Annotated in this window: 57 protein-coding genes and 1 pseudogene (2 of these 58 running past the window's edge); 25 read left to right on the forward strand and 33 right to left on the reverse strand. The window is 69.6% G+C overall.

Annotated elements, in window-relative coordinates; genetic code table 11:
- Together HF999_RS11475 and HF999_RS11480 are read left to right on the forward strand one after the other, a co-directional pair.
- Nucleotides 1–555: the final stretch of a DEAD/DEAH box helicase gene (locus tag HF999_RS11475; RefSeq protein WP_246207657.1), read on the forward strand. It extends 1,194 nt beyond the left edge of the window; only the last 555 of its 1,749 coding nucleotides appear in the window; the start codon falls outside the window, past its left edge; it ends in the stop codon at nt 553–555.
- Nucleotide 556: 1 nt separating this feature from the next.
- Entirely contained in the window at nt 557–1,114 is a 558-nt protein-coding gene (locus HF999_RS11480; protein ID WP_168546011.1) for an SWIM zinc finger family protein, read from the forward strand.
- A gap of 17 nt (nt 1,115–1,131) precedes the next feature.
- Here the strand turns inward: HF999_RS11480 and HF999_RS11490 are convergent, their stop codons facing one another.
- The 3 genes from HF999_RS11490 to aztD are packed head-to-tail and all read right to left on the reverse strand — an operon-like array spanning nt 1,132 to nt 5,008.
- Entirely contained in the window at nt 1,132–2,820 is a 1,689-nt protein-coding gene (locus HF999_RS11490; RefSeq protein ID WP_246207659.1) for an amino acid permease, read from the reverse strand.
- 49 nt (nt 2,821–2,869) lie between these two features.
- Complete coding sequence (gene coaE / locus HF999_RS11495) at nt 2,870–3,739, reverse strand: dephospho-CoA kinase (protein ID WP_210733728.1); 870 nt, start codon at nt 3,737–3,739, stop codon at nt 2,870–2,872.
- A 9-nt stretch (nt 3,740–3,748) separates the two neighbouring features.
- A complete protein-coding gene (gene aztD / locus HF999_RS11500) occupies nt 3,749–5,008 on the reverse strand; it encodes a zinc metallochaperone AztD (protein ID WP_168546012.1) in 1,260 nt (419 codons plus the stop codon).
- A gap of 93 nt (nt 5,009–5,101) precedes the next feature.
- On the opposite strand from aztD, the gene HF999_RS11505 reads away from it, so the two are divergent.
- Nucleotides 5,102–6,517, forward strand: coding sequence for a xylulokinase (locus HF999_RS11505; protein ID WP_168546013.1), 1,416 nt, complete (start codon nt 5,102–5,104; stop codon nt 6,515–6,517).
- Nucleotides 6,518–6,521: 4 nt separating this feature from the next.
- Here the strand turns inward: HF999_RS11505 and HF999_RS11510 are convergent, their stop codons facing one another.
- Both HF999_RS11510 and HF999_RS11515 read right to left on the reverse strand, forming a co-directional pair.
- Complete coding sequence (locus HF999_RS11510; protein ID WP_168546014.1) at nt 6,522–8,003, reverse strand: mannitol dehydrogenase family protein; 1,482 nt, start codon at nt 8,001–8,003, stop codon at nt 6,522–6,524.
- The gene (locus HF999_RS11515) at nt 8,000–9,040 is read right to left on the reverse strand and encodes an NAD(P)-dependent alcohol dehydrogenase (RefSeq protein ID WP_168546015.1); all 1,041 of its coding nucleotides are present in this window, start codon (nt 9,038–9,040) and stop codon (nt 8,000–8,002) included. Before HF999_RS11515 ends, HF999_RS11510 begins: the two co-directional genes overlap by 4 nt.
- An 87-nt stretch (nt 9,041–9,127) precedes the next feature.
- On the opposite strand from HF999_RS11515, the gene HF999_RS11520 reads away from it, so the two are divergent.
- From HF999_RS11520 to HF999_RS11540, 5 genes are read left to right on the forward strand one after another with little or no spacing between them, the layout of a single operon-like run.
- The gene (locus HF999_RS11520) at nt 9,128–10,123 is read left to right on the forward strand and encodes a sugar-binding transcriptional regulator (RefSeq protein WP_168546016.1); all 996 of its coding nucleotides are present in this window, start codon (nt 9,128–9,130) and stop codon (nt 10,121–10,123) included.
- A complete protein-coding gene (locus tag HF999_RS11525; RefSeq protein WP_168546017.1) occupies nt 10,120–11,505 on the forward strand; it encodes an ABC transporter substrate-binding protein in 1,386 nt (461 codons plus the stop codon). Before HF999_RS11520 ends, HF999_RS11525 begins: the two co-directional genes overlap by 4 nt.
- Complete coding sequence (locus tag HF999_RS11530) at nt 11,502–12,443, forward strand: carbohydrate ABC transporter permease (RefSeq protein WP_168546018.1); 942 nt, start codon at nt 11,502–11,504, stop codon at nt 12,441–12,443. The genes HF999_RS11525 and HF999_RS11530 overlap by 4 nt, the downstream gene beginning before the upstream one ends.
- Nucleotides 12,443–13,282: a carbohydrate ABC transporter permease gene (locus HF999_RS11535; protein WP_168546019.1), complete on the forward strand. Its 840-nt coding sequence runs from the start codon at nt 12,443–12,445 to the stop codon at nt 13,280–13,282. The genes HF999_RS11530 and HF999_RS11535 overlap by 1 nt, the downstream gene beginning before the upstream one ends.
- A 32-nt stretch (nt 13,283–13,314) precedes the next feature.
- Nucleotides 13,315–14,421, forward strand: coding sequence for an ABC transporter ATP-binding protein (locus HF999_RS11540; protein WP_168546020.1), 1,107 nt, complete (start codon nt 13,315–13,317; stop codon nt 14,419–14,421).
- A 71-nt stretch (nt 14,422–14,492) separates the two neighbouring features.
- Here HF999_RS11540 and rpsA read toward each other — a convergent pair whose 3' ends face one another.
- Nucleotides 14,493–15,974: a 30S ribosomal protein S1 gene (gene rpsA / locus HF999_RS11545; RefSeq protein WP_168546021.1), complete on the reverse strand. Its 1,482-nt coding sequence runs from the start codon at nt 15,972–15,974 to the stop codon at nt 14,493–14,495.
- A 175-nt stretch (nt 15,975–16,149) separates the two neighbouring features.
- Here rpsA and HF999_RS11550 point away from each other — a divergent pair, with 175 nt between their 5' ends.
- The 4 genes from HF999_RS11550 to HF999_RS11565 all read left to right on the forward strand — a co-directional run bounded on the left by HF999_RS11550 (nt 16,150) and on the right by HF999_RS11565 (nt 18,408).
- Nucleotides 16,150–16,935, forward strand: coding sequence for a class I SAM-dependent methyltransferase (locus HF999_RS11550; RefSeq protein WP_168546057.1), 786 nt, complete (start codon nt 16,150–16,152; stop codon nt 16,933–16,935).
- 124 nt (nt 16,936–17,059) lie between these two features.
- On the forward strand, nt 17,060–17,509 hold the full coding sequence (locus HF999_RS11555; RefSeq protein ID WP_168546022.1) for a hypothetical protein: 450 nt from the start codon (nt 17,060–17,062) through the stop codon (nt 17,507–17,509).
- Nucleotides 17,510–17,626: 117 nt separating this feature from the next.
- A complete protein-coding gene (locus tag HF999_RS11560; RefSeq protein WP_168546023.1) occupies nt 17,627–17,980 on the forward strand; it encodes a hemophore-related protein in 354 nt (117 codons plus the stop codon).
- A 32-nt stretch (nt 17,981–18,012) separates the two neighbouring features.
- The gene (locus HF999_RS11565; RefSeq protein ID WP_168546024.1) at nt 18,013–18,408 is read left to right on the forward strand and encodes a hemophore-related protein; all 396 of its coding nucleotides are present in this window, start codon (nt 18,013–18,015) and stop codon (nt 18,406–18,408) included.
- Between the two features lie 81 nt (nt 18,409–18,489).
- Here HF999_RS11565 and HF999_RS11570 read toward each other — a convergent pair whose 3' ends face one another.
- On the reverse strand, nt 18,490–18,837 hold the full coding sequence (locus tag HF999_RS11570) for a helix-turn-helix domain-containing protein (protein WP_312854108.1): 348 nt from the start codon (nt 18,835–18,837) through the stop codon (nt 18,490–18,492).
- Between the two features lie 124 nt (nt 18,838–18,961).
- Nucleotides 18,962–19,327, reverse strand: a complete 366-nt coding sequence (locus HF999_RS11575) for a helix-turn-helix domain-containing protein (RefSeq protein ID WP_168546026.1) — start codon at nt 19,325–19,327, stop codon at nt 18,962–18,964.
- A gap of 71 nt (nt 19,328–19,398) precedes the next feature.
- Here HF999_RS11575 and HF999_RS11580 point away from each other — a divergent pair, with 71 nt between their 5' ends.
- Entirely contained in the window at nt 19,399–19,899 is a 501-nt protein-coding gene (locus tag HF999_RS11580; protein WP_168546027.1) for a DUF8742 domain-containing protein, read from the forward strand.
- On the opposite strand, the gene HF999_RS23165 is transcribed toward HF999_RS11580, so the two are convergent.
- Nucleotides 19,900–20,514 (reverse strand): type II toxin-antitoxin system RelE/ParE family toxin, encoded by a 615-nt coding sequence (locus HF999_RS23165; protein WP_376766488.1) that lies wholly within the window; start codon nt 20,512–20,514, stop codon nt 19,900–19,902.
- Nucleotides 20,515–20,624: 110 nt separating this feature from the next.
- Here HF999_RS23165 and HF999_RS11595 point away from each other — a divergent pair, with 110 nt between their 5' ends.
- Nucleotides 20,625–20,762 carry a hypothetical protein gene (locus HF999_RS11595; protein WP_168545962.1) on the forward strand — a complete coding sequence of 46 codons (138 nt, stop codon included), beginning with the start codon at nt 20,625–20,627 and terminating at the stop codon, nt 20,760–20,762.
- Here the strand turns inward: HF999_RS11595 and HF999_RS11600 are convergent.
- The 7 genes from HF999_RS11600 to HF999_RS11630 form a co-directional block, all read right to left on the reverse strand.
- Nucleotides 20,759–21,376 carry an HAD family hydrolase gene (locus tag HF999_RS11600; RefSeq protein ID WP_168546028.1) on the reverse strand — a complete coding sequence of 206 codons (618 nt, stop codon included), beginning with the start codon at nt 21,374–21,376 and terminating at the stop codon, nt 20,759–20,761. The two genes, HF999_RS11595 and HF999_RS11600, sit on opposite strands and share 4 nt — an antisense overlap.
- Nucleotides 21,377–21,417: 41 nt before the next feature.
- Nucleotides 21,418–21,921 carry a hypothetical protein gene (locus HF999_RS11605; protein WP_168546029.1) on the reverse strand — a complete coding sequence of 168 codons (504 nt, stop codon included), beginning with the start codon at nt 21,919–21,921 and terminating at the stop codon, nt 21,418–21,420.
- Nucleotides 21,922–22,030: 109 nt separating this feature from the next.
- Entirely contained in the window at nt 22,031–24,802 is a 2,772-nt protein-coding gene (gene polA, locus HF999_RS11610; RefSeq protein ID WP_312854109.1) for a DNA polymerase I, read from the reverse strand.
- Nucleotides 24,803–24,811: 9 nt separating this feature from the next.
- Nucleotides 24,812–26,734: an ArnT family glycosyltransferase gene (locus HF999_RS11615; protein WP_168546030.1), complete on the reverse strand. Its 1,923-nt coding sequence runs from the start codon at nt 26,732–26,734 to the stop codon at nt 24,812–24,814.
- Nucleotides 26,735–26,774: 40 nt separating this feature from the next.
- Nucleotides 26,775–27,203, reverse strand: coding sequence for a hypothetical protein (locus HF999_RS11620; protein ID WP_168546031.1), 429 nt, complete (start codon nt 27,201–27,203; stop codon nt 26,775–26,777).
- Between the two features lie 27 nt (nt 27,204–27,230).
- A complete protein-coding gene (locus tag HF999_RS11625) occupies nt 27,231–28,478 on the reverse strand; it encodes a TFIIB-type zinc ribbon-containing protein (protein ID WP_168546032.1) in 1,248 nt (415 codons plus the stop codon).
- A gap of 2 nt (nt 28,479–28,480) precedes the next feature.
- Nucleotides 28,481–29,596: an SPFH domain-containing protein gene (locus tag HF999_RS11630; protein ID WP_168546033.1), complete on the reverse strand. Its 1,116-nt coding sequence runs from the start codon at nt 29,594–29,596 to the stop codon at nt 28,481–28,483.
- 207 nt (nt 29,597–29,803) lie between these two features.
- Between HF999_RS11630 and HF999_RS11635 the strand changes: the two genes are divergently transcribed.
- The 3 genes from HF999_RS11635 to HF999_RS11645 all read left to right on the forward strand — a co-directional run bounded on the left by HF999_RS11635 (nt 29,804) and on the right by HF999_RS11645 (nt 31,781).
- Nucleotides 29,804–29,986 carry a YegP family protein gene (locus HF999_RS11635; protein WP_168546034.1) on the forward strand — a complete coding sequence of 61 codons (183 nt, stop codon included), beginning with the start codon at nt 29,804–29,806 and terminating at the stop codon, nt 29,984–29,986.
- Between the two features lie 131 nt (nt 29,987–30,117).
- Nucleotides 30,118–30,750, forward strand: a complete 633-nt coding sequence (locus HF999_RS11640; RefSeq protein ID WP_168546035.1) for a HEAT repeat domain-containing protein — start codon at nt 30,118–30,120, stop codon at nt 30,748–30,750.
- Nucleotides 30,751–30,779: 29 nt separating this feature from the next.
- Nucleotides 30,780–31,781: a HEAT repeat domain-containing protein gene (locus tag HF999_RS11645; RefSeq protein ID WP_168546036.1), complete on the forward strand. Its 1,002-nt coding sequence runs from the start codon at nt 30,780–30,782 to the stop codon at nt 31,779–31,781.
- On the opposite strand, the gene HF999_RS11650 is transcribed toward HF999_RS11645, so the two are convergent.
- Nucleotides 31,741–33,483: an alkaline phosphatase family protein gene (locus HF999_RS11650; RefSeq protein ID WP_246207661.1), complete on the reverse strand. Its 1,743-nt coding sequence runs from the start codon at nt 33,481–33,483 to the stop codon at nt 31,741–31,743. The genes HF999_RS11645 and HF999_RS11650 overlap by 41 nt on opposite strands.
- Nucleotides 33,484–33,530: 47 nt before the next feature.
- Complete coding sequence (locus HF999_RS11655) at nt 33,531–34,193, reverse strand: TetR/AcrR family transcriptional regulator (RefSeq protein ID WP_168546038.1); 663 nt, start codon at nt 34,191–34,193, stop codon at nt 33,531–33,533.
- 103 nt (nt 34,194–34,296) lie between these two features.
- On the opposite strand from HF999_RS11655, the gene HF999_RS11660 reads away from it, so the two are divergent.
- A complete protein-coding gene (locus HF999_RS11660; protein WP_343953415.1) occupies nt 34,297–35,775 on the forward strand; it encodes an MFS transporter in 1,479 nt (492 codons plus the stop codon).
- On the opposite strand, the gene HF999_RS11665 is transcribed toward HF999_RS11660, so the two are convergent.
- Nucleotides 35,776–36,198, reverse strand: coding sequence for a nitroreductase/quinone reductase family protein (locus tag HF999_RS11665; RefSeq protein WP_168546040.1), 423 nt, complete (start codon nt 36,196–36,198; stop codon nt 35,776–35,778).
- Nucleotides 36,199–36,370: 172 nt separating this feature from the next.
- On the opposite strand from HF999_RS11665, the gene HF999_RS11670 reads away from it, so the two are divergent.
- Nucleotides 36,371–37,603, forward strand: a complete 1,233-nt coding sequence (locus HF999_RS11670; RefSeq protein ID WP_168546041.1) for an HNH endonuclease — start codon at nt 36,371–36,373, stop codon at nt 37,601–37,603.
- A 10-nt stretch (nt 37,604–37,613) separates the two neighbouring features.
- On the opposite strand, the gene HF999_RS11675 is transcribed toward HF999_RS11670, so the two are convergent.
- On the reverse strand, nt 37,614–38,609 hold the full coding sequence (locus tag HF999_RS11675; RefSeq protein WP_168546042.1) for a glutathione S-transferase family protein: 996 nt from the start codon (nt 38,607–38,609) through the stop codon (nt 37,614–37,616).
- 63 nt (nt 38,610–38,672) lie between these two features.
- Nucleotides 38,673–39,167 carry a VOC family protein gene (locus tag HF999_RS11680; RefSeq protein WP_168546043.1) on the reverse strand — a complete coding sequence of 165 codons (495 nt, stop codon included), beginning with the start codon at nt 39,165–39,167 and terminating at the stop codon, nt 38,673–38,675.
- Nucleotides 39,168–39,243: 76 nt separating this feature from the next.
- Between HF999_RS11680 and HF999_RS11685 the strand changes: the two genes are divergently transcribed.
- Complete coding sequence (locus HF999_RS11685) at nt 39,244–40,008, forward strand: helix-turn-helix transcriptional regulator (RefSeq protein WP_312854110.1); 765 nt, start codon at nt 39,244–39,246, stop codon at nt 40,006–40,008.
- On the opposite strand, the gene HF999_RS11690 is transcribed toward HF999_RS11685, so the two are convergent.
- The 4 genes from HF999_RS11690 to eat form a co-directional block, all read right to left on the reverse strand.
- On the reverse strand, nt 40,005–40,271 hold the full coding sequence (locus HF999_RS11690; protein ID WP_168546045.1) for an Rv1893 family protein: 267 nt from the start codon (nt 40,269–40,271) through the stop codon (nt 40,005–40,007). The two genes, HF999_RS11685 and HF999_RS11690, sit on opposite strands and share 4 nt — an antisense overlap.
- A 91-nt stretch (nt 40,272–40,362) precedes the next feature.
- Complete coding sequence (eutC, locus tag HF999_RS11695) at nt 40,363–41,154, reverse strand: ethanolamine ammonia-lyase subunit EutC (protein ID WP_168546046.1); 792 nt, start codon at nt 41,152–41,154, stop codon at nt 40,363–40,365.
- Complete coding sequence (locus HF999_RS11700) at nt 41,151–42,566, reverse strand: ethanolamine ammonia-lyase subunit EutB (protein ID WP_168546047.1); 1,416 nt, start codon at nt 42,564–42,566, stop codon at nt 41,151–41,153. The genes eutC and HF999_RS11700 overlap by 4 nt, the downstream gene beginning before the upstream one ends.
- Nucleotides 42,563–44,008 carry an ethanolamine permease gene (eat, locus tag HF999_RS11705; RefSeq protein ID WP_168546048.1) on the reverse strand — a complete coding sequence of 482 codons (1,446 nt, stop codon included), beginning with the start codon at nt 44,006–44,008 and terminating at the stop codon, nt 42,563–42,565. The genes HF999_RS11700 and eat overlap by 4 nt, the downstream gene beginning before the upstream one ends.
- 256 nt (nt 44,009–44,264) lie before the next feature.
- On the opposite strand from eat, the gene HF999_RS11710 reads away from it, so the two are divergent.
- Nucleotides 44,265–45,566: a uracil-DNA glycosylase family protein gene (locus tag HF999_RS11710; RefSeq protein WP_168546049.1), complete on the forward strand. Its 1,302-nt coding sequence runs from the start codon at nt 44,265–44,267 to the stop codon at nt 45,564–45,566.
- On the opposite strand, the gene HF999_RS11715 is transcribed toward HF999_RS11710, so the two are convergent.
- Nucleotides 45,541–46,155 (reverse strand): TetR/AcrR family transcriptional regulator, encoded by a 615-nt coding sequence (locus HF999_RS11715; protein WP_168546050.1) that lies wholly within the window; start codon nt 46,153–46,155, stop codon nt 45,541–45,543. The two genes, HF999_RS11710 and HF999_RS11715, sit on opposite strands and share 26 nt — an antisense overlap.
- 65 nt (nt 46,156–46,220) lie before the next feature.
- Between HF999_RS11715 and HF999_RS11720 the strand changes: the two genes are divergently transcribed.
- From HF999_RS11720 to HF999_RS11735, 4 genes and pseudogenes are all read left to right on the forward strand, one after another.
- Nucleotides 46,221–47,144: a metal-dependent hydrolase gene (locus tag HF999_RS11720; protein WP_068569019.1), complete on the forward strand. Its 924-nt coding sequence runs from the start codon at nt 46,221–46,223 to the stop codon at nt 47,142–47,144.
- A 3-nt stretch (nt 47,145–47,147) separates the two neighbouring features.
- Nucleotides 47,148–48,284, forward strand: a complete 1,137-nt coding sequence (locus tag HF999_RS11725; protein WP_068569020.1) for a DUF7802 domain-containing protein — start codon at nt 47,148–47,150, stop codon at nt 48,282–48,284.
- Nucleotides 48,281–49,004 (forward strand): annotated as a pseudogene (locus tag HF999_RS11730) (MgtC/SapB family protein). Before HF999_RS11725 ends, HF999_RS11730 begins: the two are co-directional and overlap by 4 nt.
- Nucleotides 49,005–49,104: 100 nt before the next feature.
- The gene (locus HF999_RS11735) at nt 49,105–50,412 is read left to right on the forward strand and encodes a KasA/KasB family beta-ketoacyl-ACP synthase (RefSeq protein WP_068569021.1); all 1,308 of its coding nucleotides are present in this window, start codon (nt 49,105–49,107) and stop codon (nt 50,410–50,412) included.
- 85 nt (nt 50,413–50,497) lie between these two features.
- Here the strand turns inward: HF999_RS11735 and HF999_RS11740 are convergent, their stop codons facing one another.
- From HF999_RS11740 to HF999_RS11770, 7 genes are all read right to left on the reverse strand, one after another.
- Nucleotides 50,498–50,896 (reverse strand): hypothetical protein, encoded by a 399-nt coding sequence (locus HF999_RS11740; RefSeq protein ID WP_068569022.1) that lies wholly within the window; start codon nt 50,894–50,896, stop codon nt 50,498–50,500.
- Nucleotides 50,897–50,905: 9 nt separating this feature from the next.
- Nucleotides 50,906–51,232, reverse strand: coding sequence for a type II toxin-antitoxin system PemK/MazF family toxin (locus HF999_RS11745; RefSeq protein ID WP_068569023.1), 327 nt, complete (start codon nt 51,230–51,232; stop codon nt 50,906–50,908).
- A complete protein-coding gene (locus HF999_RS11750) occupies nt 51,229–51,432 on the reverse strand; it encodes an antitoxin MazE family protein (protein WP_068569024.1) in 204 nt (67 codons plus the stop codon). Before HF999_RS11750 ends, HF999_RS11745 begins: the two co-directional genes overlap by 4 nt.
- Before the next feature lie 47 nt (nt 51,433–51,479).
- A complete protein-coding gene (locus HF999_RS11755; RefSeq protein ID WP_068569025.1) occupies nt 51,480–52,712 on the reverse strand; it encodes a metal-dependent hydrolase family protein in 1,233 nt (410 codons plus the stop codon).
- Between the two features lie 57 nt (nt 52,713–52,769).
- Nucleotides 52,770–54,029 (reverse strand): metal-dependent hydrolase family protein, encoded by a 1,260-nt coding sequence (locus HF999_RS11760; RefSeq protein ID WP_312854111.1) that lies wholly within the window; start codon nt 54,027–54,029, stop codon nt 52,770–52,772.
- Between the two features lie 391 nt (nt 54,030–54,420).
- The gene (gene acmB, locus HF999_RS11765; protein WP_068569026.1) at nt 54,421–55,617 is read right to left on the reverse strand and encodes a methyl acetate hydrolase AcmB; all 1,197 of its coding nucleotides are present in this window, start codon (nt 55,615–55,617) and stop codon (nt 54,421–54,423) included.
- Nucleotides 55,618–55,750: 133 nt separating this feature from the next.
- Nucleotides 55,751–55,998, reverse strand: partial view of a helix-turn-helix transcriptional regulator gene (locus tag HF999_RS11770; protein ID WP_139057676.1) — the 3' portion only. The gene runs 757 nt beyond the window's last position; the window shows 248 of its 1,005 coding nt (coding positions 758–1,005); its start codon lies off the right edge, out of view; it ends in the stop codon at nt 55,751–55,753.

Consider the following 55,998-nt stretch of genomic DNA (forward strand, 5'->3'; position numbering starts at 1 on the left):
CGATCCCTCAAGTCCGGCCGCTCCGGCAAGCTCGACGTGGCGATGGACCTCCTCGAGGCGAACGTCGCCGCGCACCGTCCGACCCTGGTGTTCACGCAGTACCGCGAGACGGGCGAGCTGCTGGCCCGGGCCGCATCGTCGCTGCTCGGCGAGCCCGTGCCGTTCTTCCACGGCGGCCTCTCCCCCGCCGAGCGCACCGCGATCGCCGACGGCTTCCAGTCCGGGACGGGCCCGGCGATCCTCGTCATGAGCGTCAAGGCGGGCGGGACCGGCCTGACCCTCACCCGCGCCAGTGAGGTGCTCCACTACGACCGATGGTGGAACCCCGCCGTCGAGGCGCAGGCGACGGACCGCGCCCACCGCATCGGCCAGGACCGCCCCGTCACGGTCACCACGCTGACCACCGCCACCACGCTCGAGGAGCACATCGACGAGATGCACCGCCGCAAGGCGCTGCTCGGCGTGCACGCCGACGACGGCCCGATCGTCTCCGAACTCGCCGCGCTCGACGATGAGCGCCTACTGGACGTCCTGCGTCGGAACCGGGAGAACTGACATGGCCGTGAACCCGTTCGGATTCACCACCTGGGGCGCGGATCTCGTGCGCATCGCCGAACCGATCTCGGCGCGGACCTCCAATACGCACGCGCCGCGGGCCCGAATGATCGCCCGCAACGGCGGCGTGACGCTCGAGGTCGACGGTGGCCGCGTCAGCGCGCTCGTGCACAGCGGCGCGAGCGCGTCGGTGGCCCACCTCGAATTCGCGCCGATGGCGCCCGCCGCCGCCCAGGCACTGCGCGAGGCGCTCGGCTCCCGCTCGGAGCCCGACGATGCCGCCCACGCCGCCCTGGTGGCACTGGGCCATCGTCCGGCGCCGGTCCTCGATGCCGCCGACTGCTCGTGCAAGGCCCGGTCGACGATGTGCCTACACGTCCTCGCGGCGGTGTACGCCCTCGCGACGCTCGTCGATCACGAGCCCGTCACCGCACTGACGCTCCAGAGGTCCGGTGCCGCCGCGACCACGGAGGAATCCACCGACGGCCGGCCCGTTCCGCGCTGGACACCGTTGGCGGCGCTGCACTCCAGGGACTACTTCGCGGTGGCCGCCCCGTAGCGACCGCGCGCCGCGGACTACGAGAGGTCGCGGAAGGCCAGCACGAATCCGACGATCGCCATCACGGCGGCGACGACGTAGCCGATGACGGACCACCATCCGAGGTGGTAGTACGCGGTCACCGCGACGACGGCCATGCCGGCGAACACCAGAGCCATGCCGTACAACGGCGGCCGTGAGGCGTCGCGATACCGGTCGTAGAAGCGGCGCAACCACGACGGCTTCCCGCTGCCCGCATCGACCGGCACATTCGCGACGACCGGGAACTCGCCGGTGTAGCCCTCGCGGGCGCGGGCCTCCTCGATCACCCGGCCCCGCACCAGGTACCAGCCGCCGATCAGCATGGGAATGATGACGACCAGGCTGGCCACCGTCCACGTCCCGATCGGCCGGTCGAAGCCCATCAGCACCAGCACCGCGAACAGGAACGCGAGTGTGATGTACGCCGACCAGGGCGCCAGGGGCATTCGGAAGGCGGGCCTGGTCATGCGCCCGGCGTCGGCCTCACTCTTGAGCTTCATCTGGCACAGCACGATGGTCGCCCAGGAGGATAGGATCCCCAGCGCCGAGACGTTGAGGACGATCTCGAAGGCCTGACCTGGGTTGAAGGCGTTGAGCACCACGCCGAACAAGCAGATCACCGCGGTCAGGAGAATGCCGCCGTAGGGCACGCCGTGCTTGGACATCACCCCCGTGAACTTCGGACCGCTGCCGTTCATCGCCATCGACCGCAGAATGCGGCCGGTCGAGTAGAGGCCCGCGTTGAGGCTCGAGAAGGCCGCTGTCAGCACCACGACGTTCATGAGATCGCCCGCACCGTCGAAACCGAGCTTCGAGAAGAAGGTGACGAACGGACTCTGCTTGCTGGAGTACTCCGTGTAGGGCAGCAGCAGCGCCAGGAGCACGATGGAACCGACGTAGAAGATCGCGATACGGGCGATCACCGAGTTGATCGCGCGCGGCATGACCTTCTCGGGGTTCTCGGTCTCCCCGGCCGCGGTACCCACGAGTTCGACTGCGGCGTAAGCGAACACCACGCCCGAGGTCACGACCACCAGGGGCAGTACGCCGGTCGGGAACCAGCCGCCGTGATGCGAGACCATGCCGAGTCCCGTGCTCGCGCCCTGGATCTCGTACCGGCCGGCGAGGAACACGGTGCCCACCACGAGGAAGGCGACCAGCGCGACGACCTTGATCAGCGCCGCCCAGAACTCCATCTCGCCGAACAGCTTGACGGACACCAGGTTCACCGACAGGACGATGACCAGGGCGATCAGCGCGAGCAGCCACTGCGGGATCGGGTCGAAGGCCTTCCAGAAGTGGAAGTAGGTCGCGATCGCCGTCGTGTCGACGATCGCGGTCATCGCCCAGTTCAGGAAGTACATCCACCCGGCGACGAATGCCGCCTTCTCCCCGTAGAACTCGCGGGCGTAGGAGACGAAGGAGCCCGACGAGGGGCGGTGCAGCACCAACTCCCCCATGGCACGGAGGATGAGGAAGACGAAGACGCCGCACACCGCGTAGACGAGGAACAGGCCGGGTCCGGCATCCCGGAGGCGGCCGCCGGCACCGAGGAACAGGCCGGTGCCGATCGCACCGCCGATCGCGATCATCTGCAACTGGCGCGGCTTGATGCCCTTGTTGTATCCCTCGTCCTCGCGGGAGATAGCCGGCGGGGGCGCGGCACTGGATCGCGTCTCGGACATACACACCTCGTCTGGTCGTAGTGGCTCGATCGGCCCCCGGTGTGTGAACCTACGCCTCGATACGCACCCGCACAGCGCGACCGGGATCCGAGCCACGGAACAGGCCTTCCCCGACGGGGGCGAACCCGGCATCCGCGAGCCGGTCGGAGACCGCGTCCACGGCCACGCCGTCGGCGAGCACGACGACGGCGGCGGCACCGTCGGCCGTGACGGAGGCCGCGTCCGCGCCGAGGGTGACCCACAGCCGCCCGACCAGCCGCTCGTCGTAGGCGGGATCGTCGAGCAGCGGGGCCCCGTCGGCCGGACGGTGCGCGGCGACGTTCTCGGCGAAGGGGTCGATCCGGTCCGCCCAGAGGGCGCGTACCGCCGCGCGGGTCGCCTCCTCCGTCCCGGTGTTCTCGAGCCAGACGTCGGCGACGGCGCGGCGCTGCTCGTCGGTCGCCTGGGCGGCGATCCGCGCGCGGGCGTCGTCCTCGGCCATGCCGCGCGATCCGACGAGCCGGCGCACGCGCTCCTCCGCGTCGACCCACACGATGATCACGAGGTGGAACATCGGTGCCAGCTTGTTCTCGACCAGGAGCGGAATGTCCTGCACGATCACCGCATCCGGCCCGGCGGCCTCGATCAACTCGGCCGACCGCGCGCCCACCAGCGGGTGGGTGATCGCGTTGAGCTTCGCGCGGGACTCGTCGTCCGAGAAGGCGATCGCCGCAAGGGCCGGGCGGTCGAGGCTGCCGTCGTCGGCGAGGATGCCCTCGCCGAACGCCTCGACGAGCGCGGCGAGCCCCGGTGTCCCTGGCTCCACCACCTCGCGGGCGATCTTGTCGCCGTCCACGATCACGGCGCCGAGGGCGGCGAGTTCCTTCGCCACCGTCGACTTGCCCGCACCGATGCCACCCGTGAGTCCGATCCGCAACATGTGCCCAGACTAGTGAGTGTCCGACACCCCGGGTACGCCGGACACCTCGTCCGGGGTGTGCTCGAGCACGCCGCGCCGGAGCTCCTTCCCCGACGGGATGTCGACGGCGACGATCGCCCTCGTGGCGGGTTCGGTGACATACGCGGTCGAGCCCAGGGTGAACACCGCGGGCCGCGGCTCCTGCCAGTTCGCGTCCTCGATCCAGGGCTCGGTCACGCGTACCTCGCGCGCCACCGATCCCGTCTCCGGGTCGAGTACCCGCAGGACGCCGTCCGTCCCGAGCACCAGCGCCTCGCCGAACTGCCCCCGCGCGAGGGAGCGGAAGCTGTAGGAGGCGGGCAGGTCGACGAGCTTCACCGCACCGGTGCGGGTGTCGATGAGACTGACCCGGGTGGGCCGCTCGGGCTTCGCGGCCTTGTCCACCTTGTAGTCGCCGAGGACGACGGCGTGCGCCTCGGTCGCGGCCACATTGCCGGTGCGCGCGTAGCCGGGCGTGGGCGCCGCGGTCTTGACGATGTCATTACCGCGCACCACGAGAACGCCGTCCTCGCAACCGAAGAGCACGACGCCGCCCTCGGCGGCGCCCTCTCCGTGCACGCCCGGGCACTGTTCGTTGCGCGCGATCTCCTTCCGGTCCTTGTCGAGGATCGCGACGCCGGTACGGGTCTTCTCATCACCGAGGGTGATCAGCATCGAGCCGTCCGCACGCTCCACGGCGACCCCGTGGTGGGGCTTCGGCGCCGTGTAGGTCGCACGGGGCGCATTGGGGTCGGCAACCGCGCCGGACGGGAAGGAGGTCACCGCGCCCGTGCCGTCCGCGAACAACACGGTTCGGCCGTCGTGCCGAACCACGTGGCCCGGCTCCGGCGCCGCCACCCGGATGTCCGTGCGACGGGGCGCGGAGGTGTAGAAGTGCTGATGGTCGCCGTGCGGGGCGGACCACGTGCCGAGGTCGAGGAGCCGGAATCCCGTTCCCTCGGAGAGGAACACGTGCCGTCCGTCGCCGGCGGGGTTCACCCGGAGATAGCCCTCGCCGGGCAGGTCGGCGACCTTCTGCAGCGTCGTGGCGTCCACGACCTGCACGCCGCCGTCGTAGGTCACGGCGAGCCGCGGCGCGGCGCGGCGCTGCTCGGTGGCGCCGCCGGGCGCGTCGGCGTCGGAGCCGGAGGCGGTCGTCGACGGTGCCGGATCGGGCTGGGAGGAACCGCATCCGGCGGCCAGCAGCGCGGCGGCGAGGAGCGGGACGGCGAGCTTTCGATGCTTGGACATGACGACATGTGTAACGACTCTTGAAAATCATTGTCAAAACTCTCCATGGCGATACATGCATGCGCCGCCGGCCCGTCTGCGATGATCGCGACCATGACACTCGTCGCCGGTATCGATTCGTCCACGCAGTCCTGCAAGGTCGTGGTGTGCGACGCGGACTCGGGCGAGGTCGTCCGTTCGGGCTCCGCCCCGCACCCGCCTGGTACGGAGGTCGCGCCCTCGGCGTGGCTGGACGCGCTCGCAGTCGCCACCCGCGCCGCGGGCGGGCTCGACGACGTGGCCGCGGCCTCGGTCGGCGCCCAGCAGCACGGCATGGTGTGCCTCGACCGGGACGGCTCCGTGGTGCGGGACGCCCTGCTGTGGAACGACACCCGCTCCGCCGGTGCCGCCGATCGGCTCGTCGCCGAGTTCGGCGGCCCGCAGCGGTGGGCGGACGCCGTGGGCGTCGTCCCGGTGGCCGCGTTCACGGCCGCGAAGCTGCGTTGGCTGGCGGACGCCGAACCGGCGCACGCGGACGCGACCGCGGCCGTCTGCCTCCCCCATGACTGGCTCACTTCACAGCTGGGCGGCGGCGGGCTCGACGGGCTCGTCACGGACCGTTCCGACGCGTCCGGCACCGGCTACTTCAGCGCCGCGACCGGCGAGTACCGCACGGACATCCTCGAACTCGCGTTCCGCGGGCGGCGGCCCGCACTCCCCCGCGTCCTCGGCCCGGCGGAGTCCGTGCCGGTCACCACCGCCGACGGTCCGCTGCGCCCCGGCACACTCCTCGGCGCGGGCGCCGGCGACAACGCGGGTGCCGCACTCGGCCTGGATGCGCGGCCCGGCGACGGCATCGTCTCCCTGGGGACCTCCGGTGTCGTGAGCGCGGTGACGACGACGGCGCCGCGCGACCCGTCGGGCATCGTGGCCGGATTCGCCGATGCCACAGGGCATCAGCTACCGCTCGTCTGCACCCTCAACGGCGCTCCCGTGCTCGCGGCGACCGCTCGGATGCTGGGCGTCGACCTCGGTGAGTTCGCTCGGCTCGCGCTGGCCGCACCCGCCGGCGCGGAGGGGCTGGTCCTCGTGCCCTTCTTCGCCGGGGAACGCTCACCGAACCTCCCGAACGCCACGGGATCACTGCAGGGCGTCACCGGGTCGAACCTCACTCGGGAGAACATCGCCCGCGCCGCCGTGGAGGGGCTGCTGTGCTCGCTCCGGTTCTGCCTGGACGCGATCACCGCGCAGGGCACCACCGTCGAGCGGATCCTCGTCGTCGGCGGCGGTGGACGCTCGGACGCGGTCCGGGAGATCGCGCCCGCGGTGTTCGGGCGCACCGTCGACTTCCCCGAGGACGGCGAGTACGTGGCCCGGGGCGCTGCCCGACAGGCGGCGTGGGCGCTGCGACCCGACGGCCCCGCCCCGGCCTGGACGCGCCCGAGCGCCCGGACCTTCACGGCGGCGGCGACGCCCGAGGTCTACGCCCGGTTCCGGGAGGCCGCCGAGCTGGTACTCGAGCGCCCGTGAGTCATCACCCCAGCAGCTCGCGCAGCGTCGCGCGAGCTCCCCGCTCCCGCAACGAGACCAGCGCGGCGAGGTAGGGCCGGGTGAACCCCGGCCGGTCCGCGAGGTCGCCGAACAGGTCGGGCACCGCCACGAAGGCGAGCGGCTCGGTCCGCGAGCGCTCGGCGCGCTCGGCGAGGACCTCCGCCGCCCGGTCGGCCGGCACGATCGGGGCGCCGGTGTCGTCGACGCCCTCGCAGCCGCGGGTCCATGCCGCCACGACCGCGGCGGCCAGCGGCGCGGAGCCACCGTCGTCGAGTCGCGAGGCGATCACGGGCACCAGCCATTTCGGAATCCGATCGGAGGCGTCCTGGCACAGCCGTGCCACCGTGTCGGCGATGGCGGGATTGGAGAACCGGTCGAGCAGGGTGTCGATGTAGTCGTCCAGATCCATGCCGGGAACGGGACGCAAGGTGGGCCGCGCCTCGTCCTGCATATACCTGCGGAGCAGCTCGCGGATGTCGGGATCGGCGGCCGCGTCGTGCACGTACTCGTACCCCAGCAGGCGTGCGAAGTGCCCCAGCGTCTGATGGCCGGCGTTGAGCAGGCGCAGCTTCATGAGCTCGTACGGAGCGACATCGTCGACCACCTGGACACCGGCGTCCTCGAACCGCGGGCGGCCGTGACCGAAGGCGTCTTCGAGGACCCACTGGGTGTAGGGCTCCGCGACGACGGGCCACCGGTCGTCGACGCCCGTCCGGGCGGCGACCTCGCCACGCAGCGCGGCCGGCGTGGCCGGGGTGATCCGATCCACCATCGAGTTCGGGAACCGCACGTGCGCTTCGATCCAGTCCGCGAGCGCGGGGTCGGCGAGCCGCGCGAACGCCCCGAAGGTGTGGTGCGCGACGTGACCGTTGCCCTCGATGTTGTCGCAGGACATCACCGTGAACGCCGGGACTCCGCGGTCGCGGCGCCGGCGCAGCGCCTCGGTCACGTAACCGAAGACGGTGCGCGGGACCGCGCCCGGCTTGAGATCGTGTCGCACGTCCGGGTTCTCCGCGTCGAACTCGCCCGTGGTCGCCGAGAAGTTGTACCCGCCCTCGGTGATGGTGAGCGAGACGATGCGGACCTCGGGCGCGGCGAGCCGTTCGATCACCGCTTCCGGATCGTCCGGGGCGAACAGGTACTCGATGATCGAGCCGACGACCGAGGTCTCCGCGGCACCGTCGGGGTGCTTGAGGGTGAGCGTGTAGAGCCCGTCCTGGGGCACGAGGGCGTCGCGCATCGAGGCGTCGGAGGGGCGCAGTCCGACGCCGCAGATGCCCCACCCGGCGGCACCGGGGTCGGCCCCGAGGATCCGGTCGACGTAGACGCTCTGGTGGGCCCGATGGAAGCCGCCCACGCCGAAGTGGACGATCCCCGCGCGTACGGCCGATCGGTCGTACGCGGGCACTGCGACATCGGTGATCAACGGCAACGCTTGCTGATTCAACGCGATCGGTGCGGTCATGACTGCTCCTCGGTGATGGTCTCGTCGATACGGGGGCGCGGGTGGACGACCGCCTTGATGCCGCCCGGATCACGGTCGGCGTTGAGGGCCGCCTCCGCCTGCTCGAGCGGGAACCGGCCGGTCACCATCCCGTCGAGGTCGACGCGCCCCTCGGCGGCGAGCGCGATGGCGGTGGGCCAGGTGTTGGCGTACCGGAAGACGCCGGTGAGCACCAACTCTCGGGACTGGATGAGCGAGACGGGTAGTTCGAGGTCGTCGGCGCCCATCCCCACGAGCACGACCCGCCCGCCGGGCCGCACGGCGCGGATGCCGGACCGGATCGCGGGCGGCGCCCCCGACGCGTCGACGAAGGCGTCGAAGCCGTCCCCGACGGTGTCGGGTCCGAGGCCGGGGTCGACGGCGCGGGTGGCACCGAAACGCTCTGCGGCGCGGCGCCGCCCGGGATCGGGGTCGGTCACGACGATCCGCGTGACCCCGGACGCCCGCGCCACCTGCGCGCACAGCAGGCCGATCGGGCCGGCGCCGGCGATCAGAACCGAGCCGCCGAGACCGACCGCCGCCTTGCGCAGGGCGGCGATCCCCACCGAGAGCGGCTCGAACAGGGCGGCCGCCTCGTCGGACACCGTATCCGGGACCGCGTGCGCGAAGGCCGACCCGATGGTCACGTAGTCGGCCAGGGCACCGTCGACGGGCGGGGTGGCGTAGAACCGCATGGCCGGGCAGAGGTTGTATTCGCCGCGGAGGGACTCCGCGCTGTACGGATCCGGGCGCTGGGGCTCGATGGACACCCGCTGGCCGATCCGCTCGGCGGGCACTCCCTCGCCGACCGCGACGATCCGGCCCGATGCCTCGTGCCCGAGGACCAGCGGCGCGGTCACCTCGAACGCGCCGATCCGTCCGTGGCGCAGGTAGTGGGTATCGGATCCGCAGACGCCGACCGCCGCCACCTCGATCAGCACATCACCGGGATCGGGCTCCGGAACGGGCCTGGTCTCGAGGGCGATCCGGCCCCCGGGGTGCAGCACGCTCACACGCATTTCACTCGAAACTGTTGCCTGGGTCACACCCCCGATGTTAGCGTAGTGAGCACAATCACTGCTAGTAAGCATTTGCTCACGAGACCGATGGAGCATCGCGTGCCATCACCGCAACGCACCCCGGCAGAGCCCGGCCACGATGTGCGCCTGCTCGTCCGAGCGGCCACCATGTACCACCTCGAGGGCCTCACCCAGGCGCAGATCGCCGAGCGCCTCGGCGTCTCCCGCCCCACGGCCGGGCGTCTCGTCGCCCGTGCCCGCGCGCAGGGGCTCGTCACCGTCAGCGTCGCCGCGCCGCCGCACCTCGCCGGCTCCATCCACCCGGATCTGGAGCGTGACCTGGAGACGGCCTTCGGCCTCACCGAGGCACTCGTCATCGCCGAGGACGCCGACGGAACCCCCTCGGGCGACGCCGCTCTCGGACGGGCGGGCGCATCCGTCCTCGCGCGACGGCTCCAGGCCGCTGATACCTTCGGCTTCACCTGGGGCCCCGAGCAGGTGGCGGTCGCCGACGCGCTGGGCGGCGGTGCGACGTGCGCCCGCGTCGTGCAGATGGACGGGTCGATGACCTCCGTCGAGTACCACACCGGGGTCGATCACGCGCTGGGCCGTTTCTCCGAGCGGCTGGCCGCGCGGCCCGTCCGGCTGGTCGCCCCGCTGTTCGCGGACCCCGACACCGTGCGGGCGCTCGAGCGCGATTCGATCGTCTCCCAGGCCCTGGAGGCCGCACGCACGGCCCAGGTGATGCTGTTCGGCGTCGGCTCCGTCTCCACGTCGACCACCCTTTTCGAGGGCGCGTACATCGACATCGAGGTCCTCGGCGAGCTCCGCGACCTCGGCGCCGTCGGAGAGATCGGGGGACGGTTCTACGCCGCCGACGGCACCCCCGTCGCCTCGTCCCTCGTCGACCGCACCGTCTCGGTCCCCTTGGACGACGTCCGACGGTGCCCCACAGCGATTCTCACCTCCGGCGGGGAGCACCGCCGGGAATCGATCCTGGGCGCCCTGCGCGGCGGCTTCGCGACCTCCCTGGTCACGGACCGCACCACCGCGCAGTGGCTGCTCGCCGAACAGAAGGGATGACCGTGATCAGTAGATCCGTACGGTGCCGCGCAGCGGCCGCGGGCGGTCTCGCCGCCGTGACGACGCTCCTCGCCGGGTGCGCGGGGGCGGGTGTGTTCACCGACGGGGGCTCCTCCGCGGTGACCGTCGCCATGGTGTCGAACTCGCAGATGACGGACGCGGTGGGCCTCGCCCCCGAGTTCGAGCGCGCGAATCCGGGGGTGCGGCTCAAGTTCGTCACGCTCTCCGAGAACGAGGCGCGGGCCAAGATCACCGCGTCGGTCTCCACCGGCGGCGGCGAGTTCGACGTCGTGATGATCAGCAACTACGAGACGCGGATGTGGGCCCAGAACGGATGGCTCACCGACCTTTCCGCGTACATGGATCGCGACCCCTCCTACGACCCGGGCGACTTCATCCCGACCCTGCGCGAAGCCCTCTCGTACCAGGGCCGGATGTACTCCGTTCCGTTCTACGGCGAGTCCTCGTTCCTGATGTACAACAAGCAGATGTTCGCCAAGGCAGGCATCACGCTGCCCGCCGAGCCCACGTGGCCCGAGGTCGCCGACGCGGCGCGCAAGCTGCACTCGCGCGACGTGGCGGGGATCTGCCTGCGCGGCAAGCCGGGCTGGGGAGAGGTGCTCGCTCCGCTGAACACCGTCATCAACGCCTTCGGCGGGCGGTGGTTCGACGAGCAGTGGCGTCCGCAGTTCGACTCCCCCGAGGTACGCGCCGCGGTGAAGTTCTACGTCGACACGGTGCGCGACTACGGCGAGGCCGGCGCAGCGTCCACGGGCTTCCAGGAATGCGGAAACCTGTTGGCGCAGGGCCAGGCCGCGATGTGGTACGACTCCACCGCCGCCGTCTCCTCGCTCGAGAGTCCGGAGACCTCCAAGATCGCCGGCCAGGTCGGATACGTCGCGGCACCGAAGATGGCGAAGTCCGGCAACGGCTGGCTCTACACCTGGTCCCTGGGGATCCCCGCCAAGAGCAAGCGGGCATCGGACGCCTGGAAGTTCGTGTCCTGGATGACGAGCAAGCAGTACATCGCCGGCGTCGCCGACAAGCTGGGGCCGAGCAGGGTACCGCCGGGTAGCCGGCTCTCGACCTACGAGCTGCCCGCCTACAAGGATCTCTCGGCAACCTTCGCCAAGCAGACCCTGGACTCGATGCTCGCGGCGGACCAGGCGAAGCCCACCCTCGAACCGGTGCCCTACACCGGCATCCAGTTCCTGGCGATCCCCGAGTTCCAGGACCTGGGCACCCGCGTCAGCCAGCAGATCAGCGCCGCCATCGCCGGCCAGATCTCGGTCGACGACGCACTGGCCCAGTCGCAGAAGTACGCCGAAGTGGTCGGGAAGAGCTACCGCGACGGCAAGGACACGACGGGAGCGGATCGATGACCACGACCACCACACCGACGAACGCGCCGCCCGCGCTGCGCTCCAAGCGCGATCGGATCAGCCGCGCCGAGGCGTGGCGCCGCCGCGGGCCACTGCTGCCCGCGCTGATCTTCATGGTGATCGTCACCCAGATCCCGTTCCTGGTGACGCTCTACTACTCCACCCAATCCTGGAACCTGGTGCGGCCGGGCTCCCGGAAGTTCAACTGGCTGGGCAACTACGTCGAGGTGTTCCGGGACACCCAGTTCTGGACGGTCACCGTCAACACGGTCCTGCTCATCGTGGGCACCGTCGTGATCTCGGTGATCCTCGGACTCGTCCTGGCACTGCTGTTGGACCGGAAGTTCCTGGGGCGCGGCGTGGTCCGCACGCTGCTCATCACCCCCTTCCTGGTGACCCCGGTGGCCGCGGCACTGCTGTGGAAGACGAGCCTGCTCTCGCCCACCAACGGCCTGCTGGCGTGGGTACTGAGCCCGCTCGGCATCCACATCGACTTCCTGTCCGAGTACCCGCTGGCGTCGGTCGTCGCCGAACTCGTCTGGCAGTGGACGCCGTTCATGATGCTGCTGATCCTCGCGGGGCTGCAGTCCATGCCGCGCGATGTGCAGGAGGCCGCCCGGGTGGACGGCGCCACCAGCTTCCGGTTGTTCCGCGAGCTGACCCTGCCGCACCTGCGGCGGTTCATCGAGCTCGGCGCCGTCCTGGGCGCCATCTACCTGGTCAACACCTTCGATGCGGTGTACATGATGACCTCGGGCGGGCCGGGCGTCGCCAGCTCCAACCTGCCCTTCTACATCTATCAGCGTGCCTTCCTCGGCTTCGACATCGGCCAGGCCGCGGCCATGGGCGTCGTCACCGTGATCGGCACGATCGTCGTTTCGACGCTCGCGATCCGCCTGATCTTCACGAGCTTCAGCGCCGGAGAGGAAGCAGCCTGATGTCCACGACCATCGCCCCGCGCAAACGGCGGGACCCCAAGGGCGGCGCCCTCACTGCGCTCACCTGGATCATCGCCATCGGCTTCTTCTTCCCCGTCCTGTGGATGGTGTTGACGGCCTTCAAGCAGGAGAGCGACGCCGCCACACGCCCGCCGACCGTGTTCTTCGTCCCCACACTGGACCAGTTCAAGGCGGTGTTCGACGCGGGTATCGGTGTCCCGCTGCTCAACTCGGTGTTCGCAACGGTCATCTCGACCACGCTGGTCCTGCTCCTCGGCGTGCCGGCCGCGTTCGCACTCTCGCTGCGGCCGGTCCGCAAGACGCAGGACGCCCTGTTCTTCTTCATCAGCACCAAGATGCTGCCGATCGTCGCCGCGATCATCCCGCTGTACGTCATCGTCGGGCGGATCGGGATGCTCGACAACATCTGGACGCTGGTGATCCTCTACACCGCGATGAACCTGCCGATCGCGGTGTGGATGATGCGCTCCTTCTTCCTCGAGGTGCCGAGCGAACTGCTCGAGGCCGCGGGCATGGACGGCGCCGGACTGTGGACCTCGGTCCGTGAGGTGATCCTCCCGATCATCTCCCCCGGCATCGCCGCCACCGCACTGATCTGCGTGATCTTCTCGTGGAACGAGTTCTTCTTCGCGGTGAACCTCACCGCGGTGAACGCCCAGACCATGCCGGTGGCGCTCACCGGCTTCATGTCCGGCCAGGGGCTGTTCTGGGCCAAGCTGTCCGCCGCATCGGTGCTCGCAGCGCTGCCCGTGGTCATCTGCGGCTGGATCGCCCAGAACAAGCTCGTCCGCGGCCTGTCCTTCGGCGCCATCAAATAGCCGCCCCGACCCGTCATCCTCAGGAGGAAACAATGGCTTCCATCACCTACGACAAGGCGTGCTGCGTCTACCCCGGCGCCGACACCCTCGCCGTCGACTCCCTCGACCTCGACATCGCCGACGGCGAATTCGTGGTCCTGGTCGGGCCTTCCGGCTCGGGCAAGTCCACCGCCCTGCGCATGCTCGCCGGCCTGGAGGAGATCGACTCCGGCGCGATCTCCATCGGCGGCCGCAGCATGGTGGACGTGGCCCCCAAGGACCGCGACATCGCGATGGTCTTCCAGAACTACGCGCTCTACCCCAACAAGACCGTCGGCGAGAACATGGGCTTCGCGCTGAAGATGCGCGGTGTGCCCGTCGACGAGCGTAAGCGCAAGGTCGCCGAGGCCGCGAAACTGCTGGACCTCACCGACTACCTCGACCGCAAGCCCGCTCGCCTGTCCGGCGGACAGCGGCAGCGCGTCGCCATGGGCCGCGCGATCGTGCGCGAGCCGCAGGTCTTCTGCATGGACGAGCCCCTGTCGAACCTCGACGCGAAGCTCCGCGTGCAGACCCGCACGCAGATCGCCGCGCTGCAGCGCCGACTGGGGACCACCACCGTGTACGTCACGCACGACCAGGTCGAGGCGATGACGATGGGCGACCGCGTCGCCGTACTCAAATTCGGTGTGCTGCAGCAGTTCGCGACGCCCGCCGAGCTCTACGACCGGCCCGGGAACGCCTTCGTCGCCGGGTTCATCGGCTCGCCCGCGATGAACCTCTTCACCGCGCCGGTCCGCGACGGTGCGATCGCGGTGGCGGGCGGCACCGTCGACCTGGATGCCGAGGCGCAGGCCGCGATCCGCACCTCCGGCCTGGACCGGGTCACCGTCGGGATCCGTCCCGAGAGCCTGGGTCTCGCCGGCCCGGACCAGGGCGTGGCCGGTTCCGTCGCGATCCTCGAGGACCTCGGCAGCGACACCTTCGTCTACGCGCGCGTGGAGGACCCGGACGTGACGGGCGTCGACGGTGCCCCCGTCACCCTGGTGGCCCGGTGCCCGCGCCGGACGGCCGCCCGCATCGGCGACGGTGTGCGACTGGCCCAGGTCGAATCCGCCGTCCACCTGTTCCACCCGGAGACGGGCGAACGCCTCAACTGACGGTCGGAAACGGGGAACGCCCCGCATCCTCGAAAGGATGCGGGGCGTTCCCAGCTTTGCGGTGAAGCGGATCAGGCGTTGCCCGACAGCTTCTCGCGAAGAGCAGCGAGCTGCGCATCGCTGGCCAGCGAACCGCCGGTGCTCTGCGGGGCGTCGTTGCCGCCCCGGTCGCCCGCCGACTCGCTCGAGTAGTTCGCGCCACCCGCGGCCGGACCGCCGGCAGCGGCCTCGGCGGCCTCGTCGGCCGCGAACTTCTCCATCTGCGCGGTGTGCATCTTGTGGCGACGCTCCGCCTCGGCGTAGCGACCCTCCCACTCCTCGCGCTGCTTCTCGAAGCCCTCGAGCCACTCGTTGGTCTCGGGATCGAAGCCCTCGGGGAAGATGTACTCGCCGTTCTCGTCGTAGCTGTCGGCCATGCCGTACTTCGACGGGTCGAACTCCTCGGTGTAGTCCTCGTTGGCCTGCTTGAGGCTCAGCGAGATACGACGACGCTCGAGGTCGATGTCGATGACGCGCACCATCGCGTCGTCGCCCACCGAGACGACCTGGTCCGGGACCTCGACGTGGCGCTCGGCCAGCTCCGAGATGTGGACGAGGCCCTCGATGCCCTCCTCGACGCGGACGAACGCGCCGAACGGAACGAGCTTGGTGACCTTGCCGGGCACGATCTGGCCGATGGCGTGGGTCCGGGCGAACTGACGCCACGGATCCTCCTGGGTCGCCTTGAGCGACAGCGAGACGCGCTCGCGGTCCAGGTCGACGTCGAGGACCTCGACGGTGACCTCGTCGCCCACGGTGACCACCTCGGACGGGTGATCGATGTGCTTCCAGGACAGCTCCGAGACGTGCACGAGGCCGTCGACGCCGCCCAGGTCCACGAAGGCACCGAAGTTGACGATCGAGGACACGACGCCCTTGCGGACCTGGCCCTTCTGAAGCTGGTGCAGGAACTCGCTGCGGACCTCGGACTGGGTCTGCTCGAGCCACGCACGGCGCGACAGGACCACGTTGTTGCGGTTCTTGTCGAGCTCGATGATCTTCGCCTCGATCTCCTTGCCGATGTACGGCTGGAGGTCGCGCACACGACGCATCTCGACCAGCGAGGCCGGGAGGAAGCCGCGGAGGCCGATGTCCAGGATGAGACCACCCTTGACCACCTCGATGACGGTGCCCTTGACGGCCTCGTCCTTCTCCTTGAGCTCCTCGATCGTGCCCCAGGCGCGCTCGTACTGCGCACGCTTCTTGGACAGGATCAGGCGGCCTTCCTTGTCCTCCTTGGTGAGGACAAGAGCCTCGACGGCATCGCCGACGTTGACGACCTCGGACGGGTCGACGTCGTGCTTGATGCTCAGCTCGCGGGAGGGGATGACACCCTCGGTCTTGTAACCGATATCGAGCAGGACCTCGTCACGGTCGACCTTGACGATGGTGCCCTCGACGATGTCGCCATCGTTGAAGTACTTGATCGTGGCGTCGATCGCTGCGAGGAAATCCTCCGCGGTGCCGATGTCGTTGACGGCGACCTGCGGGGACGTAACGGTGGTGGTGGGCATTGGGTAAGTTGCTCCGGACAGGGTGCTAGTAGTGTGGGTCGAGATCGCGCACGCATGGGCACACGCGTGGTCCAGGCTACTCCACCGCGTACGAGCTGGGCAAACCGCCCCCAGCGCCCTCTCCTCACCCGCCACCGAGAGGTACCCGTCCGTGACCCACCGCCCCAAACCCGACATGCGTCGCGACAGCTCCGGCTCGGAGGCCGCGAACCGGTCCTGGTGGGACGCCGACGCGGACGCGTATCACGCCGAGCACGCCGCCTTCCTCGGCGTCGACAGCGCCGACGGTGAGTTCGTCTGGTGCCCCGAGGGCCTGCACGAGGCCGACGTCGGACTGCTCGGCACCGTCGGACCGGGGACCACGGCGGTGGAGATCGGCTGCGGCAGCGCGCCCTGCTCCCGGTGGCTCGCCGCGCAGGGCGCGACGGTGGTCGGCATCGACATCTCGGCCGGCATGCTGCGCCGCGGGCTCCCCCACGTGCGGGGCGGCAACCCGCTCCTGGTCCAGGCGGGAGCCGAGAACCTCCCGGTCGCCGACGGTGCCGCCGACATCGTCTGCTCCGCCTTCGGCGGCATTCCGTTCGTCGCCGATTCCGCGCGGGTCATGGCCGAGGCATTCCGCGTGCTGCGCCCGGGCGGGCGTTTCGTGTTCTCGGTCAATCACCCGATGCGCTGGATGTTCCTGGACGACCCCGGCCCGGAGGGCCTCGTCGCCACCCTGTCGTACTTCGATCGGTCGCCGTACGTCGAGACGGACGACGACGGTGCGCCCACGTACGTCGAGCACCACCGGACCATGGGCGACCGCATCCGCGAGATCGTCGGTGCCGGCCTGCGCGTGGTCGACGTCCTCGAACCCGAGTGGCCCGAGGGATTCACCCAGGAATGGGGCCAGTGGAGTCCGTTGCGCGGCGCGATCTTCCCCGGCACCGCGATCTTCTGCTGCGAAAAGCCCGAATAGTACCGCTATGCCCGGTCTCCAGCTGATTCACAGCTGATCGTGCGCCCGCGTACAAGGAGATCCGGTCGACTCGGGTGCGGGCGGTCCGAATCGCGATCGCACAGCTGCACGAGGAGAACATTCTATGAACCGATTCACCCGCACCCGCCTGGCGGCCGCGACCGCGGCAGCCGCTGCACTGGCCGGCGCGGCGCTGCTCGCACCCGCCGCCGCGAACGCCGCGCCCGTCTCGCCGACGGCGCCCGTCCCGGGCACCCAGTGCAACGTCGGTCAGGTCGAGCGCGCCACCGCGAAGGTCGCGCCGGAGTTCTGGCAGCACATCAGCACCAACGCCAAGGCGAAGGACCGCTTCGAGCAGATGCTCGTCAAGACCCAGGCGGAGCGCGCGGCGGACCGCGCAGCCGCCATGAAGGCCCGCGAGGCACGCAAGGCCGAGTGGCAGAAGGCACATCCCGGACAGACCCCGCCCGTGCACCAGCACGGCAAGGACCACGGCAAGGGCAAGCCGACGCTGACGAAGGCCCAGGTCGAGCAGAAGATCGCGACCGTCAAGGCGACCTGCACCACCAGCTAGTACACGGGTTTCGATCGGACGGCACCGGGTTGTTCTTACCCGGCGTCGTCCTTTCGTCGTTCATGCCGAACCGGTAGTCTCGCTGAGCAGTCGTCACCGCCCCGAACAGGAGAAGTCATGAACCGGATCCGCTTCGCCGCCGCGGTCGCAGCCCTCGGGGGCGCCCTCGCCCTCGTCCCCGCCGTCGCTTCGGCAGCACCGAACGACAAGGTCCCCGGCACCAAGTGCACCGTCGCGCAGGTCGAGCGCGCCACCCAGGTGATCGCGCCCGAGGCCATCGCCGTCATGGACGCCACCCCCGGCGGCCGCGACCAGGCCACGGAGCTGCTCACCGCCAAGCCCGAGGACCGTCAGGCGATCATCGACCGACTGACGAAGGACAACCCGGCGGCCGCGTCGTACTACAAGGCCAACCGCGCCGACATCGACGCGAAGATCGCCAAGGTCATCGCGACCTGTGATCAGTACTGACCCTCACACCAACCGCCATTGAAAGGCCCTGTATGACCTTCCGTCGTTCCGCCGTCACCGCCGCCGTCCTCGGCGCGATCGCCCTGGCCGGCTCTCCGCTGGCCGCCGCGGCCCCCACACCGGCACCCAAGCCCTCGGACCCGAACCTGTCGCGCTCGATCCCCGGCACCTCCTGCACCGTCGGACAGCTCAAGGCCGCCCTCGACAAGCAGTCGCCCGGCCTCAGCGCGAAGCTGGAGCAGGCGTCCGGCGGCCCGAAGCAGTTCGCCGATATCGCCACGTCCGACCCGGCGACCCGCCAGTTCAAGCTGGCCAGCGCCGCGTTCGTCGGTTCGGCGGCCGGGTTCGGCATCTTCTCGGAGCAGCAGAACATCCAGAACGCGCTCTCGAGCGCCTACAAGTCCTGCTCGGCTCCGGCCAAGAAGTAACGACGAACGCCGACGGCGCCGCTCCCCGTGGGGAACGGCGCCGTCGGCGTCTTCATCGGCCGCCTGCCGCGCTGCGGGGAATCAGGACACGTTCTGGATCGCGGCGAGGAGCGCGCTCTCGACGGCCGACACCGCGTCGGCGCTCGCCTGCTCGGCGGAGCGCGGCAGTACGCGGACCTCGATATCGGGCAGCAGCCAACCCGGCGGCACGTCCAGGGCGGCCGCGAGCCGGTACACGGTGGACATGTGCGGATCGGAGAACCGCTCGTTGGAGCTGACGTTCCGTTCGATGTTGGAGATCTGGTTGCGATGCAGCCCCGCGAGCTCGCCGAGCTTCTCCTGGGACAGTCCGCGCGCCCTGCGGAGCGTGCTCAGCCGACGGCCCAGCGAGTCACCGTAGGTGTCCCACTCGATGTCCGGCCCGCTCACCCGATCCACGGTGATGGATGCACAAGGCGTTGTCTGCCCTACACATTGTGCGCCAATGCGATTCGCCATAACCTCGCAGGTCAAAGACGCTCCGTCTGCCACAGATCACACCCGCCGCTGAGTGCTATTCCGCTCCGTGCCCCATCAGCAGTCGAAGCCGGTCGACGAGCAGATCTTCAATAAGTGACCGGGCGGCGTTCGTCGCCTGCTCCGGAGATCGAGGTTCAATCGCCCGGTAGGCGTCCGGAAGTAGATCGATCGGATGCACCCCCAACCCCATGGCGATGCGATAGATCGTCTGGAGTGTTGGATTCGCGAACTCTCCCCTGCGCGGACCGCGGTTGTATTCGATGACCTGGATCTCGGAACGGCTCACCCCCGAACGCTCGGCGAGTTCGAACTGCGTGATGCCCAGACCACGTCTTAGCGTGGAGACCCGGAATGCTACGGAGTCGCCGTAGGTGCTCCAACTGAGCTCCGTTTCCTCCACGTCGACAACGGTGTCGGACGCACAACGTAATGTCTGCATCACATGTTGTGCATGACTGTCGGAGGTAGGTCATGGCTGGTCAGACGACGTCGACCCGGCAAATCTCGAAGGGTTCACGCCTCCGCGGCCTGACGGCTGACGACGTAACCATCGTCGCGATCGACTTCCACGAGGACGGCGGTGCCACTGTCACCTTCCGCCCCGACAGCGGCGGCGTGGACGAACGGGTCCTCTCGGCCTCGGAACCGGCGGAACTCCAGGTCGTGACCGGTCCGGGCTGGCGGTTCGACGGTGACCCGGTCGTATTCGCCTCGGCCATGTACATCGAGGTCAAGGGCCGGATCCTCGGGGCCGACACCTTCGAGGTCACGTTCAGCGAGGTGATGCTCGGCAAGAACATGGGTCGGGCACATCGCCTGGCCCTCGTTTCCGTGCATCCCGACGGCGACGCGCACGACCAGATCCGCTACCTGACCGACCACTTCCGGTCGATCGATGTGGACGCCGTGGCGACGACGCGGATTCAGCTCGATTGGAAGCGCACATGGGCCGCGGGCACGGAACCACGCTGACTATCCAGCTAAGGCTCGCCCATCTGCCTCAATGGCGACGCGGAGCCCGAGCTTTGCGCCGATCACGACGAGCGCGTCGAGGCTGAACGCACTCATCTTGCCGCGGAACAACGCCGACACCCGAGGCTGCGTCAGCCCTAGTTCCCGAACGGCGTCGGCCTGCGTCCACCCACGTCGATCCACCTGCTCCAGGATCGCGTGGAGGAAATCCGCACGAGCCCGCAGATTCGCGGCTTCTTCTGGCGTATCGGCAATGTCATCCCACACACTCACAGTTGCTCCCCTCCTTCCCGCGCCAAGTCGTTTCGCCTCTGCGTAGCGCCGGCGGCCGAGCTCGATGTCACGGCGCGCCGTCCTCTGGGACTTCTTCTCGAAGGAGTGCAGGACGTACACAGTGTCACCGAAGGTGGCGACGTACATGACGCGGAACGCTCTGCCGCTATCGCGCGTGCGGATCTCGCGACACCCGGCCCCCACTGACGCCATCGGCTTCCAGTCGTAGGGATGCGCGCCGCGCTGAACCCGATCGATCTGAAATCCACAATCCTGCTTTGCATCATCCGGAAACTCCCTCAGGTCACCCAGTGCGGATCCGACCCTCTCCACTCGCTTCACGCCCGCCTCCGATTCTATATCGATACCGATATAGTCGCTAGCCCATCCTCCGGACCGAAGACTACGGAGACCGTCCGACAATTTTTCGGACAAAACCGTCGATCGCAGACATGCGTGGGGCACACTTCAAGATCGCCCAGTCCGGCATGATCAGTCCGCGCATGCACTACCTGGACGACACCGCGCGGACCAAGAAGGTCTACGTCGGCTACATCGGGCCGCACCTCCCGACGAAGGCGACGAACTAACGCTCCGCCGATTCGACCATGCCGGGCAGCAGCGCGATCACCTCGCCCAGGTGATCGACGGTGCGCCACGCACCCGCCTCGGCGAGGGCGGCACCGTCGAACTCCCCGGTGGTCACGCCGATGAACACGCACCCCGCGACGCGGGCAGCGGCGGCGTCCTCGACATGATCGCCGAGGTATCCGCGGACACTCGGATACCGCTGCAGCGCATCGCCTTTGGCGGCACCGAAGTGCCCGCCCACCACGCCGTCGACCGCCAGCCCGGCGTCAGCGACGGCGCGCTCGGCGGCGGCATGCTGCTTGGCGGAGACCACGATCGAGCGCCCGCCGGCTGCCCGGATCGCAGCCAGCAGCTCGCGCGCACCCGGAAGGACCGGCACCGGTGTCGTGACATCGGTGTCGTAGTGGTGCCGGTACCGACGCAGGAACAGCTCAGCGTCGATGCCGGGGACCACCTCCCGCGCGACCTCGTCGATCGGCACGCCCATGTGGGGCAGGAGCAGGGCGTCGTCCACGGTGTACCCGAGATCGGTGAACGCGCGCTGCGCGGCCGTGAGGATCCGCTGCCGGGAGTCGATCAGCGTCAGGTCCAGGTCGAAACCGATGGTGAACACGGAGCCAAACGCTACCCGCGGCGGCGCAGCCGTTCCGCCACTCACCAGGAACGCATCCCGCACATCCACCACTGGCCGCCCAGCGGCACCGGATCAGTGCAGCCCATCCCGTACATGTCCCGCCCCTCCGGGCTCCCGGACGGGCTGTGGATGAATCCGCCCGCATCGTCGGGGATGCCGGTCCACTGCGGGAAGAACCGCGCGCCGTCGCTCCACTGTGAGGCGAGACCGCCTTCGGTGAGGAACCTCAGATGCACCGGCAACCTGCCGTAGTAGTCGTCGCCGATATCGACCCTGAGAGCCTGCTCGTACAGCGCCCTGTGCATCGAGAACCACGTCTGCGGCGCGATCCACCACCACGCGCCGATCACCGCCGTCGCCGCGACCATGACCGGAACGACGACCAATCCGAGCAGGCCCGCAGCGCCACCCCTGATGAATCCGGTCAGCACCAGGACGAACCCGGCAACGAAGCAGATCCACGCGATGGGCACGATGAGCAGGTCCAGGATCCACCAGTTCATGCGCAGGAACGAGTGCAGCATCGACACACCCCACAGCGCGAGACCCGCGAAGACGGTACAGCGGCTGAGGCGCCGACTTCTCCACCAGGGATCGGCGTACATCAATTCATACTGTCACATATATGCGTAACTAATGTGCAGCTTCGTCCCAGGTGCGGCCGTAGCCCACGGACACCTCGAGCGGCACGGACAGGTCCGCCGCGCTGCCCATCGTGTCCCGGACCAGCGCCTCGAGCTGCTCCCCCTCACCGGCGGCGACCTCGAGTACCAGCTCGTCGTGCACCTGGAGCAGCATCCGGGACTTCAGCCCGGCGTCGGCGATCGAGGCCTGCAGCCGGATCATGGCGACTTTGATGATGTCGGCAGCGCTGCCCTGGATCGGCGCGTTGAGCGCCATCCGCTCCGCGGCCTCGCGCCGCATACGGTTGGTCGAGGTCAGGTCCGGAAGGTACCGGCGGCGGCCGTAGATGGTCTCGGTGAACTCGTTGCGCCCCGCCTCGACGACCACGTCCTGCAGGTAGTCGCGCACGCCGCCGAAGCGGGAGAAGTACGCGTCCATCTGCTCCTTCGCCTCGTCGCGCGAGATCTTCAACTGCGCGGCGAGCCCGAACGCCGAGAGGCCGTAGGCGAGGCCGTACGACATCGCCTTGACCCGCCGGCGCATATCGGGCGTGACCTCGTCGATCGGGACGCCGAACGCCCGGGAACCGACGAAGTTGTGCAGATCCTCGCCGGTGTTGAACGCCTCGATGAGCCCCTCGTCGCGCGAGAGGTGCGCCATGATGCGCATCTCGATCTGGCTGTAGTCGGCCGTCATCAGGCGCTCGTAGCCCTCGCCCGCGACGAAGGCGTGCCGGATCTGCCGCCCCGCCTCGGTGCGCACGGGGATGTTCTGCAGGTTCGGGTCCGTCGAGGACAGCCGGCCGGTGGCCGCGACCGTCTGGTTGAACGTGGAGTGGATCCGCCCGTCGGAGGCGACCGTCTTGAGCAACCCCTCGACGGTGACCTTGAGCCGGGTGGCGTCGCGGTGCTCGAGCAAGTACTGCAGGAACGGGTGCGGCTCCTTCTCGTACAGGGCCTCGAGCGCCGCCGCGTCGGTGGTGTAGCCGGTCTTGGTCTTCTTCGTCTTCGGCAGGCCCAGCTTCTCGAACAGGATCACCTGGAGCTGCTTCGGGGAGCCTAGGTTGATCTGCTCACCGATCTCCTCGAACGCGGCCGCCTCGGCGGCACGGATCCGCTCGCTGAACTCGCCGTGCAGCGACTCGAGGTGATCGGTGTCGACCGCGATCCCCGTGGACTCCATGACATCGAGCACCCGCAGCAGCGGCAATTCCATCTCCGCGAGCAGCGGCCGCGACTCGATGTTGTCGAGCTCGGCGTCCAACGCCGCCGCGAGGTCCACGACGGCACGTGCCCGCAGGATCGCCTGCTGCGCCTTCTCCCCCGCGGAATCGTCGGGATCGTCCAGCAGCGACAGCTGCGCATCGTCACCCGCGGCCTCGACCCGCAGCTCGCGATGCAGGTAACGCACCGACAGGTCGTCGAGGTTGAAGCTGCGCTGACCGGGCCGAACCAGGTACGCGGCGATCGCGGTGTCCGAGGTGAGACCGCCGAGCTGCCACCCGCGACTGGCCAGCGCGTGCATCGCCCACTTGGCCTCGTGCACGGCCTTCGGCTGGGCATCGTCGGCGAGCCAGGCTCCGAGCGCGGCCTCGTCGTGCGGGGTCAGCGAGGCGAGCTCGATGTACCCGCCCTCGTCGTCGGGGGCCGCGATCACGACCGCCTCCGCGTCACCGTCGACCACGACCTCCGGGCCGATCACGCCGAGACCGGACCGCGCGCCGGAGGCGCCGTGCTCGGCCAGCCACTCGGCGACGGTGCCGGGCGCGACGATGCCGCCCGAGATCTCGAAGCCCTCCTCGGCCTCCGGCTCGGTGCTGGCGAGCTCGGTGAAGATCCGCTCGCGGAGCACCCGGAACTCCAGATCGTCGAACAGCTGGTGGATCGCCTCGCGGTTCCACGGCTGCAGCGCCAGATCCTGCGGCTCGTACGGCAGCGTCATGTCCCGGACCATCTCGGTGATCTGCCGATTGAGCTGCACCGTCGCGAGGTTCTCGCGCAGCGAGTCCCCCACCTTGCCCTTGACCTTGTCGACGTTGGTGACCAGGCCCTCGAGACTCTCGTACTCGCGGATCCACTTGGCGGCCGTCTTCTCCCCCACGCCGGGGATGCCGGGCAGGTTGTCCGACGGGTCGCCGCGCAGCGCCGCGTAGTCCGGGTACTGCGCCGGGGTGAGGCCGTACTTGGCCTCCACCTCCTCCGGCGTGAAGCGGGTGAGGTCGGAGACGCCCTTGCGCGGGTACAGCACCGTCACGTCGTCGTTGACCAATTGCAGCGCGTCCCGATCGCCCGTGACGATGAGCACCTTGAACCCCTGCTCCTGGGCTCGGGTGGTCATCGTGGCGATGATGTCGTCCGCCTCGAACCCCTCCTGCGCCATGGTGGGGATGCCCATCGCGGCGAGCACGTCCTTGACCACGTCGACCTGGCCGCGGAAATCGTCCGGCGCGGAGCTGCGCTGCGCCTTGTACTCGGGATACATCTCGGCGCGGAAGGTCTGCCGCGAGACATCGAACGCCGCGGCCACGTAGCCCGGCGCCTCCTCCTTGAGGAGCTTGATCAGCATGGAGGTGAAGCCGTACACCGCGTTGGTGGGCTGGCCCGACTTGGTGCGGAACCGGCCACCGTCGAGCGGGAGCGCGAAGAAGGCGCGGAAGGCCATCGAGTGCCCGTCGATCAACAGCATCGTGGGCTTGGCGCCTCCGCCCGCACCACCCCCCGACGAGCCGTCGGCCGATCCGGAGGTGGGCGCGACGGTGGTCGAGGAGTTCGCTGAAGTCACACCGGCAGTCTAGTGATGGGCGCTGACAGGTTTCGTCAGGTCGTACACCGTCGCGCTCCCGACCCTGTGCGCCGCGTAGTTCCGCTGCACCCACGACGCGATGCTCCCGGTCGTCGCGCCCTTTCCGCCGAGATCCACGTCGCGGCACTGCTCCGGCGGGTCCGCGAGGATCGCGCCCGGCCCGCCGCGCCCCTGCGACGAGGCGATGTAGTAGCGGATCCGGCCCTGCCGCACGTCCGATTGGAACTGCGCGAGCGTCGGCGACGGGTCGGCCCCGGTGAAGCCGCCGACGGCCATGACCGGCCGGCGCGATGCCAGCTCCATCGACGCCGCCGACGAGGATCCGTTCGTGGCGGCCGCCCACGTCGTGTCGGTGTCCTTGAGCAGCGTCGCGAGGCGCGACGAGGACGTCCCCCCGCGACCCCCGCCCCCGTGCGAACCCGAGGTCGAGACCATCGGGCTGCCGCCGGTCTGCGCGTGGGCGATGCCCGACCACACGTACACGGCCGGCCCCAGCACCATCGACCCGGCGATCAGGCACCAGGTGACGGCCTCGCGCCACCGCGGACCGTCGGCCCACCGGGTGGCGAGGACCGCACCGAGGGCGATCACCGTCGCGCCGAGCACGACCCACCGGGCCCAGAGCGCGGCACCGTCGTTCTGGCAGAGCAGCGCGAAGGCCCATCCGCCTCCGGCGCCGATCTGCAGGAGGAGCGCCACCAGTCCGGACCGGTCGCCGCGATGCTGCCACGCCGTCCACATCCCGATCCCGACGAGTCCGGCGATGCCGGGCGCGACGGACAGGCTGTAGTACGGATGCGCGGCCTGCTTCATCTCGGCGAGCAGCAGCCCGTCGACCACGGTCCACGTACCGAACAGGATCGCGCCGGCCCGGACCAGGTCGGTGCGGGGCTCCCGCCGGCGCAGCCACAGCACGGCCAGTAGCGCGACGAGGGCGGCAGGCAGGAGGAAGCTGATCTCCAGGCCCCATTCGCCGGTGAACAGCCGCATCAGGCCCGGCTGTCGGCCGAAGGCGCCGTGCCCGCCACCGTGCGCGCCGCCATGGCCCTCACCGATGCGATCCCGCAACGCGGTGAGGCAGTCCTGCGGGATCCCCGCGAAACCGCCTCCGCCCTTGTGGTTCTGCCCCAGCACACGACCGAAGCCGTTGTAGCTGAGCACGAGATCCATGAACGAGTTGTCGGTCGAGCCCGCGAGGTAGGGCCGCGAGTCGGCCGGCCACAGGATCGTCAGGACGACGAACCACCCGGCGCTGACCACGAGCGCGGCCGCCGCGCCGAGCAGGTGCAGCGCGCGCCTTCGCCAGTCCACCGGCGCGGCGACGAGGTAGACCAGGCCGAGCGCGGGCAGCACGAGCAGGCCTTCGAGCATCTTCGCCAGGAACGCGAGGCCGAGCGCGACCCCCGCCAGGGCCAGCCAGCGCCCGCCCCGTCCCTGCAACGCCCGGACCGTGCAGTAGGCGGCGGCCACCATGAGCAGGACCATCGCCGCGTCGGGGTTGTTGAAGCGGAACATCAGCGCGGCCGCCGGGGTCAGGGCGAGGACGGTGCCGGCGATGAGCCCGGCGGGTTCGCCCGCGAGCCGCCGGACGGCGCCGTACAGCAGGCCGACCGACGCGACGGCCATGAGCGCCTGCGGGATCAACATCGACGCGCTGGAGAACCCGAAGACCCGTGCCGAGAGCCCCATCACCCAGATCGACAGCGGCGGCTTGTCCACCGTGATCGAGTTCGACGGGTCGAGCGAGCCGAACAGGAGCGCCTTCCAGTCCTCGCTCCCGGCCCACACGGACGCGGCGTAGAAGCCGTTGGCCATCCCGTTCCGGGTGATCCCCACGAGGTAGATCGCAGCCGTGGCCAGGAGTAGCACGAGCAGCGGCAGATGGCGGCGCACGGCCGCGTTCACAGTCACCCGCTCAGCGTGGGGCTCCGGTCTGCCCCGTCCCTGGGACCTACCCGGGAGGAAGCTGTGGACGCACGACGACGGTGTCCGCTATGCGCCGTTCCAGGTCCGAGACGTCCGCGGTGACCGCTTCCAGCGCGGAGGCCTTCTCCGCCTCGGGCAGCGCGGCGATCGTCACGAGCCGGTCGTCGATCTCCTGCGCGCTGACCGTCAGCGTCACCTGCGCGTCCAGCTGCGCCGCCGACAGCGCACCCACCGGCTGATCGAAGGCGCGCAGCGCCCGGCGGATGCGCCGGTGCAGCCGCGCCTCGGGCACGTGCGAGCCGGACCAGGACAGCGGGGCGCGCGACGGGAAGGGCATCGCCGCCTCCGCCCGCTGTTGACGCCGACTGTTGCGCACCAGCGCGATCGCGAATCCGGTCGCGACGACGACGGCCAGCACCACGAGCGCCAGCAGCACAACAATGATCCACGCCATGAAAGCTCCTCCTCGCCGCCGCGGCGGTCACCCTCCGCGAACCTGCATGTACAGGTACACCGCGATCCCGATCAACAGCAAGCCCGCGATGATCGCGGAGGCGATCTTGATCGCACTCCAGGGTCGCTGACCTTGCACTTCGCCGGTGACGCCGTTGACGAACACCTGGAACGGTTTCCCCGCGAAGGTGACCGTGAGCAGCCACACCGGCATCAACAGGTAGAGGAAGTCGATCGACTGGTACACCGGGTTCATCCGGGTGACCCGCTGCTCGTCGCCGCCGATGTCGCGGCGCACGGTGTTCTCGATGATGCCCTCGATCCGGGGCCTCGCCTGGGCCTCGAAGACCTGGGCCGCGTCACCGTCGTAGGTCCGGGCGAGATGCCCGGCGACGAACTCGGGCGTGTAGGTCACGGCCTGCTCGGCGGGCCAGGGCTCGAGCTCACGGACCCGCGCGGAGTCGAGCCCCGTGTTGGCCGACTCCGCGAGCTGCCGGATGCTGTCGTGCACCCGCCCGCTCACGGGCCACCAGTCGGTGTAGGTCTCGATGTTGCCGTCGCGGTCACGCCGCGTGCGATGCATGCCGCGCGCACCGGAGTAGTCGGTGCTCACCTCCGCGTCGTAGCTGTAGTACGAGAGGTAGACGCTGCTGAACGACCCGAGGACGCGGTACTTCTTGAACTCGCGCGGCGCGAACCAGCGGCTGTTCACCCAGGCCTCGATGTTGTGCCGCGCCTGCTCGTCGCCGACCCGGAGCGGCAGGATGCCGTCGATCGGGATCCGGGCGGGCGCGACCTGCACGTCCGTCCGCTGGATCGGGGTGTTGCAGTACGGGCACCGGGTGGCGGTCAGGGTGCCGCTGAACAGCGTGTGGCCGCCGCAGTTCTGGCACACCACCTCGCGGTCGACCACCTGCACCTGCGCCACGGACCGCGCCTGCGCGTACAGGGCGTTCATGGTGGGGCCCAGCGGGTGCGGCTGCAGCACCTTGGTCGTGTCGAGCAGTATCGGGTAGGTGCTTCCGCAGCTGGGCGAACGGAGCTTGCCGATCGTCGGGTCGTAGACCAGGGCGTCGCCGCAGTTCGCACACGGGTAGGTGCGGGTCTGCTCGGTGACCTGCACCATCTCCCGGTCGTTGGCCGACGGTACGCCGGGCACCAGTTGCCGGGGCCGCGCCGGATCCGGTCCGACGGTGCGCGGCTGGTGCCCGGGCCCCGGCCGGTCGCCGGGGCTCGGTGGCCCGGGGGTTCCGGGCAGCGGGGGCGGCACCGTCATCGCTATGCCCGCGGAGGCAGCGGCGGCGGGGTCTGCCCGAAGATCGAGGCGAGCGCCGGGACCTGTCCCGCGGGCGTCCAGCCCGTGAGCGCCGGCGACCAGACCAGGGTCTGCGGCGTGAGGTTCATCCCGCGCAGTTGCTCGATCGGGAACGGGCCCGCGGACTGTCCGTTCTGCTCGACGTGGAAGACCTGCGCGTTCGGCAGCGGCGGCGGTGTCCCGGGAGCCCCCTGCTGGTTCTGGAAGTTCTGGGCGAACTGCTGGCCCATCGCCATGCCCATGCCCGCGCCCATGAACTGGCCGGCACCCCCGCCGCCCTCATTGGTGGCAGCGCCGAGCATCGAGTCCGCGGCCCTGCCCTGCTGGAAGCGGTTCATATCGCCGACGTTGCCGTAGTAGCCCTTCTCCTCGACACCGCGCGCGACGCCGCGGGTCATGGCCTGGGTGATCTCGTCGGGCAGCGAGATGTTCATCTCGATCGCCTCGCAGGCGAGGCCGTACTGCTGGGCGAACTTCGACTGGACGTACTCCTGCAGCTTCGCGGCGAGCTCGCGCTGGCGGGCCTGCAGGTCGATCGCGCCGACGCCGGTCTCGATGAGCATCTCCGAGAACGCGGTGGAGATGGTGCGGCGCAGGAGTTCGGCGATCTCGTCGGAGTCGACGTTCGAGTCGGTGCCGATCACCTGGCGCAGGAAGGTGGGCGCGTCGACGACGCGCACCACGCACAGCCCGTTCGCCCGGACCTGGACCATGCCGAAGTCGTTGTCCCGGATCGTGATCGGATTGGGCGTGCCCCACCGCAGGTCGGTGATGGGGCGGCTGTTGATGAAATAGACCTCGCTGCGGAACGGGCTCTTGAAGCCGTGCGGCCAGCCCTGCAGCGTGGACATGATCGGCATGTTCTCGGAGACCAGCTGGTAGTTGCCGGGTCCGTAGCGGTCCGCCAGCTGCCCGCGGTAGACGAACAGCGCCTCCTGCCCCTCGCGCACGATGAGCTGTGCGCCGTTCTTGATCTCGTTGTTGTAGCGCGGGAAGCGCCACGCCATCGTCGACCTGCTGTCGTCGAGCCATTCGATGATGTCGACGAGCTCGCCGCGGACCCTGTCCATGATCCCCATGTGCGCTTCTCACCCTCCGTCGCGGTTGTCGGAATCCACGATAGCCATGCGGCTTGGCGGCGGCTGAGCGCTTGCTGATCCCGGGCATTGCGCTCTCGCAGATTCGTGGCTTCGCGTGTCGAACACTTCACAGCACATTCACGTCGTCCACGTCATAGGCTGCATCCGGCCCCACCACGGGGATCTCCGCTGAGAAAGGTGCATTCCATGGCAGGCAAGTTCGAGGTGTACGAGGACAACGCGGGCAAGTTCCGGTTCCGACTCAAGGCCGGAAACGGCGAGGTCGTGGCGTCAGGCCAGGGCTACACCTCGCGCAAGGGCGCCCACGACGGTGCCGCCGCGGTGCAGCGCGCCGCCGAGGGCGCGAAGGTGGTCGACGTCGAGGAGTGACCGCACTCCTCACCGGACTCGGGGAGGGCACCGCGCGCCGGCGCCCTCCCCGAGGCGTCTGACCAGCAGGGCTTGACCTTGACACCGTGACAAGGTCTGCAATCGAGCCACCGACGAAGGAGGTGGCCCCGATGGCCCAGAACCCGCTCGACCACACGAATCCCTCGATCCGCCTGCGCGCGGCTCTCGAGGCGGGCTCGGCCGCGGATCCCGCGGTGGCCGGGGCGTTGGTGGCGCGGTGCGCCGTGGAACCGGACTTCTTCGTCCGCGACATGCTCACCTGGGCGCTGACCCGGCTGCCCGCCGGGACGACCGTGCCGCTGCTCCGAGCGGAACTCGCCTCGCCGGTGGCGCAGGCCCGCGGCCAGGCCCTGCACTCGCTGTCCAAGATCGGCGGCGCCGAGGCCGCGGCCGCATGGTCGACGGTGCTCGGGCTGGTCGCCGACCCCGACGACGAGGTCGCGAGGGCAGCGTGGCGCACCGTCGTCGCGCTGGCCGGCGGGACGGAGGACCGACGGTCCGCCGCGCCCGCCCTGGTAGCGCAGCTCGGGCGCGGCGACGCGGACACCCGGCTCAGTCTGAGCCGCGCGATCCTCGGGCTCGGCGACGAGGGTGCGGCGGCGCTGGAGTCCGTGTCGGCGCCGACGGACGCCGTCCGCGAGCACGTCGCGGATACGATCCGATTGCTCGAGGACCCGGATTCCGGGTTCGCGGGCTCGGTGCACGAGGCGCGGCGCGTGGCGGCGCTCGGCCGGACGGAGTGAGCGGCAGGCGGACCGGGCGGAGGCGGACGATGAAGATCGGCGACGTGGCGCGACGGTCCGGCGTGAGCGCGAGGATGCTGCGGCACTACGACGCGTTGGGCCTGGTCCGCCCGTCCGCGCGGTCCTCCTCGGGGTACCGGATGTACGCCGAGGAGGACATCCGCCGGATCTTCCACGTGGAGAGCCTGCGCTCACTGGGCCTCTCGCTGGCGGAGATCGGACTCGCCCTGGACGATCCGTCGTTCGCGCCGGAACGCCTGGTCGCCGACATGATCGCTCGGAGCCGGGAGCGGATCCGGCTCGAGACGGAACTGCTGGAGCGGCTGCAGCACGTCGCGGCGGCGGGCGCGGACGATTGGGATCGGGTCCTGTCCGTGGTGTCCCTGCTGACCGAGCTCGACACCGGTTCTCCCGGGGCGCGGCAGCGCGCGGCGCTCACGGCCGATGGTCGGGCGCCCGTCGACGCGCTCGCCGAGGCCCTCCTGCGGGAGGAGAGCACGAACGTTGCCGGCGCCCTGCGGTGGGCCCTGGCGCAGGCGGAGGATCCGGATACGGCGCCGCTGGTCGACGCCCTGGCCTCCCCCGATCCGACGGTGCGTCGCCGCGCCGCGGAGGCCCTCGCGGAGATTCCGGGCCAGGAGGGCGCCCTCCGCGCGGCGCTCGGCCACGAGGACGCCGCGGTCCGGGTCGTCGCGGCGGTCGCACTGGGCGGGCGCGGTGATCCCGCTGCGACGCCCCAGCTGATGAGCATGGTGCGCGACGGCGAGAAGGACGTGGACGCCGCGGAGGCACTCGGCGCGGTCACGGCGGCCGACCCGGGCGACGAGCGGATCAGCGCGGAGCTCGCCGCGATCGCCGACGGGACCGATGACTACGCGGTGCGCCAGCGCGCGGTGCAAGCGCTCGCGGAGATCCCCACCGCGGGTGCGGAGGCGGCGCTGCACCGGCTCGCCGGTGACGTCGATCCACGGATCGCCGGCACCGCGTCGTTCATCCTCCGGCGCCGTCCGAACCGACGGCGCGATCGCTGACGAAGGTCCAGTGCTCCCCCGCCGGGCCGAGGACCAGCAGGTCGTAGCGCCCCGCCGGAGCGGGCACGGTGAGCTCGACGGACCCCAGTACGTCCGCGTGCAGGGGCTCGGAGTCCGGCGCGTGGTACGGGAACACCGTGAAGTGCGCGCTGCGCGTCCCCCTGTTGGTCAGGCGGAGGCGGACACCGTCGGGCCCGGGAACGACGGTGGCGCCGGGGACGTAGGGCACGAGCCGGGCCGGTCGCACGCCGGGCTCCTGCGCGGGCCGGACACCGACCGCGGGCGCGCGCGGCTTCCAGCGAGGGATGAGGGCGCGTTGCGGCTGCGGCCGGCCGGCGGCCGGGAGTGGTTGCGGGGCAAGGAAGTCGAAGACGCTGGTCAGGTCTCCGCAGACGGTGCGCCGCCACGGCGAGATCGACGGGACCTCGATGCCCAGCCAGCGTTCCAGGAAGCGCAGGGTGGAGGTGTGGTCGAAGGTCTCCGACGCGACGTACCCGCCCACGGTCCACGGCGAGACCACCGTCATCGGGACCCGGTTCCCGAGCCCGAGCGGCAGGTCACCGACCCATTCGTCCGCCTGGTCGCGCGGCGGGCGGGGCGGCGGGACGTGGTCGAAGTAGCCGTCGTTCTCGTCGTAGAGCAGGAACAGGGCCGTCTTCCGCCAGGTCTCGGGGTGGCGGCCGAGGGCGTCGAGGATGCGGTGCACGAGGTTCGCGGAGGCGCGCGGCGAGGACGCACTGGGATGCTCCGACTCCCGCTCGGAGGCGACGACATAGCTCACCGTCGGGAGGGTCCCGGCCGCGATGTCGGCGGCGATCCGGTCGGTGAGGGCCCCGGTGGCGGTGCGGCGCAGCCCGCGGAAGAACAGCTCGCGGTCCGGTTGCGGGAGCGTTCGGGCGCGGGCGTCCACCTCGTCCGAACGACGGTGCGCCTCCTCCTCCGGCAGGCGACGCAGGCCCTGGTAGAAGTCGTCGATCTCGGTCCCGAAGTCGCCGAAGACCCGGTGCGAGACCGTCTTGAACCGGCGGAAGAACTCGATGTTGTTGTCGGTGAAGTTGTCCCACTCCTGGTAGACCCGCCAGTCCACGCCGGCACGCTGCAGGATCTCGCCGATGCAGGGCCAGTCGTAACCGGGGTGGCCCCGGTCGTACGCGGTGTTCTCCACGGCGCGCCGGCCGGTCAGTGGCTCGAAACCGGTGGTGCCGGAGAAGAAGAAGTTCCGGTTCGGCGAGGTCGAGGTGGGCGAGCTGCAGTAGTAGTGGTCGCAGATCGTGAAGGCGTCGGCGAGGGCGTAGTGGAAGGGCAGGTCCGCGCGGTCGTAGTAGGCCATCGTCGAGTCGGTCTTCGCGGCGATCCAGCCGTCGTGCCAGCCGCCGGCGAGGGCCGACTGGCCGCCCTTCCACGTCTGGTCCAGGGCGTCGACGTTCTCCGCATCCATGCGCTGACGGTGCGCCGCGCTCCGGATCGGGAAGGGCGGCACCGTCGACCCCGAGCGGGTGGGTTGGTCGAAGACGGAGTGGCCCGAGCGCAGGCGGATCGCGGCCGGGTCGCCGAAGCCGCGTACGCCGCTCAGGGTGCCGTAGTAGTGGTCGAACGAGCGGTTCTCCTGCATCAGGAGGATCACGTGCTCCAGCCCGTCGAGGCCGCCCGGCGGCGCGGGCCGGGCCAGTGCCTCGGTCAAGGACGACGGGAGCAGACCCATGCCCGCGACCATACCGTTGGAACGCCGACCGAAGGTTGCGCGCCGGGTCAGCGGGCGTAGCGAGCGGCGAACCCCGCACACAGCGCGTCGATGCCGGAATGCAGCATCGGCAGCGCCGCGCACAGTTCCGGCCGGTCGGCGGCGACGAGCTCGCGCAACCGCGGCAGCTCGTCGGCCAGCGGATTGCCGGCGAGGCCGGCGACGAAACCGCCACCGTCGAGCGAGGATCCGGGCGCGACGAGCACCCGGCCGACGGCGCCGAGCCCCGCGCCCTGAACGTGGTTCCAGACGAGCAGCGCCAGGCTCGCCGACTCGTCCACCGCGCCGGTGAGGTGCGTGAAGGCCTCGACCAACCAGTCGAAACAGGTCGCCGACGAGCGGGACTGCGCGGCCCGGGGCACCGCGTGCGCGAGCAGCACCCAGGGGTGCCGGAGGTAGAGCTGCATGTCCGTCTCAGCGGCGATGTGCACGCGGCGCCGCCAGTCCGGGTCACCGAGGAGCTCCTCGGGGTACAGGTACGCCGAACCCGCCTCGGCCGCCATCTCCCGGACCAGCGATTCCTTATCGGGCACGTGCCGGTACAGCGACATCGCGCCCGCGCCGAGCGCGTCGGCGATCCGGCGCATCGAGACCTTCTCGAGGCCGCCCTCGTCCGCCAGGCGGATGGCCTCGGCGACGATGGATTCCCGGGTGAGGGTGGTCTCGGACACGAGCTGCCTTTCTCCGTTGACCGGCTGGAACGGGGATGCGTACAGTGTACCCAGTCATGGTGCGTACACCGTACGCGCTTGCTGCAGCTTCAAGGAGTCACCCGTGTCCTCCACCCCGCGCCGCGCCTGGGCCGGCCTCGCCGCCCTCCTCCTGCCGGTGTTCCTGGTGTCGATGGACGCTTCGGTGCTCTACCTGGCGATGCCCCACCTGACATCGGCACTGCACCCGAGCTCCGAGCAGCAGCTGTGGATCCTCGACATCTACCCGTTCATGCTGGCCGGACTGCTCATCACGATGGGCAACCTCGGCGACCGGTGGGGCCGGCGGCGGCTGATGACCTGGGGAGCCGGACTGTTCGGCATCGCCTCGGTCGTCGCCGCCTTCGCGCCCACGCCCGGCCTGCTCATCGCGGCGCGCGCCCTGATGGGCGTCGGCGGCGCGACGCTACTGCCCGCCAGCCTGGCGCTCATCGCGAACATCTTCCGCGACCCCAAGGCCCGCGGTATCGCCATCGGCATCTGGACCGCGGCCTTCTCGTTCGGCATGGCGGTGGGCCCGGTGATCGGCGGCGTTCTGCTGCATCACTTCTGGTGGGGATCGGTGTTCCTCATCAACGCGCCGGTGTTCCTCGCCTTCCTGGTGGCGGGCCCACTGCTGATCCCCGAGTTCCGCAGCGGCACCTCGACGCCCTTCGACCTGGCAGGCGTCGCGCTGTCGATGGCCGCGATCTTCCCGCTGGTGTACGCGGTGAAGTCCGCCGCGGGCCACGGCGTGCACGCCTCCACCGTGGTCGCCGGCGCGGCGGGCGCGGCGATGCTGGTCGCGTTCATCACGCAGCAGCGACGAACGGCGCACCCGCTGATCCCCTTCGACCTGTTCCGCAACCGGACCTTCGCCATGGCCATCGCCGGCACGATCCTGGCGATGTCCACCCTGGGCTCGATGAGCTACCTCACCGGCATCTACCTGCAGTCCGTCGTCGGGTTCGACGTGCTCGCGGCCGCCCTGCTGGGCCTGCCCGCGGCCGCGGTCGTGGCGTACTTCTCGATGCGGGCGCCGTGGATCGAGAAGTACCTGGGCCGCCGCGCCACGTTCGTCGCGTCGCTGCTGTTCTCCGCCGCCGGCCAGCTGCTGTTGGTCGGGCTGGGGACGGGCGGACCGTCGTGGCTGTACGTGCTCGGCACCGTCGTGGCCGGGGTCGGTTACGGCACCTTGTTCACGTTCGTCTCCGCCGTGGCGCTCGATGCCGCGCCGCCGGAGCGGGCGGGCCAGGCATCGTCGATGTCCGAGATGAGTTTCGAGCTCGGCACCGCCCTGGGGCTCGCCGTGCTCGGCTCGGTCGCGACGGCGGTGTTCACCCGGCACGACGGGATGTCTCGCACGCTCGGCGACACGCTCGCCCGCGCGGGGACCCTCTCGGGGCCCGACGGTGCCGCACTCGCCGAGACCGCGCGGTCCGCATGGGTCGAGGCGGTCAGTACGACCGTGGGCGTCTCCAGCATGCTGCTCGTCGCCACCGCTGCCGCGGCGTTCGTGGTGATGCGCGATCGGACGCCCGCGCGGGAGCCGGTCAGCTGCTGATCAGCGCGGGGACAGGCGGAACACCGGGATCACGCGGCCCTGGGCGGCCTTCTCGTACTCGGCGAAGCCGCTCGAGCGGGCCTTGAACCGGTCCCACGCCTCGTCGCGCACCGCGCCGGTGAGCTCGTGGGCGGTGACCAGTGCGGTGGAGATGCCGCCCTGCTCGTCCGGGTACTCGAGCTCGATGTCCGGGTGCGCCTTGAGGTTGTGGTACCACGCCGGGTTCTTCGGCGAGCCGCCCGCGGAGGCCGGCAGCAGCCAGCCCTCGTCGTCCCGGATGGCGGCCAGCGGGTTCACCCGCGGCTCGCCGGATTTGGCGCCGACGCTGTGCACGAGCGCCAGCGACCGGCCGAAGCCCATGGCCGTCACGGTGCCGTTGTTGGCGCGGAACTCGTCGATGATGCCCTGATTGAAGTCACTCACCGCTTCATCATGCGCCCGTACGCGCGCCATCGCCACCGAAGGCCGATCCCCGTCGTCACTCATCGCACCATCGTGCACCCAGTCGTGCCTCCGAGCAGGATTTCTCACTCTTCCATTCGATCACGATGTATCATCTCGAAAACTTGTCGGTGGGTCCGGGTAGCGTCCTGGTATGGACGAAAAGCTTGCGGTAGAGGATGACCCGCCTCCTGATGGGGCGGTGGGTGTGGATGTGGTGCACCGGTTGCGTTCGAGTGAAGTCCGACGCTGCCGGTTGGCGGTCGAGCAGTACGCACTGGCTGCGGACCTGCTCCGGCAACGGGTCTGCGAACGCGCCGCGGCGGGGGTGCCGCAGGACCGGTGGCAGCAGGGCGTCGCCGCCGAGGTCGCGCTCGCCCTGCACATCTCCCCGAACACCGCCGCCCGGTTCCTCGCCCGCGCGGTGCAGTTGGAGAAGTACATGCCGCACACCCGCGCCCGCCTCTACGACGGTGACCTGTCCCCGGAGGCGATCCCCACCCTCCTGGCCGGCCTGTCGCATTTGGACCTCGCCCGCCGCCAGCAGGCCGACACGGAGCTGTGCGCCGACCCCACTGTGTTGGCCGGGCTCGGGCTCAAACAGTTGGCGGGGAAGGTCGAGCAGGTCGCCTACCGCTTGGACGCCCGCGCCACGGTGGATCGGAATGCGGCGGCGGAGAAGGACCGGTCGGTGACCCTCCGGCCGCTGCCGGAGGGCATGGCCCGGCTGTCGGTGCTGCTGCCGATGGCGCAGGCCGTCGGTGCCTACGCGGCGCTGCGCACTCACGCCGACACCCACGTCGGGCGCGATCAGGAACTGCGGACCCGGCCGCAGCTGATGGCCGACACCGCGTTCAGGCGTCTGACCGGCCGCGACACAGCCGGCGGGCAACCCGTCACCGTGCACCTCACCGTTCCCGCCACGGTGCTCCTCGGTGACCGGCCCGGTACCGCGCATCTCGACGGCGGCGGGGTGATGCCGGCGGAGATCGCCCGCAACCTCATCGGCAAAGCCGCCGCGGCCGGTGTGGCGTGGGTCAAACGACTCTTCGTCGCCCCCGAGACGGGGGCCGTGGTCGCGATGGACTCCCGCCAACGCCTCTTCCCCGACGGGCTGGCGGAGGTCATCCGAGTACGGGACAGGTACTGCCGCACCCCGTACTGCGACGCTCCGATCGCGCACACCGACCACATCACCCCACACGCGGCCGGCGGAGCGACGAGTTTCGAGAACGGGCAGGGCCTGTGCGCGGCATGCAACTACGCCAAAGAAGCCCCCGGCTGGCGCAGCGCAACCGTTGACGACCCGTCCGGGAGGCACACCGTCGAAACCCGAACCCCGACAGGGCACATCCACCGATCCACCGCCCCCGACCAGGCAGCCTGATCAGGCACAATCACCCGGCGGGGATGGGGAGCGGCGCGGGTGCGGTACCCGCACCGAAGGGGCTCCCGCCCAGTTCCTCCCGGCCGTGCGGGGTGAACCAGTTCTTCAGGTCCGGGCCCTTCGGGACGATGCCGGACGGGTTGATGTCGCGGTGCACCTCGTAGTAGTGCCGCTTGATGTGGTCGAAGTTGGTGGAATCGCCGAAGCCGGGGGTCTGGAACAGATCCCGTGCGTACGCCCACAGTACGGGCATCTCGTCGAGCTTCTCCCGATTGCATTTGAAGTGGCCGTGATAGACCGGGTCGAACCGCGCGAGGGTGGTGAAGAGTCGGACATCCGCCTCGGTGATGGTGTCGCCCACCAGGTACCGCTGCGTGGCGAGGCGCTCGGTGAGCCAGTCGAGCCGTCCGAACAGTTGGTCGTAGGCGGCGTCGTAGGACTCCTGCGAGCCGGCGAAGCCGCAGCGGTACACGCCGTTGTTCACGTCCCGGTAGACGAGCTTGTTGACCTCGTCGATCTCGGCGCGCAGGTCCTCGGGGTAGAGCTGCGGCGCGCCGGGCCGATGGAAATCCGTCCACTCGAGCGAGAAGTCGAGGGTGATCTGCGGGAAGTCGTTCGTCACGACGGCGCCGGTGGGCACGTCGACGATCGCGGGCACGGTGATGCCCTTCGGGTAGTCCGGAACGCGCTTGAAATAGGCGTCCTGCAGCCGAGGGATCTTCAGGACCGGGTCCAGTCCGCCCTCGTCGAGGTCGAAGGTCCACGAGCGCTTGTCGTGCGTGGGCCCGCAGATCCCCATCGAGATCGCATCCTCGAGGCCGAGCAGTCGACGCACGATGATCGCGCGGGTGGCCCAGGGGCAGGCGTACGACACCACGAGCCGGTACCGGCCGGCCTCGACGGGATACCCGTCGCGCCCGTCGCGGGTGATCCGGGTTTCGATGTACCGGGTATCTCGCTCGTACGGCTGGTCCGCAGTGACATAGCTGCCCTGATCCTCACTCATGCCGACCAGCCTATGCGGGACGCCCGGTCTGCGCCGGAGGTCCCGGCGCAGGTCGCGGACTGGTCAGCTCTGCGCGGCCGCCCACTCCTCGACGCGGGCCGCGCTCTCCGCATCGCTGAGGTCCTCCACCCGCGTCATGATCGACCAGCGCACGCCGAACGGATCGCGGATGCTCGCGAACCGATCGCCGGAGACGAAGTTCGTGACCGGTTCGCGGATCGTGGCGCCCGCGGCCTCCGCCCGCGCGACCACATCGTCGACGTCGGCGCAGTACAGGCCCAGCGAGTAGCAGTCGGCTTCCCCCTCCGGCATGGGAATGAGGCCGAACTGCGGATTCGGCTCGCCCAGTTGCAGCCGGCCGTTCCCGAAGTCGAGTTCGGCGTGGGCCACGACGCCACCCATCTCGGTGACGCCGAGTGAGCGCGCGCCGAACACGGAGACGTAGAAGTCGATGGCTCCCTTGGCGTTCGGGATCGAGAGGAAGGGCGTCAGCGAGGAGAAGGAGTGCGGGACGCCGTTCGTGGTGTGTGCGCCGTTCGCGGCGGTGTGCTCTGTCATGCCGACGACGCTACGAGGCGCGGCCCGCCCGGGAATTGAAGATTCGCGACAGATCCGCGCCGCTTACGATCGAGGCGTGAACCCCCGCGGCATCCTCTATCCGGCGCAGCTGCCGACCTTCGAGCGCCGTGCGCCCTCCCCCGCCGCGGACCCGCTGGTGCGGTGGTTCTGGATCTCGCAGTGGAGGATCGCGCCCGGTCGCACGTCGCGGCAGAACGTGCTCCCGTTCCCGGCGCTGAATCTGGCCGTCGAGTCGGATCTGGTGGGGCTCGCCGGCGCGAGCACGGGCCGGAGTCATCGCGACCTCACGGGAACCGGGTGGGTCGTCGGTGCCCTGCTCCGCCCCGCCGCGACGGCCGCTCTCACCGACGACGCACCGTCGATCCTGGACCTGTACGTCGAGCTGGACGAGCCCGGCCTGCATGCCGAGACGTCCGCCGCCATGCGGCGCGGAGACCTCGGGGCGGCCTGCCTCGCCATCGAATCCTGGCTCGCCGCACGGGTTCCGACGGTGACCGACGAGGCCGAGTCGGCCAACCGCCTGGTCGCCCGGATCGAGGACGACGAGGCGATCCTCACGGTGGAGGAGGCGGCCGCGGCGATCGGCGTCTCGGTGCGGACCGCGCAGCGCCTGACGCGGAGGTACGTGGGCCTGACTCCGCTGGCCCTGATCCATCGCCGTCGCCTCCAGCACGCCGCCCAGTTGCTCAGTACCGAGCCCGACACCGCGGTCTCCCGGATCGCAGCCGACCTCGGCTACGCCGACCAGTCGCACCTGGTCCGGGACTTCCGGAAGGTGCTCGGCTTCACGCCCGGCGGATACCGCCGGGGCGAGGTCTAATCGCGGGGCTTGTTGACCTCGTCGGCGACGGCGTCCGCGGCCTCGCGGACACCGTCGAGGTTCTGGCTCGCGATCTTCACGCCCTCCGACGCGGCCGTCGTCGCGATGTTCGCGGCGCTCGCGGCGATCCGGCCCGCGCCACCCCGCACGTCGCCCTTGAGCACCTGCGCCGCGCCCTCGACGATGTCGCCCGCCTTGTGCACGGAGTTCGTGGCGATCCTCGCCGCGGCGTCGATGTTGTCCTGGATCCGCTTCGCGACCATGCTGCCTCCTCGGCGTCGATCCCCTCAGCGTAGACAGCCGCGCCCCGAGGAGCGGGCGATCCGGGAACCCGACGGGCGGGTGCCGTGCGCCTCAGTCCAGGCCCGGCCGCTGCGCGTCGCCGCCCAGCTCGGCGCGGGAGGTGTCCTTGAGATCGACCCCGGAGCGCCCCAGGCGGCGGGCCCCGACGACCAGGCCCGCGGCGATCCGTGCGGCATCGGCGTAGCCGAGCCCCTCGGGCGGGTGGATGTTGGAGATGCAGTTGCGATGGGCATCGGTCACGCCCGCTGCGAAGTCCTCCGGATCGGCCCGATGGGTCAGGTAGATCCCCAGGCTGTCGGCCACCGACAGGCCAGGGCGCTCACCGATCAGGACGAGCAGGGTGCGCACGCCCAGCGCTCGCGCGACATGGTCCCCCAGCGCCACCCGGGCCTGCGTCGCGATGACCGGCGGCGCGACCGTCACATCGGGCGGCAGGGCGTCGAGGATCGCGCGGGCCAGCGCCACACCGTGATCGGTGAGAGCCTTGGGCGAGAGCCCGTCGGCGAGGAGGATCGCGACGTCGGCGTCGGGCACCGTCGGGACCGCGGCCAGGTCCGCGGGTACCCGGCCGAGGTCCGGGCGGCGCAGGTATTCGCCGCGGTCGGCGGCGCGGCTGGTCACGACGATCGGGTCGCCGATCCCGAGCTCGCGGACGCGGGCAGCGAGATCGTCGACGTCGAGCGGCTGGTGCACAGCGTCGCGGGCCGCGGCGTGGGCGGCGGAGAACTCGAGGACGCGGCGCGTCGGCAGCGCATCGCCGGTGCGGCCCAGGCCGATCCGCGACTGGGTGGTGGCGCGCAGGACGTCCCAGAAGGCACCGTCGGACCGCTCCGGCGCGCTCACCGCGGGACCCCCGCCGCGAGCTCGCGCAGCGGGGAGGCCTCGACGGCCACGTCGCGGAGGCCGCCGGCCTCGTCGGTCATGCCCTGGCGCGCCAGCCAGGCGTCGAACTCCGGCGCGGGCCGCAGCCCGAGCGCGCGGCGCGCGTAGAGCGCGTCGTGGAAGGCCAGCGACTGGTAGCCGAGCATGACATCGTCCGCGCCGGGAACGGTGATGACGAAGGACACGCCCGCGACGCCGAGCAGCGTGAGCAGGTCGTCCATATCGTCCTGATCGGCCTCGGCGTGGTTGGTGTAGCAGACGTCGACGCCCATCGGCAGGCCGAGAAGCTTGCCGCAGAAGTGATCCTCGAGCCCAGCTCGGGTGATCTGCTTGCCGTCGTAGAGGTACTCGGGCCCGATGAATCCGACGACGGTGTTCACCAGCAGCGGGTCCAGGTGCCGCGCCACAGCGTACGCCCGCGTCTCGAGGGTCTGCTGGTCGACGGGCGCGCCGTCGGTGCCGAGGTGGGTGCCGGACGAGAGCGCCGAGCCCTGCCCCGTCTCCAGGTACATGACATTGTTCCCGACGGTGCCGCGCCCCAGTTCGCGCGCAGCGGCGTTCCCCTCCTCGAGCAGTGCGATGTTCACGCCGAACGCGGAATTCGCCCCCTCGGTACCCGCGATGGACTGGAAGACCAGGTCGACGGGAGCGCCCTGCTCGATCAGCCCGATGGTCGTCGTGACGTGACTGAGCACGCACGACTGTGTGGGGATGTCGAACCGGGTGCGCACCTCGTCGAGCAGGTGCAGCAGGTCCGATGTTGCGTGCGGCGAGTCGGTGGCGGGGTTGATCCCGATCACCGCGTCGCCGCAGCCGAGCAGCAGACCGTCGAGAGTGGCGGCGGCGATGCCCCGCGGATCGTCGGTCGGGTGGTTGGGCTGCAGGCGGGTGGCGAGCGTGCCCGGCAGGCCGACCGTCGTGCGGAACCCGGCCGTGACGCGGACTGCGCGCGCGACCGCGATGAGGTCCTGGTTGCGCATCAGCTTGCTCACCGCCGCAACCATTTCCGGCGTGAGAGCGGGGCCGAGGGCGGCGAGCCGGGCACCGGCATCGTCGGCGACGGCGATCCGCAGGAGGAGATCCCGGAGCTCGCCCACGGTGAGGTGCGCGATCGGCGCGAAGGCCGCCCGGTCGTGCGTGTCGATGATGAGGCGGGTGACCTCGTCGGACTCGTAGGGCACGACGAGTTCCTCGAGCAGCGCCGTCAGCGGGACATCGGCGAGTGCCCACTTGGCGGCCGCGCGCTCGGCGTCGGAGGCCGCGGCGCAGCCGGCCAGCTGATCGCCGGAGCGCAGCGGCGTCGCCTTGGCGAGCAGATCGGCCATCGAGGTGAAGGTGAAACTCTCCCCGCGCACGGATTGGGTGCGGATCATGTGAGCTCCCGTTCGGCATCGGCGAGGGCCGCGAACTCCTCGTCGGGCGAGTTCGCCACCAGGTGATGTCGACTGTAGACCCCGAAGTAGACGAGGAAGGCCGCGAACGCCGCGAGGGTCAGGCCGGCCGCCTTTGGGTCGACGAGGAAGGTGGCGACGACCGAGACACAGGCGATGACCAGGGCGAACGAGGTCGTGATGATGCCGCCGGGTGTGCGGTACGGGCGCGGCATGTCGGGTTCGCGGCGCCGCAGCACGATGTGGCTGATCATCATGAGCACGTAGCTCAGGGCCGCGCCGAAGACCGCCATGTTCAGGAGCATCGCGCCCTTGCCTGTGAGCGACAGGGCGAAGCCGATCACGCCCGGGACGATCAGCGCGAGCACCGGCGCCTTACGGGAGTTGGTGACGGACAGGCTCTTCGGGAGGTAGCCGGCGCGCGAGAGCGCGAAGGTCTGCCGCGAGTAGGCGTACATGATGGAGAAGAAGCTCGCGACCAGGCCGGCGAGGCCGATGTAGTTGACCACCTTCGACGCGGTACCGCTCCCAAGGGCCTCGACCAGCGGGTTGCCGGACATCGACATCGCCTGGGCACCGACGGCGCCCGGAGCGAGGAAGAACACCGTCGCGCCCGTGACGACCAGGATGAGCATCGCCATGATGATGCCGCGCGGCACGTTCTTCTCGGGCTCGCGCGCCTCCTCGGCGGCCAGTGGCACACCCTCGATCGCGAGGAAGAACCAGATCGCGAAGGGCACCGCCGCCCAGATCCCGAGGTAGCCGTGCGGGAGCCAGCTGGACGCGCCGACCGCGTCGGTGACGGCGATGTCGGTGAGGTTGTGGACGTCGAACTTCCCGATGGCGAAGACCGCGAAGATCACCAGACCCACGAGGGCGATCGCGGTGATGACGAACATCGCCTTGAGCGCCTCACCGGCGCCCGTGAGGTGGATGCCGATGAAGAGCGCGTAGACGAACAGGTAGACCCACCAACCGTCGGTGATCCCGAACAGTCCGAGCGACTGCACGTACCCGCCGATGAAGGTCGCGATCGCCGCGGGCGCGATGGAGTACTCGATGAGGATCGCGATGCCGGTGGCGTAGCCGCCCCACGGCCCCATCGCGCGTCGCGCGAAGGTGTAGCCGCCGCCGGCCGCGGGCAGCGCCGAGGACATCTCCGCCATACCCAGCACCATCGCCAGGTACATGCCGGCGATGATCACCGCGGCGATCGCAAGGCCGCCCCAGCCGCCCTGCGCGAGCCCGTTGTTCCACCCCGCGTAGTCGCCGGAGATCACGTAGCTCACGCCGAGGCCCGCCAGCAGCACCCATCCCGCCGAGCCTGATCGGAGCGTGCGTTTGGCGAGGTAGGCATCGGATTCGATGGTCGCGTCCACCCCGTCGTGGTGGAGCGGGTTCGGCGCCGGGCGCTCAGTACTCATGTGGCCTCCTGATCACCGTCGATCCTGTTCCCGGAGTGTTTCCGGGCGGTGTCGGCGTGTTTCACCGATAGGTCGCATCGGTGTGATCTAGGACACTACGAGTCAAGCGTTGCAGCGGGGTTGCAGCGCAACTGACGGGGCGAGCAGGACGAGTAGGCGTTAGGGTTCCCGAGGGGGTGGAAGCATGCAGTGGTGTACCGACGCGGCGTACCGCGATGACCTTTTCCGGCGGCGCTACGAGTCACACGTTGCACCCGTGAACCATCTGGTCGAACGGTTGCGAGAAGAACATGCGGGCATGTTCGTCCCGTACGTCGCCCCGACATACGGCGGGACGAACGCGCGCCTACTGGCGCTGCTGCAGGATCCCGGGCCGAGGACCGATGCTGCAAACCGCGACGGATCGGGCATGCTGTGCATCGAGAACGCCGATCCCACTGCCACGCGGTACAAGTCGCTCCTCGCGACCTCCGGGATCGACGTGAGTGACATCCAGGCGTGGAACGCCTTCGCCTGGCGCCCCACCACCCAAGACCGCGGTGGTCGCCGCGTCCTTGCTCCGTCGGAGGTCGACCTTCGTGACTCGACGGATGCGCTTGCGCGCCTCGTCCGATTGCTGCCCCGTCTCCGCGTTGCGCTCCTGCATGGCCGCCACGCACGCGACGCCTGGCTCCGGCTGGGTACGGCGCACCCCGATCTTGTGGTAGGAATCGAGGCAATCGCGTCGTGGCACCCACTCGTCGACCATCCGGCGTACCGCACGAAGAACGATGCAGCGAAGTACACCCGGGAACTGACCAACTCGTTCGCGTCGGCGGCCGATCACCTGCGACGACCGGACCAGGCCTATCCGACCACTCCCGAGGAAGAAGTTCGCGCGACGGAGTCGCAACACCAAGCCGACCGTCCGACTTGGCGCTCAACGCTCAACGAGCTCCGAGCGCGATTCGTCGCACTCCGCGCACAGGAATCACCCGAACACCCCGAAGCGGCGACGCACGAGGCATCAAGACCAAGTACCCCAGAGGAAGCGGAGCCGACTGCGCCGGCCGCGCAGACCGAGGATCAGGCCGAGTTCGATCGCGAGCTCGATCAGTATGCTCTGACCGAAGCGAACCTATTGGCCCAGCGCCTGAGCCTTCGCGCGGATCTGAACGAATGCCGCGATAGCAAAGACCGCAGGGAGGACTACCAGCGTCTGGCCGAGAGCGAGCGCTCAGTAACTCTGCGACTCGCCGACCTCGAGCGCGCCCGCCGGACGTATCTGGCCAAGCGGGATGAGGTCGTCGCGTGGGCGCGATTGCGCGGCGTTTCCACCGATAGCCGCGCCTTCCGGGGTTCGATCGTCACTATCCGCTACGCCGACGGCGGGACCGAAACCTGCGTCCTCACCGAACGGGACACCGACACGATCTACGACACCGTCTCGCCGAGTTCGACGCTCGGCGAGCGCTTGAAACTGGCACAGGTCGATGACACGATCGAATTGCCGAACGGCGAGGCGATCACCGTGACGGACATCCGACCCGGCTTCAGAGTCTCCCCACCCGTTCGTTGACATGGAAGCGCCCTAAGGCCGGCGCCAACCAGCGCGTCAGGTAGCTGCGCAGTTCCTGCTGCGAACGGGGCGGGTCGCCCGGGGAGATGAAGAAGGACTGCATGATCCGCAGTTGGAACTCGACGAGCTCGCGCAACCGCGTCTCGTCGTAGCCGTGGGCGGGCCAGTCCACATCGAAGCGCTGGATCATCGTCATCCCGAAGGCCATCGCCTGGCCGGAGGCGATGGCCTCGGTGTGCGAGTGCTCCCCCGCGAGCATCAGGCGCAGATGCGGGGCGCGAGGCACCTGATCGAGGGTGAAGACGATACCCTCGACCACGGCCTCGGCGGGATCACCGATGCCGCGCACGTGCGCGGCGAGGCGGTCGAGGAACGCGCCCACCGACTGCACGGCGGCGGCCTGCAGCAGCGCGTCGACCGTCGGGAAGTAGCGGTAGACGGTCTGCCGGATCACCCCGAGCGCATCCGCCACCTCGGCTATCGACGTGGTACCGCGCGCGCCGATCAGGTCCACGGCGGCGGCCACGATGCGCGAGGACGCCTCGCCGTCGCTCGTCGGCGGCGAGCCACCCCATCCCCTGCGTGCCATCGCCCCAGGCTACAGCTTCACGCGATCTCACCATACAGAACATGTTCTATGTGTATGGTCACCTCATGACGGACCTGCACCCCCGCAAGATGGACTTCCATTTCGACGAGGCGCCCGTGCCCTTCCTGTGGAACCCCGACAACCCCGCCTTCTCGTCGATGATGAACGCGGTCAGCTTCCTCGCCGTCGGCTTCGAGAAGATGATCGTCAAGCTGATCCTGCAGTTGCGCAAGGAGTTCGCCGACCCGGAGGTCGCCGCCGAGGCGAACGCCTTCATGCAGCAGGAGGGGCACCACTCCACCGCGCACCGTCGGCACGTCCAGGCGCTGATCGCGCAGTACCCGGGACTGGAGAACACTCTCGACGCGGTGATCGGCGAGTTCGACCTCCTCACCGAGGCCACCTCCACCGACTACAGGCTGGCCTACACGGCCGACCTCGAGGCCACATTCACGCCCGTCTTCAAGCTCATGCTCGACAACGAGGAGGCGCTGTTCCGCCCCGGCGACGACCGGGTGGCGTCGATGTTCCTGTGGCACTTCGTCGAGGAGGTGGAGCACCGCAGCTCGGCGCTCATCATCTACAACGCGATCGTGGGCAGCGAGGTCTACCGGATGCGGATGGCACCGTCGATCTTCGCGCACGTGCTCAAGGTGATCCGGATCGCCTGCGCCGGCTTCAACCAGCACGTGCCGCTCAAAGACCGGAAGGTCGACGCGCTGTCGATGTTCGGCCGGTACCGGCTCAAGCAGAAGGTGCTCGTGGCCGTCGCGCCGCACCTGACGAAGGGCGCCATGCCGCGGGCCTTCGACGTGCTCCCCAAGGCCGAGCAGGCCGTCGCGATGAAGGGCATCATCCGCAGCCAGATGCCGCTGCACGATCCGGCGCACGAGAACCTGCCCGTCCTGGCCGGTGAGTGGCTGCGCCGCTACGACAGCGGCGTCGACTGCACCCGCTGGTACACCTCGGACGCGGCGATCGGGGCCTGACCCATGGACCTGTGCACCCCCACCTTCGACGCGCTCGCGCGCCGAATGGGCTTCACCTGCGACGACACCGGTGGACTGTTCTCCGTGCGCAGTCCGTTCCACCTCGAGAACTGGACGCTGCCCGTGCTGGAGCTGACGATCATCGTCGGCTCGGTCCTGATGCTGGTGCACGCCGTCCGACGGTGGCGGCGCGGCGATGCGACGAACCTCGCGGTCTGGTTCGGCGCCACCGCCTACCTGTTCGTCATCGAACCTCCGCTGTACTTCCCCGGCGCGTTCGGCCTCGAGGGGCACGTGGACACGATGTTCGCGCACAACCTGTTCACCGTCGAGTTCCTCTGGGGCCGCTTGCCGCTCTACATCGTGGCGATCTATCCGTTGATGGCCACGATGTCCTTCGAGATCGTCCGCATGCTGGGCGTCTTCCGACGGTGCGGCACGTTCCTGGGTGCGTGCACCGTCGGGCTGGTGCACGGCGCGTTCTACGAGATCTTCGACCACCTCGGGCCGCAGCTGCGCTGGTGGGAATGGGCGCCGGACAATCCGATCAACCTGCCCTTCTTCGCCTCCGTTCCGATGGGGTCCGTCGTGGTGTTCGCGGCGCTCTGGCCCATGTCGCTGGCGCTGTGCGTGCAGTTCCTGGTCGGACGGCACGTCGACGCGGGCGTCCGGTTCAGCGGGCCGCAGCTGGTGGGGCGCACCGTCGTCATCGGACTCGCGGCATCGGTGGGCACGTTCGTCCTGCCCCTGCCCGCCACGATCATCGGCCTGGCCGGCGACACGGTGCGGGGCACCGTCTACGCCCTGGAACTGGCCCTGATGGCCGGGGCCGCCGTCTACGCGGTCCGACGGTGCCTGTCCCCCGGGCCCGGCGCACCGTCGTTCCCGGTCCACCGCAACCGCCTGGTCCAGGTGTACGCCACGCTCTATCTCGTGGTGTTCGCGGGACTGTGGCTCGCGGCGCTGCCCGACTTCCTCGACGCGCGGCACGGAGTGACGGCGACCGGCGACCCCGTCGGGAACCTGCCCTTCACGGTGCTCTGTTTCGCGATCGGAGTCGCGGCGCTCGCCTTGACCTTCGTCGTCGGCGATCAGGAACCGGTTGCGCCCGAGCCGATCGGGAGCACCATGGAGGTGTGAGCACGCTCGCCGCAACGTGGATCGGCGCCGGTCAGGGCTGGCGCCAGATCGAGCAGCTCGTGCTCGCGTTCGGGCTCTCCACCGTCGTCGGACTCGAGCGCGAGTTCCGCGGCAAAAGCGCGGGGCTGCGGACACAGGCGATCGTCGGCACCACGTCCGCCCTGATCCTGCTCGTCAGCAAATACGGTTTCAGCAACGTCCTGGCGCCCGGCGCAGTGGTGCTCGACCCGTCGCGCGTCGCAGCGCAGATCGTGTCGGGCATCGGCTTCCTCGGCGCGGGACTGATCATCACGCGTCGCGGCGCGATCCAGGGCCTGACCACCGCCGCGGCCGTCTGGGAGACCGCCGCGATCGGGATGGCGGCCGGGGCGGGGCTGGAGGTCCTCGCCGTCTCGGTCACGGTGCTGCACTTCGTGGCGGTCCTCGGATTCACTCCGCTCGGGCGGATGGTCGCGGCGCGGGGAACCGCCGAGCGCGGCTTCACACTCACCTACCGCGACGGCGCCGGGGTACTGCGGGACGTACTCGCCGCATGCACCCGGCGGGGGGTGGACTGTGGCGTCACTCACAGTCGTGGACGGCCCCTCGGGCGAGGCGATCACCCGACCGGAGGTCACCGTTGCATTATCGCTGGTCGGACGCGGTGTCACGGAGGCCGGGGCCGCCCTCGGCGCCGTCGACGGCGTGCTGCGGATCGACCGCGGCGCGGACGAGGACTGAAGGTGAACCGAACGGTTCGTGACGATCCCACAAGAGTCGGCTGTGAACTTCTCACCTGACAACAGGCGAATGGCCGATCCGATCCTGTTTCATGGAAGACATGGCAGACATCCGTAGTTTCAGCACGCTCGGCGGACAGTTCCCCAACGTCGTCGTCACCGCGATCGAGATGACCACCTCGATCGGCACCGACACCGAGTCCACGTGGGAGGGCCTCCTCGCCGGCAAGAGCGGCATCCGCGAGCTCAAGGGCGACTTCATCGGCGTCGACATCGCCGATCTTCCGGTTCGCTTCGGCGGCCAGCTCCTCGAGGATCCCACCTCGGAGGTCCCCGAGCGTCCCGACCGCAAGTACGCGGGCGACATCAGCAAGCAGCACGTCTCCAAGCGCCGCATGTCCTACGTGGAGCAGGCCGCGCATGTCATCACCAAGCGCCTGTGGGACAAGGCCGGCCGTCCCGATGTCGACCACAACCGCCTCGCCGCGGTCGTCGGCACGGGTCTCGGCGGCGGCGAGTCGATGGTCGAGGCCGTCGACGCGCTGCGCGATCACGGCGTCCGCAAGGTCTCGCCGTTCACCGTGCAGATGGCCATGCCGAACGGTGCCTGCGCCGTCTCGGCCCTGGAGATCGGCGCCCGCGCCGGTGCCATCGCCCCCGTCTCCGCGTGTTCGACCGGCAACGAGGCCATCGCCCACGCCTGGCGCCAGATCGTCCTGGGCGACGCCGACATCGCCGTCTGCGGCGGTATCGAGGGACGCATCGACAGCCCCGTCATCGCCCCGTTCGCGATGATGCGCGCCCTGTCCACCCGCAACGACGATCCGCTCTCGGCATCGCGTCCGTTCGACAAGGACCGTGACGGCTTCGTCTTCGGCGAGGCGCAGGCCCTGATGATCATCGAGACCGAGGAGCACGCCCTCGCCCGCGGCGCGAAGCCCATCGCGCGCCTGCTCGGCGCCGGCATCACCTCCGACGGCTACCACATGGTCTCCCCCGACGTCGAGGGCGGCGGCGCCGCTCGCGCCATGAAGCGCGCGATGGAGACCGCCGGCCTGACCCGCGCGGACATCGACTACATCAACGCGCACGCCACTGCGACCCCGATCGGCGACCTCGCCGAGGCCAAGGCCATCAACGCGGTCGTCGGCACCGACGCCGCGATCTACGCCCCGAAGGGCGCGCTGGGCCACTCGATCGGCGCCGTCGGCGCCCTCGAGGCCGCCCTGACGGTGCTGTCGCTGCGCGACGGCGTCATCCCGCCGACCCTCAACCTGGAGAACCAGGACCCCGAGATCGAGCTCGACGTGGTGCACGGCGAGGCACGCAAGGGCGACTACAAGTACGCGCTGAACAACTCTTTCGGCTTCGGCGGCCACGACGTGGCGCTGGCCTTCGGCAAGTACTGATCCGCTCCATCAGGACCGGCGGTCGGGATTCGTCCCGGCCGCCGGTTCTCGTTTTCGACGGTGCGCCGCCGAGCCGCCTCGGGACCTACGCGGGATCGTCCGTGTCCCACGCTGAAGTGATCAGGTCCTGCCACGTCGTCGCGATGTAGGGCACGACCGGATAGCCGAGAGGCATGGCGTCCCGGACCTCGCGCCTCGATACGGCGCTGGCCATCGTTCCCGGGTCGAACACAACCGCACCGCATGAATCGAGCAGCTCCCAAATCAAACGGAAATCGTCGGCACGCCCCGGTCGATCGAAGGTGATTGCATTGCCACTGACGATGGAAATATCCGTGTACGTACACGATTCGGGGTCCCCGTGAACGAGACCTCTGGGGCCAGGGACGACTCCGAACCTGTTCATGATCTCGTCGATCTGGCCCGCATCGAACTCCGGCATGTCGCCGTCCCTCACCGGCATGACGATCAAACTCCACCCCATGGCTTGAGGCTACTCAGCTAGACCCAGGAACATCGGAATGCGCTGGCCGATCGTGATGAGGTGCTCGCGTTCAAGCACCCCCACGCGCTCACGCAGATTCGCGCGCTTGAGCGTGGTGACCGCGTCGATCATCGCCCAGGAGTCCTGGGAGAGTCCGTTCTCCGGGCTGGCCGGAACCGGCACCCGCAACAGGGGCATCGCTCGCTCACTGCTGGTCAAGAAGCACACCGTCACGGCCTCGGTCGCATCGAAGTAGTCACTCTGCAGGATGACCACCGGCCGCGGTTTCGACGCCCGGCCGGATCCTGCTCCCGTCCAGATCTCGCCACGCTTCAATCGGCGTCCCAGTCCGTCACGTCTTCGATGAAGTCGTGCACGGCGCGCGTCTGAAGATCCGCAGCAGCGATCACCGATTCGCGGTGCGCCTGCTCGGCGAACCCCTCGGCACGCGTGTCCGGCACCCATATCTGGATCGGGCGCAGCCCCTTCTCGCGCAGTGCCGCGCGGTGCCGTGCCACCCGGTCCTTGGTGCTCATGACCCGATGTTACATGTAACACGACGTCCACACGTGGGACGGAGCGATCAGACGGCGAAGGCTCCGCGGTTCCCCTTGACGTCACCCTCCTTGAGCACCAGGAGGATGTTCTCGTTGTCGCCGACCAGGTCGGCGTCCTGACTCGGATCGCCCTTGACGACGACCACGTCGGCGAGTTTGCCCGCCTCGAGAGTGCCCAGCGTGTCCAACAGGCCGCAGAGCTCGGCGGAGTTCTTGGTGGCCGCGGAGATCGCCTGCAGCGGAGTCATGCCGCCGAACTTGACGAGCAGGCCCACCTCCTGGAGGTTAGTGCCGTGGTCGGGCACCAGGCCGGCATCGGTACCGGTGGCGATCTTGATCCCGGCCGCGACCGAGCGGCGAATGGAGTCCTGCGCCATCGCGTGCCACTTCTCGCTCTTGGCCACGGCCTGCGGAGTGGCAGTGTCCGGATGCAGCGTCTCCAGCAGCGTCGGCACGAGGAACTGACCGTTCTTCACCATCTCCGCACGGAGCTCATCGTCGATCTCGTAGCCGTGCTCGATGCTCCGCACACCGCCGCGCACCGCAGCCGCGATGCCCTTGAGCCCGATCGCGTGCGCGGCGACGGGACGTCCGCCGTACCCCTCGCCCTCCTCGACGAGCGCTTCGACGAGCTCCTGCCGCGCGCCCAGGTAGTCGGGCTCGTCATTGATGGACGTGACCCCGCCGCTCGAGGCGACCTTGATGACGTCAACGCCCTCGCGACAGAGCTTCCGGGCCTCGAGCCGGGCCTCGTCGACGCTGTCGATCAGGACGCCACCGACGACGGAGCTGCCGTCGACTCCGGACTTCAGATGGAAGTCCGCGTGGCCACCGGTCTGGCTCAGGAGCCGGTCCGCCACGAGGAGACGAGGCCCCTCGATGAGCCCGTGCGCGACCGCATCGCGAACGCCGACGTCGACTCCCATGAGGTCGCGGACCGTCGTCACCCCGGCCTCGAGAGTCACCGCGAGCCGCTCGATCAACTCGAAGTAGCGGTACGACGGCGGGACCATCGCGGCCATGATCGGCGACCCCTTGGTGCCGGGCAGGGAAAGATGGACGTGCACGTCGAAGAATCCCGGACAGATGGTGTTTCCGTCGAGGTCGACCTTCGTCGCCCCATCGTCCGCCGGCGGGGCACCGTCCGCCGGTCCGGCGTAGGTGATGGTGGCACCGTCGACCACGACGACGGCATTGTCAACGGGCACACCGCCGTTACCGTCGATGAGACGTGCATTGTGCAGAACGATCATCGTCATGTCCTCTCATCCACACCGTCGATTCGTCCGGTGCTTGCCAGCGAAAACGGGGCGCACTCACCGGTTCTTGTACACCACACCGTCCTTCATGATCACGTCGAAGTTCTTCGTGGGATCGGCGATGAGACCGACATCGGCCAGCGGGTCGCCGTTGACCAGGATCACGTCGGCCAGGGCATTCGGTTCCACGACGCCGAGCACTCCGGAGTAGGGGCTCCGCGGGCCGCTCAACGCGAGGAGCTGGGCGTTGTCATAGGTGGCCAGCCGCAGCAGTTCGGCCGGACTGAACCACTCGCTGAGCGAGAGCAGCATCTGGTTCTGCTTCGGGTTCATCTCGGGCTCGAAGAGGAAGTCGGTGCCCCACGCGAGCTTCACCCCGGCCTTCTTCGCCATCGGCCACACCCGGGAGTTGCCTTCAAGGATCCCCTGCCGCTTGGCCTTCCGTTCCGCGGGCATCGAGTCCGAGTTCGGGACCAGGTACTGTCCGGACAACCAGATCCCCCGCTCCGCCAGCAGGTCGATCGTCGGCTGGTCGAGCAACTGCCCGTGCTCGATGCACTGCACACCCGCTTCGACGGCCCGTCGCACCGACTTCGGGGTGTACGCGTGCACGGTGACATAGGTGTTCCAGTCACTCGCGGCATCGACCCCGGCCCGCTGCTCGTCGAGGGTGAACTGCGTGACATCGATCGGGTCGTACGCCGAGGAGGTGCCGCCGCCGGCCGTCATCTTGATCTGGCTGGCCCCGAATCGCAGGTTCTCCCGCACCGCGGTCAGGACCTCGGCGCGCCCGTCGACGATGAAGGTCGCGCCCAGCTTCTCCGCCCGGGACTGCTGGGAGGTGAAGCGCCGGGCCAACTCGTCGGCGGTGCGGAAATCGCCGTGCCCGGCGGTGGGCGAGACCATGGCACCGGACGGCCACTCGCGCGGCCCCGTCGCCTTCCCCTTGTCGATGGCCGCCTTCAACGGGAAGATCGGGCCTCCGAGGTCCCGGACCGACGTGAACCCGCGCATCAACATCGCACCGGCCGATGCGAGCGCCCCCTTCGCGTAGTCGTCCGGGGTGAGGGCGGCGTCGGACAGCTGGGCCATCGTGGTGCTGCCGAACATCAGGTGGACGTGGTTGTCGATCAGACCGGGCATCAACGTGCGGCCGCGACCGTCGACGACGGTGGTGTCGGCCCGGGCCTGCAGGCCCGGGCCGATCGTCTCGATGACATGCCCACGAACGAAGACATCGGTGGGCTCACCGAGGCGACCCGCACGGACATCGAGCACCCGCACGTTGCGGAACAGCGTGTTGGGCTTCGCAGGCACAGGGGGCGCCGAAGGCGTCGACGATGCCGCTCCCAAGGTGGTCCCATCGCTGGAGCACGCCGCGGTGCCGAGGAGCACCGCGCCGATGGACGCAGCTCCCAGCGCGGCGAGGAAATCACGGCGCCCCCACCCGGAGCCCGAACCGCAACACGACTGGTGACGATTGTTTCCCCGCACGGTCTGCCCCTTCTTGACAAACCCGACAAACGACCACCGGATGTTAACACCGGCCCGACACCTCCGCACCGAACCGGGAGTCCCTCGGCCACGCCGGATCCACCTGCGCCGAAACGGTATTCGGAATTCCTCGTGTCCCGATCAGCGCAGCGGACAGATTCCGTAGCTACCTAACGATCGCCGTCGCGCAGCGGCGACGCGCCAGGACGATTCGCTAGGTCAAGGACTGATAGGTCCGGGTCTCGAAATCCAGGAACGCATTGAACGAGGCGGGATCCGCGAACGGCAGGATCTGCGTCGCCCACAGCCCGGCGACGTCGGCGCTCCGGTCGATCCAGTAGTACAGGTTCGCGAGTCCCGCCCAGCCCACGGAGCCGGCCGTACGGCCCGTGGGTGCCTGCTCGTCGTTCACCATGAACGTGTACGCCCAACTCTTCGACTGCCCGGGGAAGAACTCGGCGTCGTTGGAGAGGGCCGGCTCGACCCCGGGCAGCATCGTCGACTGCAATCCGTCGAGCCCGTTGCGTACCGCCGCCGCGACCGTCTCGGGCCTCAGGACCCTCCCGTGCTCGCCCGCACCGTCGTCGAGCCACATCCGCAGGAACCGGGTGTAGTCGGGCACAGTCGAATACAGGCCGTGGCCACCCATGTGCACCTCGGGCTCCTGCGGCAGTACCAGGCCGGTCGGCACGAGCGCCCCGTCGGCGGTGCGCTGATGGATCTCGGTGAGCCGCTCGGACATCGAGGTGGTGAGCGTGAAAGCGGTGTCGCGCATACCGAGGGGCTCGAACACGCGCTCGGCCATGACCTCGCCGAGGCGCTTGCCGCGGATCGATTCGACTACCAGGCCCGCCCAGTCCATGTTGCTGCCGTAGTTCCATCGCGTTCCCGGCTCGAAGATCAAAGGCGTTGCCAGCGATCGCTTCTCGGCCGTGATCACACTGGGCTGGCGACCGTCCTCGGAGAGGCGGTGATAGGACTCGTCGAAGAACGAGTACGCGAAGCCTGCGGTGTGGAGCATGAGCATGCGCGTGGTGATCGGCGTCTTCGCCGCGCGCAGGATCGGCTCACCCTGCTCGGTGAATCCATCGAGGACGGGGATGTCGGCGATCTCCGGCACGTACTGCGCCGCCGGGGCATCGAGGTCCAGCAGTCCGTCCTCGATGCACTGCAGAACGGTGGTGCCGGTGACAGCCTTGGTCGTGGAGAACATCGCGAAGACGGAGTCGGAGGTCATCGCCGCATCGGACGCGTTCGAGCGCACGCCCGAAGCACCCTCGTAGATCGTGCCGGTCGATCGTGTCACCGAGGCGACCACGCCGGGCACCCCGCCGTTGCCCTGTCTCGTCGTCGCCTCGGTCAGAACCTCATCGAGCACCTGGTTCAATCCGGATACATCCGCGGCGGTCATGAATCACACTCCTTCTGCGCTGTGAACTACAACACAGGAGGCTATGGAGCTTCCTCCGGTCCACATGCCTGCGATCGGCACCGGATGATCGCCATCGGCATCGATTTCGGACCGCTCGGATCGAGCGCTCCGCTCAGCGGGGACCTCCCGCGGAGCCGCGGGCCAGGGTCGCCGAGGGATTCTCCCCGAAGCGACGCGTGTACGCCGCCGCGAAGACGCTCATGTTCACGTAGCCCCAGCTCCGGGCCACCGCAGAGACCGATGGCGCGCCGGCGGACAGCTCCCGGTAGGCCCCGCACAGTCGTTGCTCCACCAGGTACGCGCGGGGCGACATACCCACGTACCGGTTGAAACCACTGCTGAGGCTCCGTGCGCTGACCC

The sequence above is a fragment of the Tsukamurella spumae genome (assembly GCF_012396015.1).
Lineage (GTDB): Bacteria > Actinomycetota > Actinomycetes > Mycobacteriales > Mycobacteriaceae > Tsukamurella > Tsukamurella spumae.

Coding starts and splice junctions, on each gene's coding strand:
- HF999_RS11735 (WP_068569021.1), top strand. CDS start 49,105: ATGGCAGACATCCGTAGTTTCAGCACGCTCGGCGGACAGTTCCCCAAC.
- HF999_RS11620 (WP_168546031.1), bottom strand. CDS start 27,203: ATGGCGTGGATCATTGTTGTGCTGCTGGCGCTCGTGGTGCTGGCCGTC.
- HF999_RS11640 (WP_168546035.1), top strand. CDS start 30,118: ATGGCCCAGAACCCGCTCGACCACACGAATCCCTCGATCCGCCTGCGC.
- eat (WP_168546048.1), bottom strand. CDS start 44,008: ATGAGTACTGAGCGCCCGGCGCCGAACCCGCTCCACCACGACGGGGTG.
- HF999_RS11650 (WP_246207661.1), bottom strand. CDS start 33,483: ATGGGTCTGCTCCCGTCGTCCTTGACCGAGGCACTGGCCCGGCCCGCG.
- HF999_RS11490 (WP_246207659.1), bottom strand. CDS start 2,820: ATGTCCGAGACGCGATCCAGTGCCGCGCCCCCGCCGGCTATCTCCCGC.
- HF999_RS11505 (WP_168546013.1), top strand. CDS start 5,102: ATGACACTCGTCGCCGGTATCGATTCGTCCACGCAGTCCTGCAAGGTC.
- HF999_RS11670 (WP_168546041.1), top strand. CDS start 36,371: ATGGACGAAAAGCTTGCGGTAGAGGATGACCCGCCTCCTGATGGGGCG.
- HF999_RS11595 (WP_168545962.1), top strand. CDS start 20,625: ATGCGTGGGGCACACTTCAAGATCGCCCAGTCCGGCATGATCAGTCCG.
- aztD (WP_168546012.1), bottom strand. CDS start 5,008: ATGTCCAAGCATCGAAAGCTCGCCGTCCCGCTCCTCGCCGCCGCGCTG.
- HF999_RS11755 (WP_068569025.1), bottom strand. CDS start 52,712: ATGACGATGATCGTTCTGCACAATGCACGTCTCATCGACGGTAACGGC.
- HF999_RS11725 (WP_068569020.1), top strand. CDS start 47,148: ATGGACCTGTGCACCCCCACCTTCGACGCGCTCGCGCGCCGAATGGGC.
- HF999_RS11480 (WP_168546011.1), top strand. CDS start 557: ATGGCCGTGAACCCGTTCGGATTCACCACCTGGGGCGCGGATCTCGTG.
- HF999_RS11580 (WP_168546027.1), top strand. CDS start 19,399: ATGGCTGGTCAGACGACGTCGACCCGGCAAATCTCGAAGGGTTCACGC.
- HF999_RS11700 (WP_168546047.1), bottom strand. CDS start 42,566: ATGATCCGCACCCAATCCGTGCGCGGGGAGAGTTTCACCTTCACCTCG.
- HF999_RS11525 (WP_168546017.1), top strand. CDS start 10,120: ATGACCGTGATCAGTAGATCCGTACGGTGCCGCGCAGCGGCCGCGGGC.
- HF999_RS11535 (WP_168546019.1), top strand. CDS start 12,443: ATGTCCACGACCATCGCCCCGCGCAAACGGCGGGACCCCAAGGGCGGC.
- HF999_RS11675 (WP_168546042.1), bottom strand. CDS start 38,609: ATGAGTGAGGATCAGGGCAGCTATGTCACTGCGGACCAGCCGTACGAG.
- HF999_RS11630 (WP_168546033.1), bottom strand. CDS start 29,596: ATGGGGATCATGGACAGGGTCCGCGGCGAGCTCGTCGACATCATCGAA.
- HF999_RS11625 (WP_168546032.1), bottom strand. CDS start 28,478: ATGACGGTGCCGCCCCCGCTGCCCGGAACCCCCGGGCCACCGAGCCCC.
- HF999_RS11510 (WP_168546014.1), bottom strand. CDS start 8,003: ATGACCGCACCGATCGCGTTGAATCAGCAAGCGTTGCCGTTGATCACC.
- HF999_RS11740 (WP_068569022.1), bottom strand. CDS start 50,896: ATGGGGTGGAGTTTGATCGTCATGCCGGTGAGGGACGGCGACATGCCG.
- HF999_RS11720 (WP_068569019.1), top strand. CDS start 46,221: ATGACGGACCTGCACCCCCGCAAGATGGACTTCCATTTCGACGAGGCG.
- HF999_RS11605 (WP_168546029.1), bottom strand. CDS start 21,921: ATGCTGCACTCGTTCCTGCGCATGAACTGGTGGATCCTGGACCTGCTC.
- HF999_RS11540 (WP_168546020.1), top strand. CDS start 13,315: ATGGCTTCCATCACCTACGACAAGGCGTGCTGCGTCTACCCCGGCGCC.
- HF999_RS11680 (WP_168546043.1), bottom strand. CDS start 39,167: ATGACAGAGCACACCGCCGCGAACGGCGCACACACCACGAACGGCGTC.
- HF999_RS11715 (WP_168546050.1), bottom strand. CDS start 46,155: ATGGCACGCAGGGGATGGGGTGGCTCGCCGCCGACGAGCGACGGCGAG.
- HF999_RS11645 (WP_168546036.1), top strand. CDS start 30,780: ATGAAGATCGGCGACGTGGCGCGACGGTCCGGCGTGAGCGCGAGGATG.
- HF999_RS11555 (WP_168546022.1), top strand. CDS start 17,060: ATGAACCGATTCACCCGCACCCGCCTGGCGGCCGCGACCGCGGCAGCC.
- HF999_RS11565 (WP_168546024.1), top strand. CDS start 18,013: ATGACCTTCCGTCGTTCCGCCGTCACCGCCGCCGTCCTCGGCGCGATC.
- HF999_RS11690 (WP_168546045.1), bottom strand. CDS start 40,271: ATGGTCGCGAAGCGGATCCAGGACAACATCGACGCCGCGGCGAGGATC.
- HF999_RS11530 (WP_168546018.1), top strand. CDS start 11,502: ATGACCACGACCACCACACCGACGAACGCGCCGCCCGCGCTGCGCTCC.
- rpsA (WP_168546021.1), bottom strand. CDS start 15,974: ATGCCCACCACCACCGTTACGTCCCCGCAGGTCGCCGTCAACGACATC.
- HF999_RS11520 (WP_168546016.1), top strand. CDS start 9,128: ATGGAGCATCGCGTGCCATCACCGCAACGCACCCCGGCAGAGCCCGGC.
- HF999_RS11750 (WP_068569024.1), bottom strand. CDS start 51,432: ATGAGCACCAAGGACCGGGTGGCACGGCACCGCGCGGCACTGCGCGAG.
- HF999_RS11550 (WP_168546057.1), top strand. CDS start 16,150: ATGCGTCGCGACAGCTCCGGCTCGGAGGCCGCGAACCGGTCCTGGTGG.
- HF999_RS11560 (WP_168546023.1), top strand. CDS start 17,627: ATGAACCGGATCCGCTTCGCCGCCGCGGTCGCAGCCCTCGGGGGCGCC.
- acmB (WP_068569026.1), bottom strand. CDS start 55,617: ATGACCGCCGCGGATGTATCCGGATTGAACCAGGTGCTCGATGAGGTT.
- coaE (WP_210733728.1), bottom strand. CDS start 3,739: ATGTTGCGGATCGGACTCACGGGTGGCATCGGTGCGGGCAAGTCGACG.
- HF999_RS11515 (WP_168546015.1), bottom strand. CDS start 9,040: ATGCGTGTGAGCGTGCTGCACCCCGGGGGCCGGATCGCCCTCGAGACC.
- HF999_RS11635 (WP_168546034.1), top strand. CDS start 29,804: ATGGCAGGCAAGTTCGAGGTGTACGAGGACAACGCGGGCAAGTTCCGG.